Annotated in this window: 54 protein-coding genes and 1 pseudogene (2 of these 55 only partly in view); 19 read left to right on the top strand and 36 right to left on the bottom strand. The window is 67.9% G+C overall.

Translation table 11 applies throughout. The features are described 5' to 3' along the window. Nucleotides 1–183, top strand: partial view of an Lrp/AsnC family transcriptional regulator gene (locus tag AC3WOH_RS06365; RefSeq protein WP_492228533.1) — the final stretch only. 285 nt of this gene lie to the left of the window's left edge; the window shows 183 of its 468 coding nt (coding positions 286–468); the start codon falls outside the window, past its left edge; it ends in the stop codon at nucleotides 181–183. Nucleotides 184–262: 79 nt separating this feature from the next. Here the strand turns inward: AC3WOH_RS06365 and AC3WOH_RS06360 are convergent, their stop codons facing one another. Beyond that, complete coding sequence (locus AC3WOH_RS06360) at nucleotides 263–1,699, bottom strand: M20/M25/M40 family metallo-hydrolase (RefSeq protein ID WP_492228532.1); 1,437 nt, start codon at nucleotides 1,697–1,699, stop codon at nucleotides 263–265. A gap of 174 nt (nucleotides 1,700–1,873) precedes the next feature. Between AC3WOH_RS06360 and AC3WOH_RS06355 the strand changes: the two genes are divergently transcribed. Genes AC3WOH_RS06355 through AC3WOH_RS06345 form a run of 3 tightly spaced genes read left to right on the top strand, consistent with a single transcriptional unit; the run spans nucleotide 1,874 to nucleotide 4,614 of the window. Next, entirely contained in the window at nucleotides 1,874–2,764 is an 891-nt protein-coding gene (locus AC3WOH_RS06355) for a hypothetical protein (protein ID WP_492228531.1), read from the top strand. 36 nt (nucleotides 2,765–2,800) lie between these two features. Beyond that, on the top strand, nucleotides 2,801–3,418 hold the full coding sequence (locus AC3WOH_RS06350; protein WP_492228530.1) for a sigma-70 family RNA polymerase sigma factor: 618 nt from the start codon (nucleotides 2,801–2,803) through the stop codon (nucleotides 3,416–3,418). Beyond that, complete coding sequence (locus tag AC3WOH_RS06345; RefSeq protein WP_492228529.1) at nucleotides 3,415–4,614, top strand: ankyrin repeat domain-containing protein; 1,200 nt, start codon at nucleotides 3,415–3,417, stop codon at nucleotides 4,612–4,614. The genes AC3WOH_RS06350 and AC3WOH_RS06345 overlap by 4 nt, the downstream gene beginning before the upstream one ends. Before the next feature lie 19 nt (nucleotides 4,615–4,633). On the opposite strand, the gene AC3WOH_RS06340 is transcribed toward AC3WOH_RS06345, so the two are convergent. Both AC3WOH_RS06340 and AC3WOH_RS06335 read right to left on the bottom strand, forming a co-directional pair. After that, a complete protein-coding gene (locus AC3WOH_RS06340; RefSeq protein ID WP_492228528.1) occupies nucleotides 4,634–7,120 on the bottom strand; it encodes a bifunctional diguanylate cyclase/phosphodiesterase in 2,487 nt (828 codons plus the stop codon). Nucleotides 7,121–7,299: 179 nt separating this feature from the next. Further along, nucleotides 7,300–9,570 (bottom strand): EAL domain-containing protein, encoded by a 2,271-nt coding sequence (locus AC3WOH_RS06335; protein WP_492228527.1) that lies wholly within the window; start codon nucleotides 9,568–9,570, stop codon nucleotides 7,300–7,302. Nucleotides 9,571–9,699: 129 nt separating this feature from the next. Between AC3WOH_RS06335 and AC3WOH_RS06330 the strand changes: the two genes are divergently transcribed. Continuing rightward, nucleotides 9,700–9,903: a hypothetical protein gene (locus AC3WOH_RS06330; protein WP_492228526.1), complete on the top strand. Its 204-nt coding sequence runs from the start codon at nucleotides 9,700–9,702 to the stop codon at nucleotides 9,901–9,903. A gap of 51 nt (nucleotides 9,904–9,954) precedes the next feature. Next, nucleotides 9,955–10,758 (top strand): SDR family NAD(P)-dependent oxidoreductase, encoded by an 804-nt coding sequence (locus AC3WOH_RS06325; protein ID WP_492228525.1) that lies wholly within the window; start codon nucleotides 9,955–9,957, stop codon nucleotides 10,756–10,758. 77 nt (nucleotides 10,759–10,835) lie between these two features. On the opposite strand, the gene AC3WOH_RS06320 is transcribed toward AC3WOH_RS06325, so the two are convergent. The 4 genes from AC3WOH_RS06320 to AC3WOH_RS06305 are packed head-to-tail and all read right to left on the bottom strand — an operon-like array spanning nucleotide 10,836 to nucleotide 14,510. Beyond that, on the bottom strand, nucleotides 10,836–12,242 hold the full coding sequence (locus AC3WOH_RS06320) for an MATE family efflux transporter (RefSeq protein WP_492228524.1): 1,407 nt from the start codon (nucleotides 12,240–12,242) through the stop codon (nucleotides 10,836–10,838). Between the two features lie 29 nt (nucleotides 12,243–12,271). Next, on the bottom strand, nucleotides 12,272–12,748 hold the full coding sequence (locus tag AC3WOH_RS06315; RefSeq protein WP_492228523.1) for a MaoC family dehydratase: 477 nt from the start codon (nucleotides 12,746–12,748) through the stop codon (nucleotides 12,272–12,274). A gap of 30 nt (nucleotides 12,749–12,778) precedes the next feature. Continuing rightward, entirely contained in the window at nucleotides 12,779–14,035 is a 1,257-nt protein-coding gene (locus tag AC3WOH_RS06310; protein WP_492228522.1) for an MFS transporter, read from the bottom strand. Then, nucleotides 14,025–14,510, bottom strand: coding sequence for a MarR family winged helix-turn-helix transcriptional regulator (locus AC3WOH_RS06305; protein WP_492228521.1), 486 nt, complete (start codon nucleotides 14,508–14,510; stop codon nucleotides 14,025–14,027). Before AC3WOH_RS06305 ends, AC3WOH_RS06310 begins: the two co-directional genes overlap by 11 nt. Before the next feature lie 55 nt (nucleotides 14,511–14,565). Between AC3WOH_RS06305 and AC3WOH_RS06300 the strand changes: the two genes are divergently transcribed. From AC3WOH_RS06300 to gloA, 3 genes are all read left to right on the top strand, one after another. After that, complete coding sequence (locus tag AC3WOH_RS06300) at nucleotides 14,566–15,117, top strand: PaaI family thioesterase (RefSeq protein ID WP_184855980.1); 552 nt, start codon at nucleotides 14,566–14,568, stop codon at nucleotides 15,115–15,117. 55 nt (nucleotides 15,118–15,172) lie between these two features. Next, nucleotides 15,173–15,943, top strand: coding sequence for an SHOCT domain-containing protein (locus tag AC3WOH_RS06295; protein WP_492228520.1), 771 nt, complete (start codon nucleotides 15,173–15,175; stop codon nucleotides 15,941–15,943). Nucleotides 15,944–16,004: 61 nt separating this feature from the next. Next, nucleotides 16,005–16,418 (top strand): lactoylglutathione lyase, encoded by a 414-nt coding sequence (gloA, locus tag AC3WOH_RS06290; protein ID WP_492228519.1) that lies wholly within the window; start codon nucleotides 16,005–16,007, stop codon nucleotides 16,416–16,418. A gap of 124 nt (nucleotides 16,419–16,542) precedes the next feature. Here gloA and AC3WOH_RS06285 read toward each other — a convergent pair whose 3' ends face one another. The 3 genes from AC3WOH_RS06285 to AC3WOH_RS06275 all read right to left on the bottom strand — a co-directional run bounded on the left by AC3WOH_RS06285 (nucleotide 16,543) and on the right by AC3WOH_RS06275 (nucleotide 18,875). Beyond that, nucleotides 16,543–17,604 carry a hypothetical protein gene (locus AC3WOH_RS06285; protein ID WP_492228518.1) on the bottom strand — a complete coding sequence of 354 codons (1,062 nt, stop codon included), beginning with the start codon at nucleotides 17,602–17,604 and terminating at the stop codon, nucleotides 16,543–16,545. Beyond that, nucleotides 17,601–18,092 carry a tetratricopeptide repeat protein gene (locus AC3WOH_RS06280; protein ID WP_492228517.1) on the bottom strand — a complete coding sequence of 164 codons (492 nt, stop codon included), beginning with the start codon at nucleotides 18,090–18,092 and terminating at the stop codon, nucleotides 17,601–17,603. Before AC3WOH_RS06280 ends, AC3WOH_RS06285 begins: the two co-directional genes overlap by 4 nt. A 237-nt stretch (nucleotides 18,093–18,329) precedes the next feature. Next, entirely contained in the window at nucleotides 18,330–18,875 is a 546-nt protein-coding gene (locus AC3WOH_RS06275) for an OmpA family protein (protein WP_492228516.1), read from the bottom strand. An 83-nt stretch (nucleotides 18,876–18,958) separates the two neighbouring features. Here AC3WOH_RS06275 and AC3WOH_RS06270 point away from each other — a divergent pair, with 83 nt between their 5' ends. Together AC3WOH_RS06270 and AC3WOH_RS06265 are read left to right on the top strand one after the other, a co-directional pair. After that, on the top strand, nucleotides 18,959–19,549 hold the full coding sequence (locus AC3WOH_RS06270; RefSeq protein WP_184855974.1) for a gamma-glutamylcyclotransferase: 591 nt from the start codon (nucleotides 18,959–18,961) through the stop codon (nucleotides 19,547–19,549). Between the two features lie 163 nt (nucleotides 19,550–19,712). Then, on the top strand, nucleotides 19,713–20,234 hold the full coding sequence (locus AC3WOH_RS06265; RefSeq protein ID WP_492228515.1) for a superoxide dismutase family protein: 522 nt from the start codon (nucleotides 19,713–19,715) through the stop codon (nucleotides 20,232–20,234). Here AC3WOH_RS06265 and AC3WOH_RS06260 read toward each other — a convergent pair. From AC3WOH_RS06260 to AC3WOH_RS06245, 4 genes are all read right to left on the bottom strand, one after another. Then, on the bottom strand, nucleotides 20,221–20,790 hold the full coding sequence (locus AC3WOH_RS06260; RefSeq protein WP_492228514.1) for a nucleotidyltransferase family protein: 570 nt from the start codon (nucleotides 20,788–20,790) through the stop codon (nucleotides 20,221–20,223). The genes AC3WOH_RS06265 and AC3WOH_RS06260 overlap by 14 nt on opposite strands. Further along, nucleotides 20,790–23,051, bottom strand: coding sequence for a xanthine dehydrogenase family protein molybdopterin-binding subunit (locus AC3WOH_RS06255; protein ID WP_492228513.1), 2,262 nt, complete (start codon nucleotides 23,049–23,051; stop codon nucleotides 20,790–20,792). The genes AC3WOH_RS06260 and AC3WOH_RS06255 overlap by 1 nt, the downstream gene beginning before the upstream one ends. A 13-nt stretch (nucleotides 23,052–23,064) precedes the next feature. After that, entirely contained in the window at nucleotides 23,065–23,526 is a 462-nt protein-coding gene (locus tag AC3WOH_RS06250) for a (2Fe-2S)-binding protein (RefSeq protein WP_492228512.1), read from the bottom strand. Nucleotides 23,527–23,679: 153 nt separating this feature from the next. After that, entirely contained in the window at nucleotides 23,680–24,252 is a 573-nt protein-coding gene (locus tag AC3WOH_RS06245) for a TetR/AcrR family transcriptional regulator (protein WP_492228511.1), read from the bottom strand. 82 nt (nucleotides 24,253–24,334) lie between these two features. Here AC3WOH_RS06245 and pdxH point away from each other — a divergent pair, with 82 nt between their 5' ends. Continuing rightward, a complete protein-coding gene (pdxH, locus tag AC3WOH_RS06240) occupies nucleotides 24,335–24,973 on the top strand; it encodes a pyridoxamine 5'-phosphate oxidase (RefSeq protein ID WP_492228510.1) in 639 nt (212 codons plus the stop codon). A gap of 264 nt (nucleotides 24,974–25,237) precedes the next feature. Here pdxH and AC3WOH_RS06235 read toward each other — a convergent pair whose 3' ends face one another. Together AC3WOH_RS06235 and AC3WOH_RS06230 are read right to left on the bottom strand one after the other, a co-directional pair. After that, on the bottom strand, nucleotides 25,238–26,191 hold the full coding sequence (locus AC3WOH_RS06235; RefSeq protein WP_492228509.1) for an AEC family transporter: 954 nt from the start codon (nucleotides 26,189–26,191) through the stop codon (nucleotides 25,238–25,240). A gap of 67 nt (nucleotides 26,192–26,258) precedes the next feature. Further along, the gene (locus AC3WOH_RS06230) at nucleotides 26,259–27,554 is read right to left on the bottom strand and encodes an aspartate carbamoyltransferase (protein ID WP_492228508.1); all 1,296 of its coding nucleotides are present in this window, start codon (nucleotides 27,552–27,554) and stop codon (nucleotides 26,259–26,261) included. Nucleotides 27,555–27,802: 248 nt separating this feature from the next. Here AC3WOH_RS06230 and AC3WOH_RS06225 point away from each other — a divergent pair, with 248 nt between their 5' ends. The 3 genes from AC3WOH_RS06225 to AC3WOH_RS06215 are packed head-to-tail and all read left to right on the top strand — an operon-like array spanning nucleotide 27,803 to nucleotide 32,196. Beyond that, nucleotides 27,803–29,767: a TonB-dependent receptor plug domain-containing protein gene (locus tag AC3WOH_RS06225; protein ID WP_492228507.1), complete on the top strand. Its 1,965-nt coding sequence runs from the start codon at nucleotides 27,803–27,805 to the stop codon at nucleotides 29,765–29,767. Between the two features lie 3 nt (nucleotides 29,768–29,770). Next, a complete protein-coding gene (locus AC3WOH_RS06220) occupies nucleotides 29,771–30,313 on the top strand; it encodes a YfiR family protein (RefSeq protein WP_492228506.1) in 543 nt (180 codons plus the stop codon). Continuing rightward, complete coding sequence (locus AC3WOH_RS06215) at nucleotides 30,310–32,196, top strand: putative bifunctional diguanylate cyclase/phosphodiesterase (protein WP_492228505.1); 1,887 nt, start codon at nucleotides 30,310–30,312, stop codon at nucleotides 32,194–32,196. Before AC3WOH_RS06220 ends, AC3WOH_RS06215 begins: the two co-directional genes overlap by 4 nt. Nucleotides 32,197–32,212: 16 nt before the next feature. Here AC3WOH_RS06215 and AC3WOH_RS06210 read toward each other — a convergent pair whose 3' ends face one another. Further along, nucleotides 32,213–33,139, bottom strand: a complete 927-nt coding sequence (locus AC3WOH_RS06210; protein WP_492228504.1) for an NADP-dependent oxidoreductase — start codon at nucleotides 33,137–33,139, stop codon at nucleotides 32,213–32,215. Further along, nucleotides 33,136–33,585, bottom strand: a complete 450-nt coding sequence (locus tag AC3WOH_RS06205) for an ester cyclase (RefSeq protein ID WP_492228503.1) — start codon at nucleotides 33,583–33,585, stop codon at nucleotides 33,136–33,138. Before AC3WOH_RS06205 ends, AC3WOH_RS06210 begins: the two co-directional genes overlap by 4 nt. Nucleotides 33,586–33,685: 100 nt before the next feature. Between AC3WOH_RS06205 and AC3WOH_RS06200 the strand changes: the two are divergent. Beyond that, a pseudogene (locus AC3WOH_RS06200) lies at nucleotides 33,686–33,823 on the top strand (LysR family transcriptional regulator); the annotation flags it as partial. A 109-nt stretch (nucleotides 33,824–33,932) separates the two neighbouring features. Next, nucleotides 33,933–34,595 carry a LysR substrate-binding domain-containing protein gene (locus AC3WOH_RS06195; RefSeq protein ID WP_492228502.1) on the top strand — a complete coding sequence of 221 codons (663 nt, stop codon included), beginning with the start codon at nucleotides 33,933–33,935 and terminating at the stop codon, nucleotides 34,593–34,595. A 165-nt stretch (nucleotides 34,596–34,760) separates the two neighbouring features. Here AC3WOH_RS06195 and map read toward each other — a convergent pair whose 3' ends face one another. From map to AC3WOH_RS06180, 3 genes are read right to left on the bottom strand one after another with little or no spacing between them, the layout of a single operon-like run. Further along, a complete protein-coding gene (gene map, locus AC3WOH_RS06190) occupies nucleotides 34,761–35,564 on the bottom strand; it encodes a type I methionyl aminopeptidase (protein ID WP_492228501.1) in 804 nt (267 codons plus the stop codon). Next, nucleotides 35,564–35,839 carry a ParD-like family protein gene (locus AC3WOH_RS06185; RefSeq protein WP_492228500.1) on the bottom strand — a complete coding sequence of 92 codons (276 nt, stop codon included), beginning with the start codon at nucleotides 35,837–35,839 and terminating at the stop codon, nucleotides 35,564–35,566. Before AC3WOH_RS06185 ends, map begins: the two co-directional genes overlap by 1 nt. A gap of 43 nt (nucleotides 35,840–35,882) precedes the next feature. Further along, nucleotides 35,883–36,485 carry a helix-turn-helix domain-containing protein gene (locus tag AC3WOH_RS06180; RefSeq protein WP_492228499.1) on the bottom strand — a complete coding sequence of 201 codons (603 nt, stop codon included), beginning with the start codon at nucleotides 36,483–36,485 and terminating at the stop codon, nucleotides 35,883–35,885. A 205-nt stretch (nucleotides 36,486–36,690) separates the two neighbouring features. Between AC3WOH_RS06180 and AC3WOH_RS06175 the strand changes: the two genes are divergently transcribed. Further along, nucleotides 36,691–37,941 carry an FAD-dependent oxidoreductase gene (locus AC3WOH_RS06175; RefSeq protein ID WP_492228498.1) on the top strand — a complete coding sequence of 417 codons (1,251 nt, stop codon included), beginning with the start codon at nucleotides 36,691–36,693 and terminating at the stop codon, nucleotides 37,939–37,941. A gap of 13 nt (nucleotides 37,942–37,954) precedes the next feature. Here the strand turns inward: AC3WOH_RS06175 and AC3WOH_RS06170 are convergent, their stop codons facing one another. The 8 genes from AC3WOH_RS06170 to AC3WOH_RS06135 all read right to left on the bottom strand — a co-directional run bounded on the left by AC3WOH_RS06170 (nucleotide 37,955) and on the right by AC3WOH_RS06135 (nucleotide 45,072). Continuing rightward, a complete protein-coding gene (locus AC3WOH_RS06170; RefSeq protein WP_492228497.1) occupies nucleotides 37,955–40,075 on the bottom strand; it encodes a TonB-dependent receptor domain-containing protein in 2,121 nt (706 codons plus the stop codon). Nucleotides 40,076–40,304: 229 nt separating this feature from the next. Then, a complete protein-coding gene (locus AC3WOH_RS06165) occupies nucleotides 40,305–40,757 on the bottom strand; it encodes a hypothetical protein (RefSeq protein ID WP_492228496.1) in 453 nt (150 codons plus the stop codon). Nucleotides 40,758–40,772: 15 nt separating this feature from the next. Next, a complete protein-coding gene (locus AC3WOH_RS06160; protein ID WP_492228495.1) occupies nucleotides 40,773–41,354 on the bottom strand; it encodes a DUF3299 domain-containing protein in 582 nt (193 codons plus the stop codon). A 65-nt stretch (nucleotides 41,355–41,419) separates the two neighbouring features. Beyond that, entirely contained in the window at nucleotides 41,420–41,674 is a 255-nt protein-coding gene (locus AC3WOH_RS06155) for a hypothetical protein (RefSeq protein ID WP_492228494.1), read from the bottom strand. A 32-nt stretch (nucleotides 41,675–41,706) separates the two neighbouring features. Beyond that, complete coding sequence (locus tag AC3WOH_RS06150; RefSeq protein WP_492228493.1) at nucleotides 41,707–42,933, bottom strand: ABC transporter permease; 1,227 nt, start codon at nucleotides 42,931–42,933, stop codon at nucleotides 41,707–41,709. A gap of 4 nt (nucleotides 42,934–42,937) precedes the next feature. After that, complete coding sequence (locus AC3WOH_RS06145) at nucleotides 42,938–43,603, bottom strand: ABC transporter ATP-binding protein (RefSeq protein ID WP_492228492.1); 666 nt, start codon at nucleotides 43,601–43,603, stop codon at nucleotides 42,938–42,940. Next, nucleotides 43,600–44,025 (bottom strand): transcriptional repressor, encoded by a 426-nt coding sequence (locus AC3WOH_RS06140; RefSeq protein WP_492228556.1) that lies wholly within the window; start codon nucleotides 44,023–44,025, stop codon nucleotides 43,600–43,602. Before AC3WOH_RS06140 ends, AC3WOH_RS06145 begins: the two co-directional genes overlap by 4 nt. 186 nt (nucleotides 44,026–44,211) lie before the next feature. Continuing rightward, on the bottom strand, nucleotides 44,212–45,072 hold the full coding sequence (locus tag AC3WOH_RS06135; protein WP_492228491.1) for a DUF6597 domain-containing transcriptional factor: 861 nt from the start codon (nucleotides 45,070–45,072) through the stop codon (nucleotides 44,212–44,214). A gap of 102 nt (nucleotides 45,073–45,174) precedes the next feature. Between AC3WOH_RS06135 and AC3WOH_RS06130 the strand changes: the two genes are divergently transcribed. Next, complete coding sequence (locus AC3WOH_RS06130) at nucleotides 45,175–46,143, top strand: class I SAM-dependent methyltransferase (protein WP_492228490.1); 969 nt, start codon at nucleotides 45,175–45,177, stop codon at nucleotides 46,141–46,143. Here the strand turns inward: AC3WOH_RS06130 and msrA are convergent. From msrA to AC3WOH_RS06095, 7 genes are all read right to left on the bottom strand, one after another. Beyond that, nucleotides 46,130–46,675 carry a peptide-methionine (S)-S-oxide reductase MsrA gene (gene msrA, locus AC3WOH_RS06125; RefSeq protein ID WP_492228489.1) on the bottom strand — a complete coding sequence of 182 codons (546 nt, stop codon included), beginning with the start codon at nucleotides 46,673–46,675 and terminating at the stop codon, nucleotides 46,130–46,132. The genes AC3WOH_RS06130 and msrA overlap by 14 nt on opposite strands. Nucleotides 46,676–46,807: 132 nt before the next feature. Continuing rightward, complete coding sequence (locus AC3WOH_RS06120) at nucleotides 46,808–47,947, bottom strand: alginate O-acetyltransferase AlgX-related protein (RefSeq protein ID WP_492228488.1); 1,140 nt, start codon at nucleotides 47,945–47,947, stop codon at nucleotides 46,808–46,810. Between the two features lie 14 nt (nucleotides 47,948–47,961). Beyond that, nucleotides 47,962–49,461: an MBOAT family O-acyltransferase gene (locus AC3WOH_RS06115; protein WP_492228486.1), complete on the bottom strand. Its 1,500-nt coding sequence runs from the start codon at nucleotides 49,459–49,461 to the stop codon at nucleotides 47,962–47,964. Nucleotides 49,462–49,708: 247 nt separating this feature from the next. Next, entirely contained in the window at nucleotides 49,709–50,572 is an 864-nt protein-coding gene (locus AC3WOH_RS06110; protein ID WP_492228485.1) for an isocitrate lyase/PEP mutase family protein, read from the bottom strand. Further along, nucleotides 50,569–51,975: an FAD-dependent oxidoreductase gene (locus AC3WOH_RS06105; RefSeq protein ID WP_492228484.1), complete on the bottom strand. Its 1,407-nt coding sequence runs from the start codon at nucleotides 51,973–51,975 to the stop codon at nucleotides 50,569–50,571. The genes AC3WOH_RS06110 and AC3WOH_RS06105 overlap by 4 nt, the downstream gene beginning before the upstream one ends. Then, nucleotides 51,972–52,601 carry a cysteine hydrolase family protein gene (locus AC3WOH_RS06100; protein ID WP_492228483.1) on the bottom strand — a complete coding sequence of 210 codons (630 nt, stop codon included), beginning with the start codon at nucleotides 52,599–52,601 and terminating at the stop codon, nucleotides 51,972–51,974. The genes AC3WOH_RS06105 and AC3WOH_RS06100 overlap by 4 nt, the downstream gene beginning before the upstream one ends. Continuing rightward, on the bottom strand, nucleotides 52,598–54,167 hold the 3' portion of the coding sequence (locus AC3WOH_RS06095) for a hydantoinase/oxoprolinase family protein (RefSeq protein WP_492228482.1). Its footprint extends 473 nt past the window's final position; the window shows 1,570 of its 2,043 coding nt (coding positions 474–2,043); the start codon falls outside the window, past its right edge — the gene reads right to left on this strand; its stop codon occupies nucleotides 52,598–52,600. Before AC3WOH_RS06095 ends, AC3WOH_RS06100 begins: the two co-directional genes overlap by 4 nt.

Below are 54,167 nucleotides of genomic sequence, written 5' to 3'. Positions count from 1 at the left end.
ACGAAGTTTCCCGAATTGCTCCAGCTGGCATCGGTCAGCGGCGAGTTTGACTACATGGCCACCCTTCGGGCAGACAGCACGGCGCGGCTCGACGTGCTGCTCGATCAAATTGGGGAGATCGAGGGAGTCACCAGGACAAACACCTCGGTCATTCTCGCCCTGCGAATCGACAGAGGCGGGTAGGGCCTCAGTCCGCAAGTGCGATGGGCATGACTGAAGCTGCACGTGTCAGCTTCAAGCCAGGCCAAGCCAAGCCAAGAAATCAAGGCTGGGATGCCAGGCGCTTAATGAGCTGGTACATGAACTCCCGGCCCTTGAGCAGCTCGGCCACGCCGATGTTCTCATCCAGGGCATGCACCCCCGTCTTGTCCGGGTCCACGAACAGCCCGGACACGCCATACATCGGGATGCCCGCAGCACGGAAATGGCGGCTGTCCGTGGTGCTGACCCCCATGGTCGGCACCACGGGAACGCCCGGCCACATGCTGCCGCTGATGGACTCGACGACCTGCATGAGCTCTGGCTTGAGCGGCGAACCGGGCGCCGGTTCTTCGCGCACCTGCTGCGTGACCTTGACCTTGGGGCCTGCGATCTCGCGCAGCTTTTGCTCCACGAATTCCAGGTTTTCACCCGGCAGCGCACGGCAATTGATCGTGGCCTTGGCGCTTTGGGCCTGGGCGTTGACGGCATGGCCGGCCTGCACCATGGTGGCCACGCAGGTGGTGCGCAGCAGTCCGATGATGGGGCCGCGGTTGGACAGCCGCTCCACCACCTCGACCGGCGGGTTTCCGCCCGCCACCGCCAGGAAATCCGCACGCACGTCTTCGGTCTGCATGGGGGCGCTGCGTTCGAAATAGGTGCGCGCCGCCGGGTTGATTTCGACCGGAAAGCGGTACTGCCGCAGGCGCACCAGCGCTTCGGCCAGGTCGTAGATGGTGTTGGCCGGCGTGGGCCGGGCACTGTGCGCGCCCGGGCCGGTGGCTTCGAGCTGGTACTGGAGAAAGGTCTTTTCCCCGATCTGCATCACATGCGCATGGGGCTTGCCGTTCTTGAGTTCACCCCGACCCCCTTCGTTGATGCCGAATTCCGCGTCGACGTCCTTGCGGCGGTTCTTGAGCAGCCACGAGGCACCGTTGGCGGGTGAATCCCCCAACTCTTCGTCCGCGGTCAACGCCAGCACGATGTCGCGGTTGGGCTTGAAGCCCTCGCGGCGCAACTGCGCCAGCGCAGAGACGTAGGAAGCCGCCATGGCCTTGTCGTCGATGGCACCGCGGGCGATGTAGCGGCCGTCAACCTCCTGCAGCTTGAAGGGATCGGTCTTCCAGTCTTCGCGGCGCGCCTCCACCACGTCGATGTGGGCCAGCAACAGCAGCGGTTTCTTCTGTCCCGTGCCCTTGTAGCGGCCCAGCAGGTTGCCCTTGCGGGGGTACGGCTCGATGACCTCGAGATCGCCCGGCGCAAACCCCGCATCCAGCAGCCGCTGCCGCATGGCCTGCGCGGCCTCGGTGGTGCTGCCCGCCGAGTCCGTGGTGTTGATCTCGATCAGCTGCTTGTAGATGCTTTTGAAGGTGTCGACCTCGGAGTCGGCGGCCGATGCGGCCGGCGATGCGCACAGCATGGCAGCAGCAGCGGCCACGGCACTGGTCAGAGAAAGCGGAGCGCGCCACAGATGGGCGGCGAATGCGAACGGAGTCGGCATGGTGAAACTCTCGGTAGTTGTATGGTTTTGCACCAGTTTGCTGCCTGCACCTGTCAATGCGCTGTCGTGCCCCTAGGGGGTTTCCCGGGGCGAAATATTTTTTCGGATGTTTAACCCCGTTGGACCCCCCCGTTCGTTTCACCCAGCACCAACACTTTGATTGATGGAGCTGCCATGAAATCCGGTTCACTGATCCTTCCCGCACTGACGGCACTGGCCGCCGTGCTGTCGCTGGCCAGCCTGCCAGCCCAGGCCATTGGCCGCCTGGCCGATGTCACCATCGTCGACCGCGACACCGGTGCCACCTTGCCGGTGCACTACGCCAAGGGTGAATACTGGGTGGCGGGCCGGCCCGGTGCACGCTACGCCGTCACGGTGCACAACCGCATCGGCGAGCGCGTGCTGGCCGTGCCGTCGGTGGATGGCGTGAATGTGCTGAGCGGCGAAACCGCCGCCTGGGACCAGCGTGGCTATGTGTTCTCGCCCTACGAGCGCTACCAGATCACCGGCTGGCGCAAGAGCAGCAGCGAGGTCGCCGCCTTCGAGTTCTCCAGCATTGCCAACTCGTATGCCAGCCGCACCGGCCGGCCGGCCAATGTGGGGGTGATCGGCGTGGCGCTGTTCCGTGAGCAACCGCCCCAGCCCGCCCCCGCCGTCATCCCCGAACCCTACAGCCAGCGCCGCGACAGCAGCAGCGACAGCGCCGGCCTGGGGCGGTTGCGCGAAGAGCCTGCGGCGCCGGCTGCCGCTGCGGCCCCCGCGCCGTCCGCGGAAGCAGAGTCGTCTGCCGCCAACCGCTCGCTGTCGGCAGGCAGCCTGGCCAGGCCTGCGCCGGCCCCCACCGCCAAACTGGGCACGGCCCATGGCCAGCGCGAAACCTCCGTGGTGTCGCACACCACCTTCACGCGCCTGCAGGAGCGCCCCAACGAAGTGATCAGCATCCGCTACGACAGCCGTGAGAACCTGGTCGCCAGCGGCGTGATCCGCGAGCAACCGGTGCGCCCGCCCCTGCCCCGCGCCTTCCCGCAGTCGGACAATGTGTCCTATGTGCCGGACCCGAGGTAACGGATCCAGGCGCAGCATCGCGGGCTGCGCCGGTGGATGAGAGGCCCGCATAATGCGCGGGTGCAGACCGCCCTGTCCACCGACGATGCCGACGAGACGCTGATGCTGCGCTATGCGGCCGGCGACGTGGCTGCGTTCGACACCTTGTACGGCCGGCACGAGCTGACCGTCTGGCGCTTCGTGTTGCGCAGCGTCAAGATCCAGGCAGTGGCGGATGATCTGCTGCAGGACGTCTGGTTTGCCGTGGCGCGCAACGCGGGCAGCTATGAAGCCCGGGCGAAATTCCGCACCTGGCTGTTCACCCTGGCCCACAACCGGCTGGTGGACCATCTGCGCACCGCCAAACACCACACCAGCCTGGATGCGGCCGACGATGGTGGTGAAGGCCGGCCCGGCCTGGCCGATACGCTGGCGGCCGACTCCGGGTTCGGGCCCGTGCGGCAGCTGCAGTCGCGCGAACAGGCGGCTGCCCTGGTCCGCGCCGTGGAGCAACTGCCCTTCGAGCAGCGAGAGGCCTTTTTGCTGCAGGCCGAAGGCGACCTCAGCGTGCAGGAGATCGCCGAGGCGACCCAGGTGAATTTCGAAACCGCCAAGAGCCGCCTGCGCTATGCGCGGGCCAGCCTTCGCCAACAGCTACAGGAGTTTGCACCATGAGCGCGCGGGACGACGAGCTGATAGAGCGGTACCGCGAAGCCAGCGCACAGGAAACGGCCCGCCCTGGCGCGCAGGTCCGCGATGCCGTGCGTGCCCATGCACAGATGCTGGCTTCTGCGGCGGCGGCCGCCACCGCCGCCCCCCTGCCCGCCTCCCCTGCCCCCCGGCAGGCAGCCGCCAACCAGTCGCACTGGAAGATCTCGGCCCTGGCCACCGTGGCCGTGGTGGGCCTGACCGGCTTGTTGCTGCTGCAGTTCCAGCGCGGCACGCCCGAGGAGCAGGAGATCGCCTACGGCCAGCGCCGCGCCGCGCCCTCCGCCCGCGTGCAGGCACCCGCCGCGCCGCCGCCAGCGCCTGCGGCCACACCCGCAGCCCCCCCGGCCGCACTCCCAGAGCCCGCCGCGCCTGCGCCATTGCAGCGCAGCACCCACCAGGAGACCCCCCCTCCACCGGCCAGGCCGCAGGCGCAAAAGCCCGCCGCGCCGGTACCAGGCGCCACCACACCGCTGGCCAAAACGGCGCCAGCACCTGCCACCCAGGAAGCCGAGGCTCCACCGGCACCGGGCCGGGCCGGCGCCGTATCGGGCTTCCCGGCATCCCCTCCTTACGCAGCCAACGCACCGTCCGGGCCCCCGGCGGCTGCGCCTTCGGTGTCTTCAGTGCCTGCCCCGCGCGCAGAAATGCGCGAGCGCCTGGCAAACCAGGATGCTGCGGCCGCCAAGTCCATGGCACCACCACCTCCGGCCCCGGCCCCCGCGGCGGCCGCCGAGGCCACCGCACGCGCCGTCCCTGTTCCCGAACCGGCCCGCCCTGCCGCGCAGGCAGCGCAAGGGGCAGGCAGCGGACCCCGGGGAGGCATCGCACTGGACAACCGCCTGGCGGCGGCCGCCCCGCGCGCCGACAGCGGGCGCGGCAACACCGCCCTGCCGGACGGCTTGCGCGAAGCCGCCCGTGCAGGCCGCACCCCAGAGGTCGAACGCCTCATCGCCCAGGGCGTACCGGTGGACGCCCGCGACAGCGCCGGCAGGACGGCACTGATGCTGGCCGCCGCCAACGGCCAGACCACCACCGTCCAGAGGCTGCTGGCCCTGGGCGCCAACCCCGCGCTGCGGGACCAGGAAGGCCTGAACGCGGCCCAGCAAGCCCGGCGGCAGGGCCACACGCGCACCGCGGAGCTGATCGAAGCCGGCTCCTGACGACGGCGCCAGCACCTGGCTACTTCAGCGCCTGGCCCGGCCCATCGAGGCTGCGCTGGGCCAGGCTCAGTTGCTCCAGCGGCGCTGGGCGGCCAAACCAGTAGCCCTGGGCGCTGCCGCAGCCCATCTGCAGCAGGCGCCGGGCCTGGGCCTCGGTCTCGACGCCCTCGGCCACGACCGTCACGCCAAAACCCGTGGCCATGTGCAGCACGGCCGTGACGATGGCTGCATTCTGGGAGGACTCGACCAGGTCACGCACAAAGGTCTGGTCGATCTTCAGGCAGTCGAAGGGCAGCCGGCTCAGGTAAGCCAGCGAGGAATAGCCCGTGCCGAAGTCGTCGATGGCGATTTTCAGCCCCAGGGCGCGCAGGCGCGAGAGCTGCTGCAGCGTCACCGCATCCCCCTCGATCAGCACCGACTCGGTAAGCTCCAGCGTCAGGTGGCGCGCAGGCAGGCCGCTGGCCTCCAGCGTGCGCTGCACCTGCTCGACGAAGTCCGACTGGATCAGTTGCCGGGCCGACACGTTCACGTGCAGGCCGAAGTCCCCGGGCAGCTGCGGCAGCTGCTGCGCAATGTCGCGCGTGGCCCGCAGCATGACCCAGTCGCCCAGCGCCAGGATCAGATCGCTCTCCTCGGCCATGGCGATGAACACGCCCGGCGGCACCATGCCGCGCGTGGGGCTGCGCCAGCGCAGCAGTGCCTCGGCGCCCGTGACACGGCCCGTGGCCAGGTCGATCACCGGCTGGTAGTGCACCAGGAACTGGTCCTTGTCCAGGGCCTGGCGCAGCTCAGACGCCAGCCGCGTGCGCTCCATCGACTGGTCTGCCATGCCGGGCTCGAACACCATCCACTGGCTCTGGCCATGGCGCTTGGCTTCGCCCAGCGCGATGCTGCCATTGCGCAACCATTCCGCCAGCTCGTCCCCGCGCAGATGGCCCGCCACCAGGCCCACCGAGGCATGCACCATGACCTCGTCGGCGCCTGCCGAGAAGGGGGTGGAAAAAAGACCCAGCACGGCCTTGCCCAGGCGCTCGGCGGACTGTTCGTCGTCCTCCACCAGGCTCAGCAGCGCAAATTCGTCCCCGCCCACACGGGCCAGCAGCACCGGCGCCGGAAAATGCCCCCGCAGCCGGTTGGCCACGGCCTGCAGCAAACGGTCGCCCGTGCCATAGCCCACGCTGTCGTTGATGGCGCGAAAGGCATTCAAGCCCACCAGGCTGAGCACCGCGCGCCTGGGCTCGGCCCACTGCACCTGCTCCAGCAGCCCCCGGCGCGTGAGCAGCTGGGTCAGGCTGTCGTGGGTGAGCAGCTCCTGCATCTGCTGGAACGAGCGCTGCAGCCGGTGCGTCATTTCATTGAAGGCCAGCACCAGGACCGTGGTTTCCCGCAACGGGCTGGGGGCGACGATGTCGGTGTCCCAGTCGCCACGCGCGATGCGGTTGGCCGCCTCGGCGGTCCGCAGAATGGGCCGTGCCGCCCACTGGATCACCCACAGGCCGAGCAGCAGCCCGATGATGGCAATAGCCCCGGCCGCCAGCAGCGCCCCCTGGCCCGCGCTGCGGGTGTCGCCCAGCAGCTCGGACTCGGGCAGCAGCACCACGATGCGCCAGTCGATGCCGCGCCGGTCCGCATAGGGCGTGACGCGGCCGAAGTAGCGCGCATCCTGGTGCTCGAAGTAAAAACTGCCGCCGGCCGCGGCCGGCACCTCGCGCAGGTAGCTTTCGGCAGTGCGGATCTGGGAGCTCGTGCTTTCCGAAATGCGCAGGCGCTCGCGCTGGCCCGCGGCATTGCGCCGGTCGCTGAGCACGGAGCCGGGCTCCGAGTGCGCCACGATCAGGCCTTGCGCGTCGACGATGAAGATCTGCCCCTGCCCACGCAGCGGCTCTTCGCGCAGAAAGCGGTTCAGGCTGTCCAGCCGCACATCGGCCTCCATCACGCCCAGCAGGCTGCCGCCGGCCATGACCGGCGTCGCGGCCGAGATGGTGATATCCCCGCGCTCGCCCGCCGTGGTGTAGATGGGAGACCAGCGCGACTGGCCCGAACCCGCCACCGGCGCGTACCAGGGGCGCACGCGCGGGTCGTAGTTGGGGAAGGCCGCCGCCACCTTGCGCAGCGTGTCGTCCTCGTACACGTTCATCATGCCGTTCGTGGTGGCATCCTTGAGGATGAGACGGAACCCTTCGCCGGGTTCCCGGCGGATGCCGGTGTACTCCCCCGCCCTGCTCCCGAAGCTGAGCAGGCTGATCTGCTGCTGCCCGGCATACAGGTCGGAGAAAACGCCCCGCAGGTGGGTGTACACGGGGCGCAGGTCGCCCTCCTGGTACAGGCCATGGCGGCCGATGGCATCGGCCACCGTGCTCTGGATGAGGAACGGCGTCTCCAGGAACTCCGCCAGACGCGCCCGTGCGTTGCCGGTGAGGGCTTCCAGCACCCGCACGCTCTCCTGGTCGATCAGGTGGCTGATCTGCCGGTGCTGCGTGACCGCCTGCAGGACGACCGTGGCCACGAACAGTGCCGCAAAAGGCACTGCAATGGCGGTCCGCAGAGACAGCTGGAAGGCACGCATCCTGGATAGCTAGCGTTACGCACCCGCCGCATGCAACAGGCATGCCCGCCTGGGCGGTGCCATGGCCTGCCGCCCCTTCGCAGGGCCGCAGCGGGCGGCGGGGCAATGCGCTGCGGGCCTCATGGATGCGTGGCCAGATGCCCTTCGAGCACCTGCGCGAGCGGTACCGGGTGGCCGACCGCATAGCCCTGGGCATAGTGCACACCGATCCCCTGCAGCATGCCCACCAGGGCCGGGCTCTCGACAAACTCGGCCACGGTGCGCTTGCCCATCAGGCAGCCGATCTCGTGGATGGACTTGACCATGGCCAGGCTCACCGGGTCGCGGTCGATGTCGCGCACGAACTGGCCGTCGATCTTGAGCACATCGACCGGCAGGTTGCGCAGGTAGGCAAAGGAAGACAGGCCGCTGCCGAAATCGTCGAGCGAGATCTTGCAGCCGCTGGCCCGCAGGGCCTCGATGAAATGGTTGGCCGTGTGCAGGTTGCTGATGGCCGCCGTCTCGGTGATCTCGAAGCACAGCTTGGCGCATGGCACGTCGGCGTGCGCCAGCGCCTGCAGCACAAAGGCGGTGAAGGCCGCATCCCCGAGCGACTGGCCCGACAGGTTGATCGAGCACTGGCCGATGCGGTCCTGCTGCGCCACCACCCAGCGCAGCGCATGGGTGACAACCCAGCGGTCCACCCGGGCGGCGAGGTGGTAGCGCTCGGCGGCCGGCATGAAGCGGCCCGGCAGCACCAGTTCGCCCTGCTCGCTGCGGATGCGCAGCAGGATCTCGCAATGCAGCAAGCCCTGCGCGTCACCGCCCTGCAGCGGCACGATGGGCTGCGCGAACAGCTCGAAACGGTCGTGCAGCAGGGCATGCTCGATGCGGCTCACCCACTCCATGACACCGTAGCGCTGCGCCAGCGCAGGGTCGTCGATGGCATACAGGTGGATGCGGTTGCGGCCCGCCTCCTTGGCCACGTAGCAGGCACTGTCCGCGGCCTGCAGCAAGGCGCCCACGCTTTCGGTCTGGGCATCGAGCGCCACCATGCCGATGCTCACACCCACGCCAAAGCGCTGCTCCAGCCAGACGAAGTGGTAGCCCGCCAGCGCCTGCTGCAGCCGCTCGGCCAGCTGCAGTGCAGCGGCCACGCTGCGCCCGGCGAGCAGAATGCCGAATTCGTCCCCGCCGATGCGGCACAACAGGTCCTGCCCGTCCAGCAGGCCGGCGAACAGGCCGGAGATCTCGCGCAGCATGGTATCGCCGGCGGTATGGCCGCAGGTGTCGTTGACGACCTTGAACTCGTCCAGGTCCAGGTAGCACACCACGTCGTGCTGGGCCGTGCCCCGCGTCCCGTCGAAGGCCCGGTCCAGCGCCTGTTCGAAGGCGCGCCGGTTGCCCAGGCCGGTCAGCTCATCGTGCAGGGCCTGGTAGGCGATCTCGTGGCTCAGGCGGCGCTGCTCCGTCACATCGCGGAACACCAGCACTGCCCCCTGCACCTCGCCGTCGGCATCCTTGATGGGCGAGGCCGTCGCCTCCACCAGCACCGTGCCGCCGTGCAGGGGCTGCAACTGCAGCTCCGGGTAGCGCAGGGCCTGGGCCGCGGCAATCGCGGCGGCCATCATGTCGGGGGCCGGCTCCCCGGCGCCCTCGGGGCCGCGCAGCCGGAACACCTCGCCATAGGGCTTTCCCACGGCGGCGGTCAGGCTCCATCCCGTCAGCGCCTCGGCCGCCGGGTTGATGTAGAGCAGATCGCCACGGGCATTGGCGGAGATCACGGCATCGCCGATCGAATGCAGCGTGACCTGCAGGCGCTCTTTTTCATGGTAGAGCGCATCCTCGGCATCCTTGCGGGCCTGCATGAAGCGCACGCGGTCCATGGCCACCGCCACATGGGCACCCATGGCCTGCATGAAGTCGATCTGCCAGGGCAAGGGCGGGCGCACGCCCTCGGCATCGCCGTAGGTCCCCAGGCCCACGGAGCCCAGGCGCTGCTCGGCCATGACCAGGGGCACATTGATGATGGTGCGGTTCTGCAGCGCCGCCACGATCTCCTTGTTGGTGCGCGGGTCGGTGCGCGCATCGACCACCACCACCACATGGTCCGCCGCCATGATCTCCTGGACCATGGGATCGCCTTCGATGGGAATCTCGATGGCATCGACGGCCCGGGCCATTTCCAGGTCGGTGCGCTCACTGGAGTGCAGCAAGATGGTCACGAACCCGGGCTTCACCCCATACACCCCGAGCCAGCAGTGGGGGTAGCCCAGCACCTGGACCGCCACCGGCGACACCGCATCGAGGATGTCGGACAAGGTCCAGGCCCGCTCCAGGCGCTTGCACAGCTGCAGCAAGGCCTTGGCGTGGGAAGGCGCTTCGGTCGCGGTGGCCGTCAGGTCGCTCATGCTTGCAGTGTATCCAAGGGTTTCCGCAAAACCCGGGGCAGCGGCCAGATTGTTGATGATTGTTTACACCCATGCGACGGGTGTTCGTGCTGTGATAGCGTGCCGCCCATGGAGTATCTGGAATTCGCCATGTCCTGGCTGGCAGCCAACCCCCGGCTGGTGACGGCCTGGACCGTGGTGCTCATGCTGGCGCTCGCCTGGCTGTGGCGTGGCCACCGCGCCAGCCGCGAGCGCGTCCGGTTCAAGCCCTTGCGGCGCCCCGGCGCGCAGCACGCCGGCCCCGCCGGCATCGCCAAAGGAAAGACCACCCGCCGGCCCTCCCTGCGCCGCTAGGCCTGTGCCGGCCCAGCCGGCACATCGCCGCCAAGCGGCTACCATCCGGGCATGACCTTTTCTGCTGCGCCCTCTTCTTTTCCCCCGTCCACCGTCCACTTCGGCCACCAGGGCCGGGTCTGCATCGTTACCGGGGGGGCCCAGGGCATCGGCGAAGCCTGCGTGCGCCGCTTCGCCCGCGAGAACGCCCACGTGGTGATCGCCGACCTGGACGATGCCCGCGGCACCGCCCTGGCCCAGGAGCTGGGCGCCCTGTATGTGCACTGCGACGTGGGCGACAAGGCCCAGGTGGATGCGCTGGTGGCGCAGACGCTCAAGGCCCATGGCCGCATCGACGTGCTGGTGAACAACGCCGGCATCTTCCGCGCGGCGGACTTCCTCGACGTAGCCGAAGCGGATTTCGACGCCGTGCTGCGCGTCAACCTCAAGGGATCGTTCCTCGTGGGCCAGGCCGTGGCGCGCGCCATGGTGGCCTCGGGTGGCGGCTCCATCGTCAACATGAGCTCGGTCAACGGCGTGCTCACCATCCCCAGCATTTCGAGCTACAACGTGAGCAAGGGCGGCATCAACCAGCTCACGCGCGTGATGGCGCTGGCCCTGGCCGACAAGAACGTGCGCGTGAACGCCGTGGCCCCCGGCACCATCGCCACCGAGCTGGCCGCCAAGGCCGTGCTCACCAGCGAGGAAGCCAAGGCCAAGATCATGTCGCGCACGCCCATGAAGCGCCTGGGCGAGCCCTCCGAGATCGCCGACGTGGTGGCCTGGCTGGCCAGCGATGCAGCGAGCTATGTGACGGGCGAGATCGTCACCGTGGACGGCGGGCGCATGACGCTCAACTACACCGTGCCCGTCTGATACGGATTTGCATTCGACCGTAGAACTAGGCGGGAGCCGCAGACAGTGCTGGAGCACGGCAAGGCGAACCAACGACGTTATACGGTTGAAGGCAAATCCGTATAACGCCTGAGCAGCCCCGCTGGGCTGCTCGGCCAGCCCACGCGGCCGAACCAGGCGCCACCCGCAATCGCCCACCCGATCACGACGCCATAGACCAGCAATGCCAGCGCCTGGGCGGCGAACACCCCGGCCAGCCCCCCGTTCCAGCGCAGGGCCAGCCAGCCACCGACCACCGCCACTGCCAGCCGCGCCAGGTTGCCGGCCACGGGCCAGAACAGGCGGCCGGCGCCCTGCGAGGCAAAGTACAGCACCAGCCCCAGGCCGAAGAAACCATAGACCGGCCCCACCGTGCGCAGGTACTGGCTGCCCGCGGCGATCATGGCCGGGTCGCTGGCGAACAGCGACAGCCAGGTGGCAGGGAACAGCGCGGCCCACAGGCCGATGGCTTCGGTCATGCCGAAGGCCATCGCCGCACCCACCCAGGTGGCACGCAGGGCGCGCTCACGCTGGCCCGCGCCGATGCAGGTGCCGACCATGGCCACCAGCGGCGCGCCGAAGCCAAAGACCAGCGGCACCAGCAGGTACTCCAGGCGCGATGCCGTGCCATAGCCGGCAATGGCCGCCGTGCCAAAACCGCCCACCATGGCCGTGGTCACGCCGATGGCGACGTTGGTCGCCACGGTGGAGACCGCCCCCACAAGGCCCACGCGCAGGATGTCCGCAAACAGCGGCCAGCGCAGCCTGAGGCCCTTGAACGAGGGCCGCAGCAGGCTGCGCGGCGACCACAGGTACCAGGCCAGCACGGCGCTGCCCAGCACATAGTAGGCCATGAGCGCAATCGCCCCGCCCGCGATGCCCAGGCCCGGCAGCGGGCCCCAGCCAAAGATCAGCAGCGGCGACAGCGGAATGAGCACCAGCGCGCCCCACACCGTGACATAGGCCGGCACCGCCATGTTGCCCGTGCCGCGGATGATGGCCGCCAGGGTGTTGAACACCCAGACGCAGACCGCGCCGGCAAACACCCAGTTCGAATAGATGAGCGCCGCCTCCAGCGCGCTCCCTGCCCCGCCCATGCGGGTGTAGAGCCAGCGCCCGCCGCCCACCACCGCCACGCTGAAGCACAGCGCAAACACCAGGCCGATGACCAGGGCGTGCAGCACCAGGGCATCCGCATCGTCGCGCCGGCGCGCGCCCAGGGCCCGCGCGATGGCCGCCGCCACGCCACCGCCAATGGCACCCGCCGACATCATCTGCATCAGCATGACCACCGGAAACACCAGCGCCATGCCGGCCAGCGCATCGGTGCCGAGCTTGCCCACGAAGTACGTCTCGATCAGCCCCACACCGGCCTGGGCCAGCATCACCAGCACATTGGGCAGGGCCAGGCGCAGCAGCGTGGGGGCGATGGGTGCCTCCAGCAGCATGCGGGTGCGCGGGTTCATCGCTGGCGCGCCCGCAGGGCTTGGAGCGGTCATGACACCGCCCCCGTCTTGCGCGGCACGACGATGCGCACGGTGGAGACCTGCAGCACCTCATTGTTCTGGTTGCGCGTTTCGCTGCGGATGGTGACCATGCCGCGGTCGGGCTTGGACTTGGAGGGCGTGGCCTCCATCACCTCGCTCACCACGTGCAGCACATCGGTGGCCCGCGTGGGCCGGGGCCAGCTCACATCGCCGCTGGCACCGATGATGCCGCCCGCGATCGGCAGTCCCGTGGTCACCTGCAGCCGCATGGTGATGGCCGCCGTGTGCCAGCCGCTGGCGGCCAGGCCACCGAACAGCGTGCCCTTGGCGGCTTCGTCATCCATGTGGAAGGGCTGGGGGTCGAACTGCTGCGCGAAGGCGATGATCTGGGCGGCATCCATCGCATGCTCGCCGCTCGTGAAACGCCGGCCCACGGCCATGTCGTCGAAATACAGGGGTGCAACCGCCGCATTGGTGTCGGTCATGGGGAATCGGTCCTTGTCGTGAAGAGGAAATCAGGCCGCAGCCGGGGCCAGGCGCTTGAGCGGCGCCTCGCGGATCGGCAGGTTCACCAGCGCGGCACCGGCGGCCAGCGCAATGTCGATGTACCAGACCCAGTCATAACTGCCCGTGGCCTGGAACACGCTGCCGCCCAGGTAGGCGCCGAAGAAGCCGCCGATCTGGTGCGAGAGCATCACCAGGCCGAACAGCATGGCCATGTTGGCCGTGCCGAACATCTTGGCCACCAGGCCGGCCGTGGGCGGCACGGTGGACAGGAAGCTCACCCCCATCACCGCGGCAAAGACCAGCACCACGGCCGTGGTCTTAGGGGCGAAGAGGAAGACCAGCACCGCAATGCCGCGGGTGGCGTACAGGATGGAGAGCAGCGACTTCATGCGCCAGCGCCCCACGGCCCAGCCCATGGCCAGGCTGCCGACGATGTTGAACAGCCCGATCATGGCCAGCGACCAACCGCCGACTTCGGGCGGCAGGCCGCAGGCCGCGATCACGCCCGGCAGGTGCGTGGCCAGAAAGGCCACGTGGAAGCCGCAGACCAGAAAGCCCGCCGCCAGGTACAGGTAGCTGGGCGTGGCCAGCGCCTGGGCGATGGCCTGGCGCGCGGTCAGCGCCTGGGTGCCCGATGCCGCGGCCGCCTGGGCCGCCAGCGCCTTCGAATTGCCCTGGAGCACAAAGGCTGCCGGCAACGCCAGCAGTACCAGCACGCCCAGCCACTGCATGGCACTGGCCCAACCCACGGCGGCCGTGAGGCCGATGGCGATGGGCGCCATCGCGAACTGCCCGAAGGAGCCGCCCGCATTCACGATGCCGGTGGCCAGCCCGCGCTGGGCCGGGGGCACCAGCCGCGTGCTCGCCGCCATCAGCACCGAGGGGCCGGCCATGCCGGCGCCACCTGCCGCCAGCACGCCGATGGCCAGGATCAGCCCGGCCGTCGTCGTCATCAGCGGCGTGATGATGGTGCCCACCGCGACCAGCGCCACGCCCAGCAGAATCACCCGCCCGGTGCCGATGCGGTCGGCCACCGCACCCGCAAAGGGCTGTGTCAGACCCCACCACAGCTGGCCAAACGCAAAGGCCAGGCTGATGCTGCCCACGCCCAGGCCGGTGGAGGTGTTGAGGGCCGAGAGGAACAGCCCCATGGTCTGGCGCGTGCCCATGGTCAGGGCAAAGGCACCGGCTGCAGCCAGCAGCACCAGCCAGACGGCGATCTTGCGGCCGCTCGCAGCGGGGGGATTGAGCACATCACTCGCCATGGTCAAGCTCCGATACGGGGGACAGCAGTTCCAGGGATTCATCGGCCAGCGCGTGCAGCGCCATCACGCGCTCCAGGCCCAGCAGGTCATTGAGCGAGACCTGCGCCACCTTCCAGCAGCGCTGGGCCTCGGCTCGCTTGTCGCGGCCCGCGTCGGTGATGTGCACCAGCCGGCTGCGCGCATCGGGGCCCGCCTCCAGCGTCACCCAGCCGGCATCCACCAGCGGACGCAGATTGCGCGTGAGGGTGGAGGCATCCATCTTCATCTCCGCCGCCAGGTCGCCCGGCCGGATGGGCCCGAGCTTGAACACATGCGACAGCAGCGAGTACTGCGTGGTCTTGAGACCGCACTTGGCCATCTCGGTGTCGTAGTGCTGGCCCACACGCCGCAGCAGTTGGCGCAGCTTGAAATTGGTACAGCCCTGCGGTCGCCGGGGCGCAGCAGGTGTCTCAAAGGTGGCTGTTTCGGCTTGCATGGAGATTATTGTATCTGCAATAATTGCATATGCAACACTTCAACCGGGAAACCCCATGACGCAACACAACCAACTCGAACAGTGGCTTGCCCAGGAGCAGGAAATAATGGCCCGCATGGATGCCGGCGTGGGCCCGGGCGTGGCACGCCCTGACCAGGTGGCCGGGCTCGACGGCCTGCAGATGATGCAGGCCATGCTGCGCGGCGAGCTGCCCTACCCGCCCATCGCCCGCACGCTGGACTTTCGCCTGGTGGAAGTGGGTGAAGGCCTGGCCGTCTTCCAGGGCACACCCCGCGTGGAGCACCTGAACCCCATGGGCACCGTGCACGGCGGCTGGTTCGCCACCCTGCTCGACTCGGCCCTCGGCTGCGCGGTGCACACGCGCATGCTCCCCGGGCGCGGCTACACCACGGCCGAGCTGGGCGTGAACCTGGTCAAGGCCATCACCCCCAAGGTGCCCCGCGTGCGCGCCGAAGGCCGGGTGATCCACTGCGGCCGCCAACTGGCCACGGCCGAAGCACGCCTGGTGGGGCCTGACGGCACCTTGTACGCCCACGCCACCACCACCTGCCTGGTGTTCGATCTGCCGGCGCAAGCGAAGGCATAAGACACAGGCCTGGTGCTACCCTACGGGACCGCAGTGGAACCTCACCAAGGGACGTATGGCACCAGAACTCAGCGAACACGGTCAGCAACTTGTTTCCAGCCTGGCATCGCGCACCGGCTTCAGCCCCGAGGCGGTGAGGCAGTTGCTGCTGGCCCTGCAGAGGGGCAACGGCACCATGGCGCAGTTTTCGCACCCCGAGTTCGGCGGCAGCGGCCAATGGGCGCGCGGCGGCATGCTCATGATCGGCGACATGTTCAACGATGCCTTGAAAGCGCGCGTGAATGCACTGGCCACCGAGCTGGCCAGCGCCCTGGTAGCCGGCTCGCCAGCCCCCATGCAGGCGAGCTCGCCCGCATCGCCACCCCAAAGCAGCGGCGCAATGGGCTTCACCAATGCCCCGGCATCGCTTTTCGCCACCCATCTCGAGCCCACCTGGTATCCAGCGGACCTGGGCACACCGAGCAGCAGCGGCGCACAGAACGCCACCCGGTACGCCTACTTCGCCGGCAAGCGCCGCCTGGCGGTGGATGTGGGCGGCCGGGTGTCGCTGTACGACACGCTGGAACACCAGATCACCGGCTTTGGCCAGCAGCAAGGCGGTGCTGGCTCGCTGAGCTTCACCAGCCAGCACGGCACCGTGGACCTCTCGACCCTGCCAGCGGTTCACGGGGGCCATGACGCCGCAGCGGCGCCCGGGGGCGGCAGCGGCAACGCGCAAGCCTCCATCCTCGAGGCCATCTCGCAGCTTGCAGCACTGAAGGACAAAGGGATCCTCACCGAGCAGGAGTTCGCGGCGAAGAAGGCCGAACTGCTTGCAAGGATCTGACCCTGCCCGCCGCCACCCTGCCCCTGTGCCAGGTCTTCGATCTGCCTGCACAATCGAGGGCATGAGATTCCTCCACACGATGCTCCGCGTTGGCAACCTTCAGCGCTCGATTGATTTCTACACCCAGGTGCTGGGCATGCAGCTGCTGCGCCAGTCCGAGAACCCCGAGTACAAGTACTCGCTGGCGTTTCTCGGCTTCGACGGCGGCAACCCTGGCCAGGCCGAGATCGAACTCACTTACAACTGGGGCACCGAAAGCTACGACCTGGGCACGGCCTACGGCCACATTGCCCTGGGCGTGCCCGATGCGTATGCGGCCTGCGAGAAGATCAAGGCCGCAGGCGGCAATGTCACGCGCGAGGCCGGGCCGGTGAAGGGGGGCAGCACGGTGATCGCCTTTGTGACGGACCCCGATGGCTACAAGATCGAGCTGATCGAGCGCAAGAGCGATACGGGCGGAACAGGGCTGCGTTGAGCGCCCGGCCTCGCCCTCCCCAAAAGAACAAGCCCGGCAAAGCCGGGCTTTGTTGTATTTGCGCGGGAGTCAGGCCTGGGACCCCATCCTGGGCCAGGAGCCTGCGCGGCAGAAGAACAGGTTCTTATCCCCGGATCATGTTCATGATGCCGATGGCCGGCTCGACGGCCTTGAACACACCGGCTGCGCCCTGCACGGCATCCTTCGTACGGCCCGCGTCGTTGAGAGCGCTTTCGTGCAGCGCGGTGGCAGTGGCAATGTCCGTGCCGTCCAGCGAATTGATCATGGCCGACGCCACCAGTTCGCCTTCCGCATCGAGTTCGGTGTGCCTTCCCGCAGGTGTTGCCAGCGATGTGACCTTCTGGCGAACGCCATCCAGCGTTTCCTTGAGCTGTTCACGGTCTGCATCGTCGGTGAGCATCCCTCCCACGGTGGACGCCACGGCCACCGCCGTGCCGGCATACGAGGCCACCTTGCCTGCCACTTCATACGCCATGGGCAGGCCCGATAGTCCCGCACTGACCGCGATCGATGCCACCGCCAGCCCCACACCGACCGTGATGCCAATCCCTTTGGCAACCGAGCTGGCGGTTTCCGTGCTGACGCCGCACCGGGTCAGCACCCCATGCGCCATGTTGGCCACGATGCTGTTGCCCATGGGCAGGGTGTCGTAAGGGGGCGGCCGGTGGTCGGCAATGGCTTCGGTGTTGCGCATGTTGCGATAGGCACAGATGGCATCGCCGGTGGAGACCGCGAAGTTCACGCAGGCCAGCGCCAGCAAGGGTGTGGCGCCGCCAAACGATATGGCCGTGAGGCCTACGGCCACGCCCACCGCCACTCCAGACAGGGCCACGCCCAGCGCTTTTTTCCAGAACGAGGTCTTGGCCACGTCCACGCCCTCCTGCCGGGCCGCGAGCAGCTTTTCACCAGCCGCCACCAGCTTGCCCTTGGCCACCTCGGCCCGTGAGGGCGCCACGCCCGCGCGGGCAGGCTCGGAGGCGGTTGCGCGCACCCGGTCGGCCTGGCCTGCAGACACATCGCTGCGCGGCGGCGCGGGCAAGGTCAGCGACACCGGTGCCTGGGAGGCAGCCTGTGCAGTGCGGGTGGCCTGCGGTGCAGGTTCACTGCCGACGGTGCCGAACATATTGGCCGGACGGCCCATTCCAACGCCGATGGGGGAGCTCATGCTGCACCTCCGTTCAGGCTGGCCAGGCGCTCTTGCGCGTGGGCGCGCACCAGGTGGTATTCCGGGTCCAGGTAACTCAGCTGGATGCAGGAGCGATAGGCCTCTTCGGCCTCTTGCGGATTGCCCATGGCTTCCATGCATTCGCCCAGCCGCAGGATGCAGCCCGCGTTTGTGGCATCCATCAGCAGCGCCTGCGCGTAGTGCTGGGCGGCGGCTTCGTGCTGGCCCAGCAGTTGCTGCGCGAGCGCGTAGGCAAACTGGAAGCGCGGCTCCCAGGGGTCGTGCGTGACCAGCAGCATCAGGTCCTCCACGGCCTCCTGCGCGCGGCCTTCCGCCAAGTGGCCATAGGCTTCGGCGTAGACCGCTTCCAGGTCGTCGTCGGTGATTCCCTTGACGGACGCCAGCGTGACGCCGTGGTTGACAAAGGCATTGGCAATGCCGTCGGGGGTGCTGAGGTCGACGGTGGTGGCGTCGGGCGATGGGGACATGGTGGGCTCCTGACTGGACAGTCCAGTGATCGCTGAGTAACCAGACGCCAGCAAAAGTTCCTGAACTGCCCTTGCCTGGCACAGATCAGGCACCGCCGCCCGGGCCGCGTGATGGCCCGGGGTGGCTGCGGCCAGCCGGGCTCGGTGTTGTCGATCTGCACTTTCGCCAGGAACACCAGGAAAAAAGCCCGGCACTGCCGGGCTTTTCCGTTCAGGGGCGGCTGCCCAGGAAGCGGATCAACTGGCAGCCAGCGCCACTTCCACCCGCCGCGCCTCGGCATTGCTGCCACTTGCGGTAGTGTCCTCAGGCTTCTTCAGTTCGATCTTGTCTTCGGCCACGCCCAGGCCCTTGAGCGCATCGCGCACGGCAAAGGCGCGCTGCTTGGCCAGTTCGGCATTGGCGGCCGCGTCGCCCGTGGCGTCGTTGAAGCCCGAGACCAAGGCCTTCTTGCCTTCGGCCACGCCCTTGACCACGTCGGCCAGGGCTTCGTTGGCGCCAGCGGCCAGTTCGGCCTTGCCGCTGGCGAAGTAGAACTTCACCACGCCGTTCTCGACGCGCACGCTGGCTGCGTCAGCGGCCGGGGCGCTTGCCGCGTTGGAGGCAGGAGCAGCAGCTGCGACCGCCGGTGCGGTGGCCGCGGGGACCGGCTTGGCGGGCGCTGCGGCCCGCAGGCGCTTGACCACCACGGTACCGACCGCGGTGGAGATCACCAGTGCGATCAGGATGAACAAAAAACCGAGTGCAAAACGTTCTTGGCTGTCGTTATCGGAACTACCGGACATGAAGTCTCCCTGTGTTGTCTCTGTCTGTGGTGGATATTGTCAGGCGCCCCGCTTGGGCACCTTCTTCATTGTAGAGTGATGCGATGACGAGTCTTCCCGCGCCGCTGCGTGACCCCGCCCCCATGCTGGAGAGGGCCCTGCAGGAATGGGGTGGCCATCGCGACCTGTGGATCTTTGGCTACGGCTCGTTGATCTGGCGGCCCGATTTCGACTTTGCCGAGCGGCGCGCTGCGCGCGTGCATGGCTGGCACCGCGCGCTCAAGATGTGGAGCCGCATCAACCGCGGCACGCCCGAGTGCCCGGGCCTGGTGTTCGGCATGCTCTCGGGCGGCAGTTGCCGGGGCATGGTGTTCCGCGTGGACAAGGCGCATGCGCGCCAGGTGCTGGTCAACCTGTGGCAGCGCGAGATGATGACCGGCGTGTACGACCCGCGCTGGCTCACCTGCCACACGCCCCACGGTGCCGTGCAGGCCCTGGCCTTCACCCTGTCGCGCAAAAGCCCCAACCACACGGGCGAACTGCCCGACCAGGAGTACCGGCGCATCTTCGAGGAGGCCTGCGGGCGCTACGGCACCACGCGCGACTATGCCCAGGCCACCTACGATGAGCTCTGCCGCCTGGGCATCCACGACCGCTCACTTGCAAGATTACTTTCTCTTACCGTGAAAAAGTAGGCATAGTGGTGCCCCTGTGGCGTACGGTACGCCGGGTCGGCGGCAGCGGCAACGCATCATGGCGCGGCTGACGGCGTATCCGTACCAGTGTCCCAAGGCGTGGGCGCCCGATGCGGCGCGCATGCCCCATGCCTACCACTATTTCAAGCAAGGAGTGAATTCCATGAATCTTCGTTTTGCAGCGCTTGCCGTGGCCGTTGCCTCCCTGGCGGGCTGTGCCGCCTTTTCCTCGTCCGGCCCCTCGGCCACGGCCAGGCTGGAATCCACGCGCGGCAACACCACCACCGGCACGGTGACCTTCACCCAGACGGGCGAAACCGTCAAGGTGGTGGGCGAGGTGCGCGGCCTCAAGCCCAATGCCGAGCATGGTTTCCACGTCCATGAAAAAGGCGACTGCTCCAGCGGCGACGGCATGAGCACGGGCGGCCACTTCAACCCCGGCGGCAAGCCGCACGGCAGCCACGGGGGCGCCGAGCACCACACGGGCGACCTGCCCAGCCTCAAGGCCGATGCCGGAGGCGTGGCCAGGATCAATTTCGAGTCGCGCTCCATCCGCGTGGGCAGCAGCGCCAACGACATCGTCGGCAAGGGCCTGATCGTGCACCGCGACCCCGATGACTACACCACCCAGCCCACGGGCAACGCCGGCCCGCGACTGGCGTGCGCGGTGATCACGGCAAAGTAAGCCGGCCCGCCAGGACCTGCTCCGCCCGGGCCAGGTCCTGCACGGTGTCCACATCGGTCACCGCGCCTTCATCGTCCACCTCCACCAGCCGCACCCTGCCCTGCTGTTGCTGCTCGCGCACCACGCTGGCGGCGCCCTGCTCCCCCGCCAGGGCCAGCAGGCCAGGCAGGCATTGCGCAGAAAAGGCCACCGGGTGGCCGCGCTCGCCATGGTATTCGGGCACCGCCACCGCACAGCCATAGAGCGCCGCCGCCATGCGGCGCAGGGTGCGCGGCTGCACCAGGGGCAGATCGCCCGGCAGCACCAGCCAGCCCGGGGCATTGGCGGTGGCACGCACCGCCGCTGCGATCGAATCCCCCATGCCCGGGTGGCCCCCGTCTTCCAGGTGCCAGGGCAGGCCGCTGGCGCGCACGGCGGCCAGCGTGTGCTCCAGCACCGGCAGGCCGTGGAGCAGCGCGCTCAGCTTGTGGACGGTGCCGCCCGAGGCGGCGAAGCGCTCGCCCCGGCCGGAGGCCAGCACGAGCACGATGGGGGATGGCAGCGGTTCTGGTTCCATCACGCCATTTTGAACGGCAATTCGCGCGGCGTCTTGCCGGTGAGTTGCGCAATGGCGTTGGCGAACGCCGGCGCCAGCGGGGGCAGCCCGGGCTCGCCCATGCCCGTGGGGGGCTCGGCACTGGGCACGATGTGCACGGCCACCTGGGGCATGTCGGTGATGCGCGGCACCGCGAAGTCGCCGAAATTGCTTTGCTCCACCACCCCGTCCTTGAGCGTGACGGCACCGCCCGGCAGGCACATCGACAGCCCCATCAGCGCCCCGCCCTGCACCTGGGCCTCCACGCTTTTCGGGTTGACCGCCAGGTTGCAGTGCACGCCGGCCGTGATGCGGTGCAGCTTGGGCGCACCGTCCTTGGTCACCGAGGCCTCGACCACATAGGCCACGACCGACTGGAAGGACTCGTGCACCGCCACGCCCCAGGCGCGGCCTGCAGGCAGCTTCTTCTTGCCATAGCCCGATTGGGCCACGGCCAGCTCCAGGGCCGCCTTGTGGCGCGGGTGCTTGTCGCCCATGAGGCGCAGGCGGTAGGCCACGGGGTCCTGCTTCGTGGTGCGGGCCACCTCGTCGATCAGTGTCTCCATGGCGTAGGCGGTGTGGGTGGAGCCCACGCTGCGCCACCACAGCACCGGCACATTGACCTGCGGGTGGTGGACCGAGAGCTTCATCGGCACATCGTAGGGCTCCTTCATGCCTTCGATGGCCGTGGCATCGATGCCGTTCTTGACCATGAAGGCCTCGAAGGGCGAGCCCTTGAGGATGGACTGGCCCACGATGGTGTGGTCCCAGGCCAGGATATTGCCCTGGGCGTCGAAGCCGATCTCGGCGCGGTGCACGTGCATGGGGCGGTAGTAGCCGCCCTTGATGTCGTCCTCGCGGCTCCAGAGCGTGCGCACCGGGGCGGCCAGGCCAGCCGCCCCGGCGGCCTTGGCGACCGCGCAGGCCTCCACCACATAGTCGGCCGTGGGCACGCCACGGCGGCCAAAGCCGCCTCCGGCCATCTGGGTGTGGATCTTCACGTCCTGCGGTTGCAGTCCCAGCGCCTTGGCAGCAGCCACCGCGTCCAGCCCGGGCATCTGCGTGCCCATCCACAGCTCGGCCTTGCCGGCGACCAGTTGCACGGTGCAGTTGAGCGGCTCCATGGGGGCATGCGCCAGGTAGGGGAACACGAATTCGGCATTGATCTTGTGCGGCGCATTCGCCAGCGGCGCCATATCGGCCTGCCGGGCCACCAGGCCGGGCTTGGCGGCCAGCTCGCGGTAGCTGGCCAGCATCTGCGCGGTGTCGGCCTTCTCGACCGCGCCCGTGTCCCACTCCACCTTGAGCGCATCGCGCCCCTGCTTGGCAGCCCAGTAGCCGTCCGCTACCACGGCCACGCCCTCTCCGCCCCGGTCCACGGGCACGCGCAGCACGGCCTTGACGCCCTTGACCGCCTTGGCGGCCGAATCGTCCAGCGACTTCAGTTTGGCCGCGAACACCGGCGGGCGCGCGACCACGGCGGTCAGCATGCCGGGCAGGCGCACGTCGATGCCATAACCCTGCTGGCCGCTGGCCTTGGCCTTGGCGTCAAGCCGGCCCGTGGGCTGGCCGATCAGTCGGAACTGCTTGGGGTCCTTGAGCGTGACCTTCTCGGGCACGGGCAGCTTCATGGCCGCCTCGGCCAGTTCGCCATAGCCCAGCTTCTTGCCGCCCGGCCCAACGACAAACCCGCTTTGCGTGCGCAGGGTCGAGGCGTCCACCCCCCATTGCGTGGCAGCGGCCGAGACCAGCATGGCACGCGTGCGCGCGCCCAGTTCGCGGTATTGGGTGTAGGAGTTCTTGATGGAATTGGAGCCGCCCGTGAGGTGCATGCCCATGGCCGGATCCGCATAGGCCATGTTGGCATCGCCATGCGTGCTGCGCACCTTGGACCAGTCGGCGTCGAGTTCCTCGGCCAGGATCATGGGCAGGCCGGTCTGCACGCCCTGGCCGAAATCGAGCCGGTTGATGGTGACGGTGACCGTGCCATCGGGCTCGATGCGCACAAAGGCCGAGGGCTGCTCGAAGGGCTTGAGGCCGCCAGCCGGCGCTGCCGCGCCCTGGGCCACGGCGGCCAGCGGGAACGCGCCCAGCGCAAAACCGGTGGCGGCGGAGACCTTGAGGAAGGTGCGGCGCGCCAGGCCTTGCGCGGGCTCTGCGGATGCCTCACCCTGTGCTTGTTCCAGCAGCGCCAGCAGGTGGCGGGGCATGTGGGTGTGAACGGTGTGGGGATCGAAGTGCATGCTGTTCTCCCCTTCAGGCCAGGCTGCGGGCCGCGTCGTGGATGGCGGCACGGATGCGCACATAGGTGCCACAGCGGCAGATGTTGCCGGCCATGGCGGTATCGATGTCGGCATCGCTCGGCTTCTTCTTGCCCTTGAGCAAGGCGGTGGCGCTCATGATCTGGCCGCTCTGGCAGTAGCCGCATTGCGCCACGTCGTGCTTGACCCAGGCGGCGTGCACGGCCTTGCCCACCTTGTCGCTGGCGGCGATGGCCTCGATGGTGGTGATCTTCTGGCCCGCCGCAGCAGAGATGGGCGTGATGCACGAGCGGATGGGCGCGCCATTGAGGTGCACCGTGCAGGCGCCGCACAGGGCAGCGCCGCAGCCGAACTTGGTGCCGGTCATGCCCAGCGTGTCGCGCAGGGCCCAGAGGATGGGGGTGGACTCATCGGCATCCACCACCGTTTCTTTGCCGTTGATGTGAAGGGTTGGCATCGTGGGTTCTCCTTGGGGAGGTTTTTTTGGGGGACTGACGGGAACTGCAGAACGCTGGCGGCTTCAGCACCGCCATCGCTCAGGCAACGGGAACGCGGGACAGGTTGCCATTTTTAAGAGAATATTTATTCGATTAAAGCGCAAATTGAAGAGTTACGCTTTGAGCGCATCCCAGCACAGGCTGAAGGCCGCCTGGTGCAGCGCCTCGTCGTCGGGCAGCACGCCTGTGCGCACCAGGGTGGCGGTGTCGCGCACCGAGCCCGTGAGGCTGGCGGTGAGCAGCGGCACGGGCACGGCCTTGAGGATCTCCTGCTCCTGCCCCTCGCGCATGAGTGCGTAGAAGCCGGTCATCAGCCGCGTGGAGAACTCGCGGTTGCCCTCGGTGAACCAGGGGGAGTTGTAGTACTGCTCCTGGAACACCACCTCGGCATACTGGTCGAGCCGGTGACGCAGCAGGTTCTCCCAGATGCGGCGCACGCGCGCGCGGTACGGCAGGCTGGGCACCACGCCGTCCATGATGCGCGCGGCGGTGACGGTCTTGGCGTCCTGGTAGAGCTGGCTGATGAGCTCGTCCTTGGACGGGTAGTAGACATACAGCGTGCTCGTGGCAATGCCCGCGGCGCGCGCGATCTGCGCCATGGTAAGGCCGCTCAGCCCGGTCTGGCCCACCAGATCGAAGGTGGCCTGGGCAATGGCGCGCTGCTTTTCGTCGTCCTTGGGTTTCATCGCAGTGCAAATATAAGCGAATTATTATTCGGCAACAACCGGCTGCGCGAGGGGCTCTGCAGCAGGGGTGCACAATCGCGGCATGACCACCTCCATCGCCGACCTGCGCAAGAGCTACGAGCGCGCCGAACTCAATGAAGACGCCTCGCATGCTGCGCCGCTGCAGCAGTTTGATCAATGGCTGAAGGAAGCCATTTCCGCCCAGGTGCCCGAGCCCAATGCCATGACCCTGGCCACCGTGGGCGGCGACCTGCGCCCCAGTACGCGCATCGTGCTGATCAAGGGCTATGACGAGCGCGGCATCGTCTGGTTCACCAACTACGAGAGCCGCAAGGGCCGCCAGATCGCGGGCAACCCGTTTGCTGCGCTGCAGTTCCACTGGGTGGAGCTCGAACGCGTGGTGCGCATCGAGGGCGTGGTGGAAAAGGTCAGCGACGAGGAGAGCGACGCCTACTTTGCCAGCCGCCCACTGGACTCGCGCATCGGCGCCTGGGCCAGCCCGCAAAGCCAGGTCATCACCGGCCGCAGCGTGCTGGTGGCCAATGCGGCCAAGTACGGCGCCCAGTTTCTGCTGAGCCCCCCACGCCCGCCGCACTGGGGCGGCTACCGCCTCAAGCCCGAGCAGTGGGAGTTCTGGCAGGGCCGCAAGAGCCGCCTGCACGACCGGCTGCGCTACCGGCTCGACGGCGCCGACTGGGTGCGCGAGCGGCTGGCGCCATAGGGCCTGTTCACACAATTTTCGAGGTCGCGAAGGCTCTTGCCGGCGTGCCAATCTAGGCGCGTGACGCCGCGTGTGCCTTTGCACGCGCAAGGAGCGCAACGACGAGTGGCGCGCCGGCAAGGGCCTTCCCTTCGGGTTGCCCGGCCTGCGGGCCGTCTGCGGCGTTGCCCACGCTTGCAAGGTTCCTACCTTGCTGCGCGCGGGCGCCTTGCATCCAGCCCCCAGGCCGGGCAACGCGATCCCCGAAAATAGTGTGAACAGGCCCTACACCAGAAAACGGGTCACCAAAATGATCACCACCGGCATAGTGATCAGCGCCAGCGCGGTCGACACAGCCACGCTGGCCGTCACCTCGTCCTGCGCCACCTCGTAGCGCTGCGAGAACAGGAACACGTTGGCGCCCACCGGCAGCGATGCGGCCACCACCATCACCGCCAGCGGCATGCCCTTGAGCCCCAGGGCCCAGCCCACGGCGGCCATCGCCACGGGATGGATGAGGCACTTGACCAGCGCGATGCGCATGGCGGCGCGGAAATGCGTGCCCACCTTGGTGAAGGCCAATGTCACGCCCACCAGCAGCAGCGCAAGCGGCCCCAGGGCCTGGCCCAGCAACTCCAGCGGCTTGTCGATGACCAGAGGGATAGCCAGGCCCGTCTGCGCATACAGCAGGCCGGCGATGATGGGCAAGGGAATCGGGTGGATGATGCCGTTGCGCACGGCCATGAGCACCGTGCGCAGCATGGACCGCCCTTCATGCCCCGGCGTGCCCGCCCGCTCGCGTGCCACGGCCAGCTCGAACACTACCGTGGCGGCGGTGAGCAGGATCAGCGCGTGCAGAGAGATCAGGGTGAACAGCGTGACCAGCCCCGCCTCGCCGAACACCAGCCCCACCAGCGGCACGCCGATCATCACCGTGTTGCTGAACATATTGGCCAGTGCCCGGGCCGCCGCGAGGCTGGTAAAGCCCTGCAGCAGCATGGTGCCGCCGAACACCAGGCCGGCCGCCGCGAAGTACGCGGCAATGGGCGCAAAGTCCACATCGCCCAGGTGAACCGAACCCATGGTTCGGAATAGCAACGCTGGCGTGAGCACCATGAACACCAAGTTGGAGAGGTCCTTGACCGAACCCGCCCGTATCCACCCCCGGTTGCCCGACAGAAAGCCGATGGCAATGAACAGGACGACGGGAATCAGGGAGGCAAAGACGGGGGAGTTCACGGGACAGCGGCGCGCAGGGGAGAAGGCAGGGAGTGTAGTCCTTACAAGGGTTTACCCTTGAATTCTCTCAGTCCAGGCCATCGAACACCGCATCGTCCGGCCCGATGTGCGAGGGCGAGCGCCAGCCGGCATCGCGCATGGAGCGTGCCACCTGGTTCTCCACGCCCAGCAACACGGCGAACAGCGCCATGCGCACGGGGATGCCGTTGTCCGTCTGGCGGAAGATGGCCAGGCGCGGGTCGTGGTTGAGGTCGGTGCTGAGGTCATTCGCACCGGGCCGGCCATCGCGTGGCAGCGGGTGCATGAGGATGGTGTCGCTCTTGCACAGTGCGTCCACCAGCGACTTGCGGATCTGGAACTCGGGCGTATAGCCCTCGATCTCCTCGCCCACGAAGCGCTCCTTCTGGATGCGCGTGGCATACACCACGTCGGCGCCGCGCAGCCCTTCCTGCAGCGACGAAGTCTGCTCGATCACATGGCCGTTGCGCGCCACCAGTTCCAGCAGGTAGGGCGGCATCTCCAGCGAGGGTGGGGCCACCAGGCTGAACTTGAGCCCCTTGTAGAGGGCCAGCAGGCGGATGAGGGAGTGCACCGTGCGGCCGTACTTCAGGTCGCCCACCAGCGCCACGTGCGTGCCATCGACCAGCTTGCCCAGGCGCGAGAACTCGCGTTGGATGGTGTAGAGGTCCAGGATGGCCTGGCTCGGGTGCTCGCCCGGGCCGTCGCCCGCGTTGATCACGGGGATGTTGGTGGCGCGCGCGAATTCGGCCACGGCGCCCTGCTCCGGGTGGCGCACCACCAGTGCATCCACATAGCCGGCCATGACGCGGCTCGTGTCGTAGATCGACTCGCCCTTGGCCATGGACGAGAAGGTGAAGCCCGTCGTATCGCACACCGTGCCGCCCAGCCGGCAAAAGGCCGCGCCAAAGCTCACGCGCGTGCGCGTGCTGGCCTCGAAGAACAGGCTGCCCAGCACGGCGCCCTCGAGCACGCGCGAGACCTTCTGGCGCCGCGCGATGGGCTGCATCAGGTCGGCGACCTGGAACAGGTCTTCCAGGCTGCCCCGGTCGAACTGGGCCACCGAGAGCAGGTGCGGCCGGCCCTCGGCCGCGATGCGCTGGGCCAGGGGCCGGGCGGCGGGCGCCCTGCCCGGCTCCGCCCCGGCGGCCCGGGCTTCGTGCGCGAGGATCTCGGAGACGAATTTCTCCACCATCTCCGGCATGGAACGCGCCTCGCCCGAGTCGGCCGGCAGCAGCCAGGTATCGAGGGCGCGCCGGCGCACGCCCAGCCGGTCGGAAAACGCATCGCGCGTGAGGTTGAGGCGGCGCATGGCGTCGCGCAGGAAGTCTTGTTGGCTGTTCATGGCCTTCGATTATACGCAATGCGCTATTTTCAAAAACGCATTGCGTATATTTCCTGGAAACTTTCGGTCCTAATGCGGCAATCTTGAACTAAGGTAAACCCAGGCCCGGGCCCATGCCAGAGGAGTAGGATGCAAGCATTTGTTACAGCCATCCGGTGCAGCTTGCGATCGGGGCTGGACAAGCCCACGATAGAGATGCCATGACAAGATCACCCCCCTGCGCAGGAAGCCGCCGGCTTGCCCTTGGGATGTGCCTGTCTTTTGCCTGGGTGGGCAGCACGCATGCCCAGGCCGATGTTGCCCAGCTGCCGCTGGAGCAGTTGATGCAGATGGAGGTGCGCACGGCAAGCCGCTACCTGCAAAGCGCGCTCGAGGCGCCGGCGGCGGTCAGCGTCGTGACGGCGGAGGACATCCGCACCTTCGGCTACCGCAACCTGGCCGAGATCCTGGCCGGCATGCGCGGCCTGTACATGTCCTACGACCGGTCCTACCACTACCTGGGCATGCGTGGCTTTTCCACGCCGGGGGACTACAACACCCGTGTGCTGCTGCTGGTCGATGGGGTGCGCTTCAACGACAACCTGTACGACCAGGCCCCGGTGGGCACGGATTTCCCCATCGACATCGACCTGATCGAGCGCGTCGAGTTCGTGCCCGGGCCGAGTGCAGCCGTCTATGGCGCGAATGCCTTCTTCGGCGTGATCAACATCATCACGCGCACCGGCCGGCAGTTCCAGGGCGCGCAGGTCAGCACGGAACTGGGCAGCCACGGCCACGCCCGGCTGCGCTTCACGCTGGGCACGGCGGACGGGTATGGCGGCGACTGGCTGGTGTCGGCATCCCGCTCCACCACGCGGGGAGAAGACCTCTACTTTCCCGCCTACGACACGTCCGGCCAGAACCACGGGCTGGCGCAGCGCCTGGACTACGACCGCAGCAGCAGCCTGTTTGTCAAGATGCGGCGCGAGGGCGTGACGCTGTCCCTGTCGCATGGCGAGCGCGCCAAGGGCCTGCCCACGGCCGCCTTTTCGCAGGTGTTCAACGACCCGCGCTCGCGCGTGGCCGATTCCAGCACCCGCATGGCGGCGGAGTATGCTGGCCAGTGGGGCCCTGCCCTGCATTTCACGGCACGCCTGCAAGGCGGCCAGTACCGGTATGTGGGCGACTATGTCTACGACTACCCGCCCGTGACCGCCAACCGCGACATCGGCCGTGGCCGCTGGCTGGGCTCGGAGCTGCAATGGGTGAGCACGGCATTCCAGCGGCACAAGATCTCCTTTGGACTGGACTACCGGCGCGATCTCGACATCACACAGCGCAACCTGGATCTGGCGCCCGAAGCGATCTTGCTGGACAAGAGCAGCCGCGGCGACGTGCTGGGCATCTACCTGCAGGACGAGGTCGCGCTGCGCCCCGACCTGGTGCTGCACGCCGGGCTGCGCTGGGGCAAGCACTCGGACAGCAAGGGCAGCCTGCACCCGCGCCTGGGGCTGGTGTACCTGGTGGGGCCGGCAACGGCCCTCAAGCTGCTCTACGGCACGGCCTACCGCCCTCCCAATGCCTACGAACGCGACTACCGAGTGGAAACGCCCGGTGGCGTGGTGGGCACGGACAGGCTGCGGCCCGAGCGCATCCGCACCACGGAGCTGGTGCTGGAGCATGCACCCTCCGGCGCATCGCGTGCCCTGGTCACGCTGTTCCAGTCGCGCGTGTCGCATCTGCTGGCCATTGGCGATGCGCCGCAGCCCGACCGCCTCATGTTCAGCAATGCCGGCAACATCGTCGGTGTGTACGGGGTGGAGACCGAGGTCGAGCAGCGCCTGGGCCCCGACGCCCGGCTGCGCCTGGCCTACAGCTGGCAGCGCGCACGCGATACCCTGACGCGGGAGACCCTGGCCAATGCACCCCGGCACCTCTTGAAGGCGCAGTGGTCGATGGCCATCGGCAGTGCCGACGCTGCACCCTGGGCCCGGGGCCGCCTGGGGCTGGAGGCCATCGGCATCGGCGCGCGCAACACGCTGGCATCGCGCCTGCCGGCCCACGCGGTGGCCAACCTGACCTACACCACGCGGCTGGCAGGCACGGAGGTGTCCTTCGGGGTCTACAACCTGCTGGACCGGCGGTACGCCGACCCTGCGTCCTTCGAGATCCGCGGGGACTCGATCCTGCAGGACGGCAGGACCCTGCGCCTGAAACTCACCCATGCGTTCTAGGCCATGGCACACCTGCACCGCCTGTACCAAGCCCTCCTGGTGGGCCTGTGCGTGCTCGCGTGCGACCCCGGGGCCGGTGCGCAGGAACGGGTGGGTGAAAACGAACTGAAGGCGGCCTATGTCTTCAACTTCATCCAGTTTGTCGAATGGCCCCAGGGCGATGGCCGCGCCGGCACCGACTGGACCATCTGTGTCTCCCCCTTCAGCCCCCTCAAGCGCAACCTGCTGGCACTGGAGGGGCGGCCTGCGCGCAAGGACAACCCCATCCGCATCCGGCTCTGGGAGGCGAACGAGCTGAGCGACTGCCGCGTGCTGGTGCTCAGCGGCGCAGACACCGACCGCGCCCTGCGCGCTTTGCGCGCCATGCCGGGCAAGACGGCGGTGCTGACCATTGCCGATGATGCAGTGAGCGCTCCGCCGGAGATCATGATCGCCCTGCACCGCGAGGGCGACCGCATCGTCTTCGACATCAATGCCGATGCCATCGGCAAGGCGGGGCTGTCGGTCAGCTCGCGCCTGATGCGCCTGTCCAGGGGGGCACGATGACGCCCGACAGCCCGGCCAGCGCCAACTCCGAGCAGCTGTCATCGCGGGTGGTGGCGACCGGCCTGCTCGCCACCGGGCTGGCCCTGCTGACCATGGTGCTGGCCCTGACGGCCTTCGACTACTGGAGCAGCCGCAAGGCCATGCTCGCCGACAGCCGGGTGGAGGCCGCCATCGTGGCCGACAACGTGTCCACGGCCGTGATGTTCCGCGACGCGCACACGACGGAAGAGATCCTGGGTGCCCTCAAGGCCTCGCCCATGGTGCTGATGGCGGCCATCTACGATGCCCAGGGCGTGCTGTTCGCCTCGTACCAGCGCGATGGCGACCAGGTGGCACCCAGCACGCTGCCGGGTGGGGGCAACGGAGATTTCGAGTACCAGGGCCTGTCCCTGCTGGAAATGGCCAAGCCCGTGAAGTTCCGGGGCAAGAGCTCGGGCAGCATCTACCTGCGCAAGTCGATGGCCGAGGTCTACACCCACCTGGTCATCCGCTTCGGCGGCGCGCTGTTGATCGCCGGAGGCACCATGGCGCTGGCCACCGCCCTGGTGCTGCGCAGCCGCGCAGCGGTCGGCGAAGCGGAACGCCGCCTGCAGGTGCTGGCCCACCAGGACGCCGTCACGGGCGTCGGCAACCGGCACTACTTCAACGAACGGCTGGCCCACGAAATCGACCGGGCCGCCACGCTGGGCAGCAAGCTGGCCCTGGTCTACATCGACCTGGACAATTTCAAGACCCTGAACGACACCTTCGGCCATGCCGCGGGAGACGGCCTGCTGCGCCAGGTGGCGCAACGCCTGCAGTCGGTGGTGCGGCCGGGCGACGACATCTGCCGCATGGGGGGCGACGAGTTCTCCGTCATCCTGCGGCTGGACATGGACGAAGCCGCACTCGGCAGTTATGCGGAGCGGATCGTCGCCGTGTTCGAGAAGGGTTTCGTCGAGTCGGACCAGGAGGTCATGGTGACCTGCAGCGCAGGCATTGCCACCTACCCGGGGGATGCGCAGGACAAGGACGCCCTCATCATCAGTGCCGATACGGCCATGTACCGCGCCAAGGACCTGGGCAAGAACCGCTGCGAGCGCTTCGACGTGTCCATGAACCTCGCTGCGGTGCGCCGGCATGCCATCGAGCAGGCCTTGCGCCAGGTGCTGGAAGACGGCGAGGGCCTGGCCCTGCACTACCAGCCGGTGTTCTCGGCCACGGACCGCCGCATGATGGGCGCCGAAGCGCTGCTGCGCTGGACCCATGCCCGGCTGGGCGCCATCCCGCCGCTGGAGGCCGTGATGGTCGCGGAGGAATGCGGGCTGATCGTGCACCTGGGCTATTGGGTAGTGCGCACGGCCTGCCGCGACGCGGCCCGCTGGCAGGCCCGGGCCCAGACCCCCCTGCGGGTCGCGGTCAATGTCTCGGCACGCCAGCTGGGCGACCCGCAGTTCCTGGAGCGCGTGATGGACATCCTGCGCGAGGAAGGCCTGCCGGCCCACCTGCTGGAGATCGAGCTCACCGAAACCGTGCTCATGGAGAACATGGATGCCTGCGCCAGCACCTTGCACCGCCTGAGCCAGCTGGGTGTGCACCTGGCCATCGACGACTTCGGCACCGGCTACTCGTCGCTGGCCTACCTGCGGCGCCTGCCCATGAAGCGCCTGAAGATCGACCGCAGCTTCATCCGTGACCTGCCCGGGCAGGAGCACAGCCGCATGATCGTCAACGCCATCATCGCCCTCTCCCACGGCCTGGGGCTGGCCGTGACGGCCGAGGGCGTGGAGACACGCGAACAGGCCGACTATCTGGTGGACGCCGGTTGCGATGTGCTGCAAGGTTTTGCCTTTGCCCGGCCCATGCCAGTCGAGCAGTTCGAGCAGATGCAGGCGGCGCGGTAGTCAGGCCCCGGCACCCTCAGCGGGGCATCTGCACGACCACCTTGCCCCGCGCATGGCCGCGTGCCAGGTGGGCGAGCGCTGCACCAGCCGCTTCCAGCGGATGGACGCTGTCGAGCACCACCTGCAGTTGCCCGGCAGCCAGGCGCGCGACAATCCCGTCCAGCACCTGCGCATCGTGCTGGAAGAACGCAAAGGCGCCCTGCACCCCGCCCTGCCCCTGGATGGCATGGTCCACCACCGACACCAGCCTGCCGCCAGGCCGGACCAGCGGCCAGGAGCGCTCCGTGGCCCGTCCGCCCACGGTATCGATCACCAGATCCAGGCCCTCGGCGCCGTGTTCGAGACCCTCCGTACGGTAGTCAAGCACGCTGTGTGCGCCCAACTGGGCCACCAGTTCGTGCTTCTCGGGCGAGGCGGTGGCGATCACCTGTGCCCCCGCCTGGCGCGCCAGTTGCACGGCAAAGCTGCCTACCCCACCAGCGCCAGCATGCACCAGCACCCGCTGCCCCGCCTGGAGCCGGCCCACACCGAACAAGGCCAGCCAGGCGGTGCCTGCAGCCGTGGGCAGGGCCGCCGCCTGCTCGAAGGCCACCCCTTCGGGCAGCAGGCTCAGCGCCTTTGCCGGCACCAGCGCGGCCTGTGCCAAGGCACCGCCTGCGGTCGGTTCCAGGCGGCCCGCCACGCGGTCGCCGGGCCGAAAACCCGCCACCTGCGGGCCGACCGAGTGCACCACGCCCGCGAAGTCGGTGCCCAGGGTGAAGGGCAACGCCACCGGGAACACCTGCTGCATGTGCCCGCCCAGGATCTTGAGATCCAGCGGGTTGATGCTGGCCGCCGCGATGCGCACGGCCACCTGCCCTGCAGCGGGTGCCGGCAGCGCGGCGATGTCTTCCAGCACGGCAAGGTCAGGGGTGCCGAACCCGTGGATGCGCAGTGTTTTCATGCGGCCTCCGGTGCGGGTGGAAAGCTGCCCATCTGCCGGAACGCGCCGAACCAGTCCTCCAGGTGCCAGGTGCGCTGGATGCGGTCGCCTCGCAGTTCATGGAATTCATGGATGGGAATGCTCAGCCGGCGGCCGGTAGCGGCAATGCCGAACAGCGGGCCCTGGTGCGTGCCCGTGATTTCGGCGCGCACAGCCAGCCGGCCTGGGGCCTGGATCACGTCGTGGATGGTGATCTGCACATCCGGCATGGCACGGATGAAGTCCTCGATGATGGGCTTGAGTCCCTCGGGCCCGGGGCTCTGGCCGGGGGCCAGCGGAATATCGTCCCAGTCCGGCGTGACGGCCTGGTCCATGAGATCGGGGTTCTTGTCGCTGAAGGCGCGGTACAGCGCCTCCACGGCCTGGCGCTCGCGGCGCAATTGGGTGGAGGTCGGCGAATCGGTCATCGTTAAGTCCTCTGGAGGTGTGTGAAAAGCGATGACCTGATTCTGGAAAGCCGCCTAAAATCTGTCCAACAAATGATAAATATGAATGAATATCTGATTTATGGATTTTCATGGCATCGACCTGAACCTGCTGGCCGCCTTTGACGCGCTGATGGACGAGCGCAATGTGACCCGCGCCGCCGTGCGCATGGGGGTGAGCCAGCCGGCCATGAGCGCCGCCCTGTCGCGCCTGCGCACGCTGTTCGCCGACCCGCTGTTCCTGCGCAGCGCCGAAGGCCTGCTGCCGACCCAGCGCGCGCGACCTGGCCGGGCCCATCGCGCAGGCCCTCCGGCAGATCGAGGCCGCCGTGGTGCCGCGGCCGCAGTTCGACCCGGCCACTGCGGCCTTCAGCTTCAACCTGGGCCTGTACGACTACCCCGCCCTGGTGCTGCTGCCAGCCCTGGCCGAGGCCTTGCGGCGCCAGGCGCCAGGCGCCTCATTGAATGTGCATGCCTTCAGCGCGCGCGACAGCGCGGTGGACCTGCTCGATGCCGGCACCATCGATGCAGCGGTGGGCGTGCCGCCCACCCTGGCCGATGGCCGCATCCTCACCCGCCCCCTGCTGCAGGACGAGTTCGTGACCATCGTGCGGCAAGGCCACCCAGGGGCCCGCCAGGGGCTGGACCTAGGTGCCTACCTGGCACTGTCGCATGTGCTGGTCTCGCCCGAGGGGGACCGCCATGGCCTGGTGGACGAAGCCCTGGCCCGGCTCGGCCAGCGCCGGCACCTGGCCTTGACCCTGCCGCAGCTGTTCGCAGCCCCCGCCCTGGTGGCGCGCACCGAAATGGCAGCCACGCTGCTGCGGCGCGTGGCCTTGCACGGCACCGAGCCGCTGCAACTGCAAGTGCTGGCACCGCCCGTGGCGCTTGCGCCCATCGTCTTTCACCTGGTATGGCACCGGCGCACCGATGGGCACCCTGCGCAGCAATGGCTGCGCGGCCTGCTTGCCAGCCTGGCTGCGGAGCTCTGAACTTAGTGTCCCGAGTTGAAAATTCGTTGAATCAATCTACCGACAATCCCCGCCATGCGCCGCAAGCAAATGCTCGCCATGCCACCCGGCATGGCTGTGCTTTGCGCCTAGCCTGGCAGCGATTTCGGCAGATTGATTTCTTCAACGAACTTCCAACTCAGGACACTAGCCAATCGCCGGGTAGCTGCCCGCGCCTTCGGGCCAGGCCGTCAGCACCTCGAAGCCGTCGGCCGTGACCGCCACCATGTGCTCCCACTGGGCCGAGAGCGAATGATCGCGCGTGACCACGGTCCAGCCGTCGGGCAGCTCGCGCGTCTCGCGCCGGCCCACGTTGACCATGGGTTCGATGGTGAAGACCATGCCCTCTTCGAGCACGATGCCCTGGCCGGGCTGGCCGTAGTGCAGCACCTGCAGGTCCTCGTGGTAGATCTGCCCGATGCCATGGCCGCAGTAGTCGCGCACGATGCTGAAGCGCTCGCGCTCGGCCACGGTCTGGATGGCGTGGCCTACGTCGCCCAGGGTGGCGCCGGGCCGCACCTGGCGGATGCCGGCGCACATGGCTTCGTAGGTGGTCTCCACCAGGCGGCGCGCCAGGCGGCTGGGCTCGCCCACGTAGTACATGCGGCTGGTGTCGCCGAACCAGCCGTCCTTGATGACGGCCACGTCGATGTTGATGATGTCGCCCTTCTTGAGCACCTTGTCGGCCGCGGGCACGCCATGGCAGACCACGTGGTTGACGGAGGTGCACACCGTCTTGGTGAAGCCGTGGTAGCCGATGTTGGCGGGGATGGCCTTGAGTTCGTTGACGATGAACTCGCGGCAGCGGTCGTCCAGCGCCTCGGTGGAGACGCCGGGCTGAACATAGGGGCCGATCATCTGCAGCACCCGCGCTGCCAATTGGGCGGCAATGCGCGACTGGGCGATTTCGGCCGGCGTCTTGATGATGACCTGGGGGTGGCGGGCGCCCATCACTGCACCCGCCTGACCTGGAGGCTGGGTTTGTCGCCCATGCCACTGCCGGCAGACGGCAGCGCCTGCGCGAGCGCGGCCAGATCGAACCCGCCCGCCTGCTCGGCGCGGATCAGCAACTGGCTGATCTGGCTGTGGCTGAGCTCGGGGTGCAGTTCGGCCAGCATGCCCACGCGCATCCAGTGCTCGGCCTGGGAGTTGATGGAACGAGACAGCGCATTGCTCGCAATGCGCAGGTTCTCGTGCATTTGGTCGGAAATTTTGACGATGCCCATGGGTTGAATTATACGAAACATATACGTTTCGTGTAAACCCTGATCAGCCCGTCTCGCTGATGGCTCCAATGATCTCCGCGTTGCCCTTGCCAGTGGACAGAAAGAAGTGGCCGACACGGCTGTCGAAATACAGGCAGTCGCCCTGGGCCACGTCGATGACTTCGCCGGTCTCGAAGTGCACCTGCAGCGCCCCGGACAGCACGAACAGAAACTCTTCACCCGCATGGCGGGAGTAGCCGGGTGACTCCTGCAGCGTGCGCGCATAGACGACCATACGGGTCGGTGTCATGCGCTTGCGCGCAAGATCGGCATTGAGCCAGGTGTACAGGTAGGCATCCGAGCGGTAGCTGACGCCCTGCCCGGCCCGCGTGAGCGACGGCCCTGTGCTGCTGCTCACCGCTGCCCCGTTGCCGGCCAGCAGGCTGGACAGCTCGATGCCCAGGGCCCGCGCCAGTGCGGTGAGTTTTTCGTAGGTCAGCGACATCTGGCCGCGCTCCACGCGCGAAACGGTGGCGGCCGATATGCCTGCGGCCTGCGCCACCTGCACCAGGGTCATGCGCTTGTCGTGCCGCGCGGCACGCACGCGCGCACTGAGCGTCTCGCGGTCGAGTGCGGGTTCTGAAGGGGGCGTTGTCATCGCATGCATGGGGGGGCCGCAGCATGGGAAGGAGCGGTTGCTTCGATCCTACCAGTGGGTCGGGAGGCCGGGGATCTTGAAATTTGCATATTTGCAAATAAAATTGCAAATACGATTTGCAACCAGGCCATGCCATGCCAGCCGCACACCTCTTGCCCCAGCCTTTGCGCCACCACCCCGCCCACGCGGCAGACCCGATCCCGGGAGGTGCGGCATGCGCGTTGCAGTGATCGGTGCAGGCGTGGTGGGCACCACGACGGCCCTGCAACTGGCCACAAGAGGCCACGAGGTGACCGTGCTGGAGGCGGCCAACGCACCCGCCCAGGGCGCCAGCTTTGCCAATGCGGGACTGATCTCGCCAGGCCACAGCTTCAGCTGGGCATCGCCCGGCGTGCTGCACGCGCTCGCGGGGGTGTTGGCCGGCACGGACGATGCCATGGGCATTGCCCGCTGGAGCGACCCGGCGTTGTGGCCCTGGGGCCTGCGCTTTCTGCGCGAGTGCACAGCCGCACGGTGGCAGCGCAATTCGGCGGCTTCGGTGGCGCTGTCGGCTTATTCGCGCACGCTGCAGGTGGACCAGCGGGCGGTGGCGGCCGCGGACTACGGGCATGCCGCCGCAGGCATCGTGTACCTGCTCGCACCCGGACAGGCCTGCGATGCGCAGGAATTGGCCTTGCTGGACCTGGCGCGCGAACCCTATGAAATGCTGGACAGCGCCGGTATTGCCCGGGCAGAGCCACTGCTGGCGCCCGCGGTGCAGCGCTTTGGCGCGGGCATCTTCTGCCGTACCGATGCGACCGGCAACGCGCGCACCTTCACCGACCAGGCTGTGCAGGCGGCGCAGGCCCTGGGGGCGCAGTTCCACCTCGGACAACAGGTCCAGAGCCTGCAGGTAGACCGGGGGCGCGTGGCGGGCATCCGCACCGCCCAGGCATTCTGGGCTTGCGATGCCGTGGTCATGGCCGGAGGTCTCGGCGCGGCCGCGTTGTCACGGCCGTTGGGCTACCGCCTGCCCATCTACCCGGTGACGGGGTACTCGGTCACCTATGCGCACCAAGAAGCCCTGGGCCCGCAGCCTCGCGTGGGGGCCGTCTCGCTGCAGCACAAGATCGCGTGGGCCTCGTTCGGCAACGCGGTGCGCTTTACCGGCTTTGCGGACATCGGCATCCCGCGCAGCCCATCGCTGGTGCGCCGCCGCATGGCGGCGTTGGAACGGTTTGCGGCGTCGATCTATGCCCCGGCCGCCAGGCTGCAGCCCAAGCCATGGACCGGTCAGCGCCCCATGACGCCGGACGGCCTGCCCGTCCTGGGTCGCAGCAGCAGGCATGCCAACCTGTTCTTCAACTGCGGACACGGCGCCATGGGGTGGACCATGGCCAGCGGCAGCGCCCAACTGGTATGCGACCAGCTGGACGGGCTGCCGCCGGCCATCGACATGGCGCCCTACCGCTGGGACCGGTTCTGAACCCTCCGCATCGTCAGAAGGAGACCTTCACCCCCAGCGTCACATTGCGCCCCATCAGCGGCGCCGCGTTCTTGATGAACGAGGTGTGGGCATAGGCCAGGCGGTCCGTCAGGTTGTTGGCCTTGAGGTAGACCTGCCAGGGCGTCTCGCCGTTGTATTTGCCGCTGTAGCTCACGCCCAGGTTGAGCATGCCGTAACCGGGCGTGGCCGATTCGAACTCGGCCACGCGGTTCTGGCGCGCCACCTGCACCCATTCGACCTGGCCTTCCCAGGCGTTCCAGTTCGCATCCAGGCGCACACCGGCGCGCGTAGCGGGAATGCGCGGCAGCAGGCCGCCGCCGGCCAGGCGGGCGCGCACGGTGTCGCCGAACAGCGTGACGCCCAGGTTGCGCGTGATGCGCTGGCGCACCTGGCCTTCGATGCCGGTGAAGGTGGCGTCGGCCTGGGCGTACTGCAGCAGCTGCAGGCCGTCCACGGCGTCGAGCGTGCGGCCGTAGATGTAGTTGTTCACGCGGTTGCGGAACACGCTGGCGCTGAAGGTGGTGTCGCCGCTGGTCTTGCGCAGGCTCAGGTCGATGTTCTGCGAGGTCTCCGAGCGCAGGTCGGCATTGCCGCGCTCGTAGGTGCTGGTGGCCATGTGCAGGCCGTTGGCATACAGCTCCTCGGCCGAGGGCGCGCGGCTGGCGCGCGTGAGCGAGGCGCCCAGCGAATAGCCCGGCGTGAACTGCCACACGGCACCCAGCGATGCCGAGGTGCCATTGTGGCTGCGTTCGATGCCCGAGTCCTGCGCTTCGGCCGTCTGGCGGTCGTGGCGCAGCGCGCCTTCGAAGCGCCAGTCGCCCATGCGGTATTCCTCCAGCATGAACAGGCCGGTCTTGCGCGTGACGGTGGGCTGCACGTAGGCTTCCTCGCCCTCGGCGCTGAATTTGCGCTGCGAGGTCTGCAGGCCGAACACGCCCTTGAAGCCGGCGATGGGCTCGTGCTGCAGCTCCACGCGCGTGTCGTAGGCCTTGTTCTTGAAGGTGGTGCTGATGGCGCCGTCTTCGACTTCGTCGTGCTTGTAGTCCGTGACACCAGCGCGCAGGCGCAGGGCCGAGAAGCCGGCGAACGGGTTGCGCAGTTCGCCGCGCACGTCGAAGCGCTCGCTGCGCAGGTCCACCACCGGCACATCGCCCGCCTCGGCGCCGTGGTCATGGTCGTGCCCGTCATCGTCTCCATGCGCGCCGCAGTGCAGGTGGTCGCCATGGGTATGGCAGCCCTCGAAGCTGTGGTTGTGGCCCGGCAGGCCGTAGCGCGCCGTCTGGCGTGTGTAGGCGGCGCCCAGGTAGCCGCGCTCGCCCACCCACGACAGGCCCACGCTGCCCGTGTCGGTACGGTTGAAGCTGCCCAGCACCTTGCGCGCCGGTTCGCCATTGGGGGCCCAGCCCTTGCCCACGCGGTAGTCGCTGGCATCGCGCGACACGCCTTCCACATGCACGGCCAGATTGCCGGCGCCGCCCGTCAGCGAGAAGGCGCCTGCCCCTTCGCGCGCGCCGCTGTTGGCGCGCAGCTCGGCGCTGCCTTCGTAGCCCTTTTCCGGGATGGCGGTGGGAATCTTGCCGTCGAGCACATTGACCACGCCGCCCACGGCGCCGTTGCCATGCACCAGGGCCGACGGGCCGCGCAGCACCTCGATCTGCGTGGCCAGCAGGGGCTCGGACACCACCGCATGGTCGGGGCTGATGGTGGAGGCATCGTGCAGCTCGGCGCCATCGGACAGCACCTTGACGCGCGGGCCGTCCATGCCGCGGATGATGGGGCGGCTGGCGCCCGCGCCGAAGTGGCTGCTGGTGATGCCGGGTTCGCTGTTCAGGGTTTCGCCCAGCGTGGCCTCGCGGCGGCGCACGAGGTCATCGCCTTCGAGCACGCTCACGGGTGTGGTCATTTCATTGACACCCAGTTGCAAGCCGCTGGTGGACACCGTGACGGATGGCAGGCTGGGGGCATTGGCCGCCGCGTCGGGCGCAGCCGGTGCCGCCGTCTGGGCCAGGCTGCTGCCGGCCGACAGGGCCAGCATGGCGGCCAGGGCGACGGGATGCAAGGCGAGGTGCAGGGTGGGACGGCGGGAGGTGGAGTGGAGCGAAGGTGTCGTCATGGTATTCAGTGCAAAAGCGTGCGCGCAGCGAGGCAGCGGCCGGTCACGGGCGCAGGCCTTCATGCCGCGGGGCATGAATCAAGGAAAAGAAAACGGCATGCCGGCAGCCGCCTGACGAACAGGCGCCTACCGCAGTGGATTCAGGGAAACAGGGATAGCAGCAGCGTGCGCAACGGGGCCAGACCCTGCCCTGCGGGCCAGGTGGCCCATGCGGGGAGAGAAAAGGCTGTCAGGCGCGCAGCGCGGACGGCGGGGCGCGCGCCTGGAACAGCGCCGCATGGCGCGCCTGCACGCCGTGGGCATGCGAGGCCACCGGCGCAGGGGCTGGCGAAGGGGGCAACAGCACCACAGAGGCGCTGTGCAGGGCGTCGCCCAGCGCAAGCTGGTCGAGCAAAAGACAGTCGACCAGGCTGTGGCTCGACAGGAAGCCAGCCGAGGCACCATGGGCTGCGCCCTGATCCGCCGCCACCAACGGGCCATGGCCCGCGTGGATCTGCGCCAGTGGCTGGGCGTGGGCGATCTGGTGCAGCCGCCCGACCGTGGGCACCCAGGCGAGGGCCAGCACCACCCAGACCAGGGCCAGCCGGGCCGCCCACGCGCGTGCACCTGCCTCCGGGGCTGGGTGCCCCATGCGGGAGGAGACGGCCTGCAAGGCCATCAGCGGAGTGCGCGAGCGGTTCACGGGAAGACGGTGGGCTTACTTCACCGGCACGGCTTCGACCACGCGGTAGTACAGGCCATAGGGGTCGTTGTTCAGCACCGTGAAGCGGCCTTCGACCACCACGGGTTCGAGCGAGTAGCGCACGGGCGTCTTGGCCTTGACCTCGACCATGCTCTCGGGCCCGCCCGGAATGCAGAACGAGCAGGTCAGCGGCACGGAGGTGAGCAAAAAGTGCGTCTGCGTGGCCTTGGCATCGAGCGGCATCATGAAGCCCTGGATGCGCTGCACGGTCTTGTCCATGCCCTGCTGCTGGGCGTTGAACACGGGCAGGATGCCATCCTTGGTGGTCTTCTTGGTCAGGTCGCTGAGCACCGACCAGGGCACCACGTCATTGCGCTGCGGCAGCGGCGCGATCGGGCTGTTGGGGCTGTGGTAGCCCGCGCCCGAACCCGGGGGCGCCGTGCCCGGCATGGGCGAACTGAGCACCGGCGCGTTGAAAGGCGCGCCGGCCGTGGCCGCGGGCTTGCTTTCGGCATGCACACCAGACACCCCGGCCAGGGCGCAGGCCGCCAGCACCAGCGCGGGCAGGGAACGGGGCAATCGAGGGTGGTGGTGCATGGAAGTCCTTGGTAACAGGGCTGGCGTTATTTTCTTACAGTTGTGCAGGCGTTGCGTGCAACGGGTCAGTGCACGTGGCGCATGCCGCAGAATTTTCCGATGGCCAGACCCTTGCAGGCCACCTGGAGTTCCTTCTGGCATTGGTCATGGCCTTTGCCCGCTTCCAGGCACTTGGCCGCAGCCTCATGCGCGGCGGCCATGGCGCGGTGGCGCTCCACATCGGCCTTGGTTTCCTTGTCGGTGTGCGCGCCCTGGGCGTGGGCAATGGCACCTGCCAGCAGCAGGGGCGCAATGGCCAGGGCGATGATCAGCTTTTTCATGGTGAACCTTTCAGGAACGGTTGGGAATCGGATCAGGGTTGGCTGAGCAGATCAGCGACTTCCGTGCGGTAGGCCTGCATGGCCGGCAACAGCGCGGCAAACGCGGCCACGGCCCCCGCGATCAGCGGCACGCCGACCTCGGCCGGCAGCCACACCAGGCCGGTCACGGGCAACAGCCCCTGCGCCTGCAGCACCCAGCCCAGCACGTGGGCCAGGCCATGGCCCAGCAGCAGGCCCAGGACGGAGGCCATGGCGGCCAGCCACAGGGCCTCGCACAGCACCAGTCCAGCCACCCGGCCCGGCGGGGCGCCCAGCATGCGCAGCATGGCCAGATCGGTGCGGCGCTCGCGCACGGCATTCCACAGGGCAATGAACACGCTGAGCGCAGCCACGCCCAGTAGCACGCCGCCAAAGGCGCGCAGCACATCGGCCCCCACGCCCAACAGGCGCAGCAGGCGCGTGACCTCGATGGCCGGGGCCGCCGCTTGCATGGAGGTGTCGGCATTGATCTGGCGCGGCAAGGTGATGGCGGCCATGGGCGTGCGGTAGCGCACCAGGGCCACGGTCACCTCGCGCTCTTCCTTCAGCACCTCCAGGTCCTCGGGCTCCGACGCCGTAGCAGTTTCATGCACCATCCAGACCGATTCGGTGGAGGTGAGGATCAGCCGGTCGAGCACGCAGCCGCAGGGCGCCAGCACGCCGGCCACGCGGTAGGGGTGCTCCCCATGCGCATGCCCTCCCCCGCCCAGCCCGTGGCTGCCGATGAAGGTGCCGCCCACGAGCGCGGCGCCCGCATGGCCCTCGCGGGCAATGCCGCGCGCCACGGTGGCCCCCAGAACCGCATCCATGGGCTGGGCCCAGGGCTGGCCGTGGGCCAGGCTGGCGCTGTAGAGCGCCAGGTAATCGGGCGTGGTGCCCACGATGCGGAACCCCTGGTAGCTGTCGCCCAGGCTCAGCGGGATCACCTGGGCCACCAGCGGGTTCTTCTGCAGGGCCTGCACCTCCTGCAGCGGGATGTTGCCCGTGGGCACATCGATGTGGAACACCCCCGCCAGGATCAGCTGCAGCGGGCTGCCCTTGGCGCCCACCACCAGATCGATGCCATCCAGGTCGCGCTCGAAGGCGCGGTCCAGCTGCGTGGCCACCAGCAACACCAGCGTGATGGCCGCCAGGCCGAGCGTGAGCACCAGCAGGTTGAGCGCGGCGGCCAGGGGGCGCGCCCACAGGTAGCGCCAGGACAAGGAGAACAGCTTGGCCATGGGATCAGGAGAAGGCGCGCATGGCGGTAAGGTCGAGTTGCTGAAGGCCCTGCACGGAGGCCAGGGCCTGCACCACGCGCTGGTCGTGCGTGGCAATCACCAGGCTGGCGTCGCACGTTGCTGCGCTGGCCTGCAGCAGGGCCAGGGCGTCGGCTGCGGCCTCGTCATCGAGACTGGCCGTGGGTTCGTCGGCCAGCAATATCTGCGGCTGCAGCAGCACGGCGCGGGCCAATGCCACGCGCTGCGCCTGCCCGCCCGAGAGCTGGTGCGGCCGGCGCCCGGCCAGTTCGGCCACGCCCACCTGGTCCAGCGCGCGGGCAATGGCCGCATCGTCGCGCGGCTGGCCTGCGGCAAAGTAGACCAGGGCCAAGTTGTCGGCCACGGTGAGCGCGCTGCTCAGGTGCAGCTTTTGCGGCAGAAAGCCCACGCAGCGCGCGCGCCAGGCATCGATCTCGGCGCCGCGCTGCGTGCCCAGCGGGGTGCTGGCCACGAAGAGGTCGCCGCCCGCCGGCGAGCGCAACCCCGCCATCAGCGCCAGCCAGGTCGACTTGCCTGTGCCCGAGCGCCCGCGCAGCAGCAGGGTACCGCCCTGGCGCAGGTCCACATCGGGAAAGCGCAGCGGCGCGCTGCCTTCGGTATAGCGGTAGGACAGGCCCCGGGTGCGTATCATGCGGCCGCGCCCCCGGCCGGGTGCGCGCAGCCCGCGCAGCGGCCGCGCACGGCCACGTCCACGGCCAGGCTTTCATGGCCCGCCGTGGCCAGCGCGGCCAGCACCTGCTTTAAGGCCGACTGCACGCGCGCCGAGCCCTGGGCCAGGCGGAACTGGCGGTGGCAGTCGCCGCACTCGAAGCGCGGCACGGCGGAATCATCCCCCTGCGATGCCAGCGCAAAGCGCGTCACACGCGCGGCATCCACCTGCTTGTGCAGCAGGCCGGCGGCGGCAAAGCGGTCCAGCATGCGGTAGACGGTGACCTTGTTGACGGGCGCGCCCGCCGCAGCCAGCGCGGCCTCCACCTCGGATTCGGACAGCGCTGCCTCGGGACGTGCTTCATACAGCGCAGCCAGGGCGCGCGTGGCCTTGGTGGCGCGCATGCCGGGCGGCAAGGTCCAGGCGCTGCTTGAAGTGGAAGGGGTGGATCGTGCGGTAGGCATGGCGATGGGTGGCCACCGGCAGACATGCCGGTAACGCAATCGGCTTGCATTATGCCCCGTGAAAACGGTGGCCTTGCCATTTCCCGGCAGCGCGGGCGGGCAATGGCGCTTCAACCCCGCAACCGCTCAGGACCAGAGGCGGTAGAACCAGTAGCTCTCATCCCCATCGACACGCTGGACCAGTTCGCGCGGGCTGAGGCCGGTGACGCGCTGCGTCTCGCGGCACAGGTGGGCCTGGTCGGCATAGCCGGCGTCGGCCGCCACGTCCTGCCAGCGGGGCTGCGCGCCACTGTGCTCACTGGCCATACGCGCTTGCAGCAGCGTGGATTCCGCGCGCGACAGCCAGGCCAGGCGGCGCATGGGCTGGCCGGCCCAGGTGCGGGCATGCCGCTCCAGATTGCGCAGGCTGGAACCCAGGCCGACGGCCATGGCATGGGCCTGCAGGGCACCCCGCCAGCGGCCCGCGGGGTCGTCGCTACCGGCCAAGCCCGCCGCATGCGGCCGCCACCAGCCGGCCACCGCGCTCTCGACCAGGGACATGCGCTCGGCATCGCTTTCTGCCTGCCGCACCTGGGTGCAAAGCGCTGTCCAGTGGGATGGCAGCACATCTTCGGCCGGCAGCACTCCATCCACCAGGGCTCCCACATCCAGGCCAGTGATCTGGTGGAAGGCATGCGGCTGGAACACCACACCAAAGCTGCGCACTGGCCCGGGGTTGCGGGTGACCAGCGGCCGGGATTGGGGGCCGAGCAGCAGCGTCGAGGCCAGTGGCTGGTACGCCCCGCCCGCGGGATCCGCCCGTTCCGAGCCACCCTGCAGAAGCCAGGCGACACCGCAATAGACGGAGGCGGGGTAACGGTTCAATTGCCCGCCCAAAGGTGCCGGCCGGCCTGTCGTGTCCTTGAGGATATAGGCGCGGATGCAGCCCGCCAGCGCAGGCGGCGGCAGCGCGATGGTGGCAAACGGAAGCGTGAGCTGCAGACGCATGGCCCTCGCATGGTAGTGGCTTTTACAGGCCGGGCACAGGGGCTGCCGTTTGGCGAAAACCTTCAAGACAGCGAGCACATTGGCGCCCAGAATCGCGCCACCATGAGCCACAACCCTCCTGTCATCGCTCCCGCGCTGCAACCCCTTCTGGCCTCGGCCCGGCCCAGCCGCACGGCGCTGCTGTGCGGCATCGCCCGTGCCCGGCACCAGTTGCTCGATGGCGGCGAAGTCTTTTCCGACCCGCTGGCCCTCGACATCCTGGGCCCCGAACTGGCAGCACAGGTGCACCAATGGGCCCGCGACCACGGGCCAGAGGGCCGCCTCAGCGACCGGGGCAGTTTCTCCGAAGCCATGCGCGGCGCCCTGGCCGCCCGCAGCCGCATCGCGGAAGACACCTTGCGCGCAGCCGTGGCCGATGGTGCCACCCAGTATGTGTTGCTGGGCGCCGGCCTGGACACCTTTGCCCTGCGCCGCAGCCAGTGGCCGCAAGGGCTGGCGCGGGTGTTCGAGGTCGATCACCCGGCCACCCAGGCGTGGAAGCAGCAGTTGGCTGGCGCGGCCGGGCTGGGGATGCCGGCGGGCGCCAACCATGTGCCGGTGGACTTCGAACGGCAGGACTTCATGGAGCAGTTGCTGGCCTGCGGCCTCGATCCGCGCGAGCGCACCGTGTTCGCCTGGCTGGGCGTCAGCATGTACCTGGCGCCTGCGGCGGTGCGTGCCACCTTCGCGCGCATCGGGGCGCGCATGGCGCCGGGCAGCATGCTGGTCTTCGACTACGTGCGGCGCCCGGCCCCCTGGGAGCTGGGGCTCCGGCTGGCCCTGGGCCTGATGGCGCGCCGCTTTCGCCGCATGGGCGAACCCTGGCACTGCTTTCTGGCCGACGGCGAACTGCAGGCCCTGCTGTCCGAAAGCGGCTTTGCGCCGGCCGACGTCATCAGCGCACAGGACATCATGCGCACCCTGCTCGCAGCCCGCCCCGCCTCCCGGCTGCAAAAGGCCATGGGCGGGTTGCTGGGCGGGGTGGTGCTCGCCCGGGTCACTGCCCGGTCCGGGACCGTCAGTCCTCCTTGAGGTACTTGCGGAAGGTCTTGCGGAATTTCTCCACCTTGGGCCCGACCACGAAGGCGCAGTAGCCCTGCCCCGGGTGCTTGGCAAAGTAGTCCTGGTGGTAGTCCTCGGCCGTGCTGTAGTTGGACAAGGGTTTCACCTCGGTGGTGATGGGTGCGCCGAACAGCTTGTCCTGCCCCATCTGGCGCACCATGGCGTTGGCCAGCTCACCATGGGCCGGGTCTTCATAGTAGATGCCGCTGCGGTACTGCGTGCCCACGTCGTTGCCCTGGCGGTTCAGCGTGGTCGGGTCGTGCGTGTGGAAGAAGATCTCCAGGATCTCTTCGAGGCTGATCTCGCTGGCGTCGAAGGTCAGGCGCACCACCTCGGCATGGCCGGTGTCGCCCCCGCAGATCTGCTCGTAGGTCGGCTTGATGATGTGGCCATTGGTGTAGCCGCTTTCCACGTCGGTGATGCCGCGCACGCGGTCGAAAACCGCTTCGGTGCACCAAAAGCAGCCGCCGCCCAGGGTGATGGTTTGCAGTTTCTCTGCCATGAAGGTCTCCATGCGATGAAAGTATTCCATGGCATGGTACGCGGCCCGGGGTGCCGCAGTGCGGGCGGGGCCATTGCGACAGGAAACTGGCCGCCGCCCTCGCCTATGCAGGATGGCTTGGGCACCTTGGCTTCACCGGGATTGGGCGTCTTTCGAGACAGCCTGGTTCAAGTCCCCCACGGGCGGAGGGGCGGTAAACCATCCATTTCGCGCATCTCTCTCCACCACCGTGAAAAAGACGTAGTCCGGCTTCCAGCTCTCGACCAATTGGACCAGGCGCCCACCGGGTTTGATGGCCTCATGCCAATGCAATTGCAGCACGTCACTGAAGGTCCCCTCCATCATCACCGACATTGAGTCCCCAAATGAATCCCTGAGCCACAGTACCTTCTTGTGGTTCAAGGCATTGCTGGTGCGGACAAGGACCGGCTTGATCGGCGGTATCGTGGTCAGATGCCCGCCCTTGTACAGGACTTTCTGGGTGTCGAAGTCGATCCGGGTGGTTTGCAAAGAAAACTCGGATGCGCCAATGGCCAATCGGGTATCGGAAAGCTCTGTCGGCAGCCGAAGAAAATTGGCCAGATCCCCGCCCTTGGTTTCCTGGCTGGATGTCAATGCATACGCTTCACTGGGTGGCCATTTCAGCTCTGGTGCTGCGGCACCAACCTGCTGCGCAAAGGCGCGAAACCCCATCGCAGAGCCAAGATGGTTCCAATGGGTATCCAGCTTGTAATAGAGATCGGCCTTCTGACGTGCCTTGGCTTCCAGCAAAGGCGCACGCAGGTCGACATAGAGAACCTTGCCCGTTTCAGAAAACAGGGCATCCGTCGCATTGGGTGATACTGGCTGAGCCCAGCGGGGCAAATGCTCGGGGTAAATGCTTCCCTTGTTGGGGCCGACCATGACCCTGAAGAGTTGAACCCCCTTGCTTGCGAAATAGGCGTCCCAGGCAGCAGCAGCCACGCCAATCTGTTTCGCCAGTTGCACATCTTCCGCCGAAGGTGGGTGGCGAGCAGCCGACAGGGTGGCCTGGAATGAATCGCCCAGGAAGAGCCAGCCATCACGGCCGATGACGACGTTCTTGGAGTTGATGCTGATCCCAAATGGATACAACCATTTCGCTGCAAAGCTCGATGCGAAGTCCATATTGTAGAAAAATGACTTCTCCCACTTGATCGCTTCAAAATTGCGCGCGCGCGAAATATTGACTGCCGGCACTATCATCAAACTTGCCAGCAGGGCGATCAAGAAAATGCTTGCCCGATGCTTCATCGTGATTGTTCTTATTAGAAATTGAAGTACAGAAACACCGAGCTCGTGGTCGCCAGCATGGCGTACATCGCGATAGAGAAAAGAAATCCACCGTAAGCAAGCTTGGCATTGCCCAAGGGGCCGCTGGCGATCTCGATAGAATTCTTTTGGCGGATGATGACAAACGCCAAGACGATGGCGACGTAGACAGGCAGTTGCCCCACCAGCCCTGCAGGAAGGTATTGCAGCAAGACATCGGAGAACCAACCCGCCCACGCAAAGTCGGATGTCGATGCCGACGCAATGGACTCTCCCAGGATCGAGCGAAGATCAACCATTCCCCGCAACACCCGCTCCGCATCTTCCATTGTCTTGGCCCGGAAGAAGACCCAGGTGATGTTCACAAACACAAAAGTCAACAGCCATGCCAAGGCTGTTGGCATCGGGCGCCCCCACTTCTTCCACAACCGATGAACTCCGAGTGCCCCGCCATGCAGGGCACCCCATACCACGAACATCCAGGTCGCGCCGTGCCACAAGCCCCCCAGCACGAATGTGATGAAAATATTGATGTAGGTCTGGTATTCCAACCCTCGGTTGCCGCCCAGGGGGATGTACAGATAATCTCGCAAGAAACTGCTGAGGGTGATGTGCCAGCGCCGCCAGAAATCCTGAATGCTCAGTGCCTTGTAGGGCGAATTGAAATTGATGGGCAATGCAATATTGAAAAGCAGCGAAGCGCCTATTGCCATGTCGCAGTACCCGCTGAAGTCGAAATACAGCTGAAAGGTGTAGGCCAGGCTGGTTGCCCATGCAGCAAAGAACCCAAGACTCTGGCCGCCATCGAACCCGGCATCGGCCCACACCGCGAAGTTGTCTGCGATGACCACCTTCTTGAAAAGGCCGATGCCAAAGATGAAAAGGCCCCTGAGAATATTCGATTTCCTCAGCATGAGTGTCCAGCGCGAATCGAACTGGGGCATGATCTGCTGGTGGTGCACAATAGGTCCCGCAATAAGATGCGGAAAGAACGTCACGAAAAGTGAATAGTTCAAAATCCCGTATTTTGCAGTTTCCCCACGGTAGCTGTCCACCAGGTACACGATTTGCGTGAAAGTGAAAAAACTGATCGCCAGCGGCAGGACGACATGCGGAATGGCATGCGCCGTGCCAAAGATGGCATTGACGTTGTCCAGCAAAAAGTTGGTGTATTTATAGTACCCAAGCAGCAGCAAATTGGCAGCAATGCCTGCGGCCAGCACCATTTTTCTGCTGATCCCACGGTTCGGCCTGCCCATATCGCCATGGAGTGAGCCATGCGACCTTGCCAGATACGTGCCAATCACAAAGTTCACAAAAATGGAACCCAGGATCAAAGGCAGGTGCTTTATGTCCCAGTACGAATAAAAAAACAGGCTTGCAATGACGAGCCAAGCCTTTCCAGCAGTGATCCAGCGCAGGTGATTCATCAAGAAAAAGATGAGAACCACGATCGGCAGGTAGACCAGAATGAACTGCCACGAACTGAAAACCATATTTACGGGCCCCCTCCGGCAGGGCCGGGGGCTTGGAGATGTGAGCCGCTCGACGCGGTGAGACGGGGAGGTGACCTAGCCCCTCTTGACTTACTGCTTAGCCCTCCATTATGCGGGGCGAACTCAACAGTAAAGTGCAGCGTCGGGGCCGCCACCTCTTTGGGGGGGTGACGGCCATCACATCGAGTTGGCTTGGCTTTGGCGGGACGGGGTCCGGCCCGCTGGCAGGCGCGGGCACCACAGGGTGCTATTCGTACCTGCGCCCCTGCTCCATCAGCTCGGGCGTGCCGATCAGCGCATTGAGCCCGTCGAAGTCCAGCATGCGCTCCTTGAATGGCGCCGTGGTCTGGTGCGTGTGCAGGCTGGCGTAGTAACCCTGCAGGGTGTGGGCCACGGCCCGTGCCGTGCCGCCAGGGAAGATGGCGATGCGAAAGCCGCGCCCGCCCAGTTCCTGCGCGCTCTGCACAGGGGTCTTGCCGCCCTCGACCATGTTGGCCAGCAGGGGGATGCGGTGGGCGAAGCGCTGGCAGGCGGCGTCCATCTGCTCGGGGGTGCGCAGGGCCTCGATGAACAGCGCATCCACGCCGCATTCCAGGTAGCGCTCGGCGCGCTCGAAGGCGGCCTCGATGCCCTCGACCGCGATGGCGTCGGTGCGCGCCAGGATGAGGGTTCGGGCATCGTGCCGCGCATCCAGCGCTGCATGCAGCTTGCCGCACATCTCGGCCACGGGCACCACGGTCTTGCCATCCAGGTGGCCGCAGCGCTTGGGAAAGCCCTGGTCCTCCACCTGCACCATGGCGGCGCCGGCGCGCTCGAAGCCGCGCACCGTGCGCTGCATGTTGAGCGCATTGCCGAAGCCGGTGTCGGCATCGACGATGACGGGCGTGCGCACACGCTCGGTGATGCGCGCCAGCGTGTCCTCCACCTCGGTGTAGGTGGTCAGGCCCACATCGGAGCGGCCCAGCCGGGTGTAGGCGATGGAGGCGCCCGAGAGGTACAGCGCCTCGAAACCGGCCTGTTCGGCCACCAGCGCGCTCAGCGCGTCGTAGATGCCAGGGGCCAGGAGGATGTTCGGCTGCTGCAGCCGTTCGTGCAGGGTCATGGCAGTCATGGAGTGGAACCCGTAGGGGGACGAAGCAGATGGGCGGCGGTATGCGCCGCCAGGTAGCCGCCGGCCACGGCGCTCAGCAGGCCGTTGCCGGAGAGGTAGCCCCAGACGGCATCGCCCGAGACGCCGCGCGCCGCGCCACCGGCGGCCAGCAAATTGGGGAACGGGCAGCCCGCGGTATCGAGCACGCGACATTGCGCGTCGATGTCGAGCCCGCCCTGGGTATGGAACAGCGCGCCCGTGACCTTGACGGCGCAGAAAGGCGCCTGCAGGGGCCGCGCCGTGGGGCGTGGGTACGCACCCTGCCCCGCCAGCGTGGCCGCCAGCGCTGCCTCATCGCACCCAATCACGGCCGCCAGGGCCTGCACGCTGTCACAGTGCTTCACGGCGCCCGCCGCCTCGGCATCCACAAAGTCCGGAAAACCGCGCGCCAGCGCGAGGATGGGTGCATCGAACACGTTCCAGGCCACGCCGCCCGGCTGGGCCAGCACATGGACCGAGGCCTCGGAATAGCCCTCAGTCTCGTCATGGAAGCGCCGACCCAGGGCGTTGACCTGGATGCCGCCTTCCATCATCAGCGCCCAGGAGACCAGCGCGCCCTGGGGAATGGCCCAGGAACCATGGCCCTGGTAGCCGCCCAGGTCGGCCAGGCGCGCACCCAGCGCGCGCCCCCAGGCGATGGCGCTGCCGTCGTTGCCGGTATGGCCGGCGAACAGGGCATCGCGCATCTCGGGCAGCAGTTCGCGCACCATGGCGGCATTGCCGCCAAAGCCATTGCAGGCCAGGATGGCCGCGTCGCACGACAGGTGCTCCAGCGTGCCATCGGGCCGCTCGTAGCCCACACCGATCACGAGGCCGGTCTCATCGGCCCAGAGCTCGCGCACGGCAGCATCGGTCACCAGGGGAATGCCGACCGCCGCCGCGGCATTGGCCAGGCGGCCCATCAGGCCCGCGCCAGTCTTCTCGGGCACGGCATGCATGCGGCGCACGCTGTGGCCGGGGTAGAGAAAGCCGTCCAGCACCTGCCACTCCAGGCCATGGCGCTGCTGCAGCGCATCGAGCGCCGGGCCGATGGCTCGGGCATAGGCCTGCACCAGGTGCGGCGCCGCCCTGCCCTTGGCCTTGGCGCTGATGTCGGCGGCAAAGCGCTCGGGGCTGTCGTCAATGCCCAGCTCCCTTTGCACCTGCGTGGCCGGCGCAGGGATGAAGCCCGAGGACAGGGCCGAGGAGCCCGTGGGCGTGGCATCGCGCTCCAGCACCGCGCAGTCCACCCCCAGGTCGTGCAGCACCAGCGCGGCCGTGAGGCCGCAGGCCCCGCCGCCCACGATGGCCACGGGCACATGGTTGTCCTGCGCGGCCGCGGGCATGCGGTCGGCGCGGCGAATGGTGGGCAGCGTGCCCGTCATGGGGTTTCCGCGGCCAATGCCGCGATAAAGTCCGCGCAGCTCAGCACCTGCGCCACATTGGCCATATCGGCCAGCGCCGTGTCGTGCACCTCCTGGCGGAAGGCGGCGCAGCCGTCGGACAGCACCAGGGTGCGGTAGTCGCGCATGTGGGCGTCGCGCACCGTGCTCGCCACGCCGCCGTTGGTCACGATGCCGCACACGGCCACGGTGTCGATGCCCGCGCGGCGCAGCACCCAGTCGAGCTGGGTGTTGAAGAAGGCCGAATACGCCACCTTGCAGACCGACACATCCACCCAGGGCGCGATCTCGGGCACATGGGCCTGGCCCGTGCCGCCCGGAGCGAAGTCGCCGCGCCGCAGAAAGGGCCGCAGCTCCTTGAGGTGGGGCGACACCATGGGCTCGCCCTCGGCATCCGGCCACAGCGTGAACTGGCTGCCCGCCACCAGGCCGCCGCCGGCCTTGACGGCCTGGGCCACCTGGGCCACGCGCGGCGGCAGCGGCAGCGCAGCCGGGCTCACCGCGCCGCCGCGCGCGTACGCGCCATCGGCGGCAAGAAAATCGTTCTGCAGGTCAATCACGACCAGCGCCACGCGCCGCGGCTGCAGGGGGGCGGTGGCGCTGCTCATGCTGCGCGCACCAGCAGATTGCCCAGCGTGTCCACCGTGGCGTGGAAGCCGGGCTCCAGCCACACAGTGGTGTCGGGCTGCTCCAGGATGGCCGGGCCCTCGATGCGGGCGCCCACAGGCAAGTCCAGCCGCGCGTGGCGCACGGCATCCCACCATTTGCCGGCATGGAAGACGCGCTGCACGCCAAGGGGCGGGTTCAGCGTGGTCGATTGCGGCGCCAGCACGGTGAGGTCGAACTTGGGCCGCACACCCACGCGGGCGTAGCGCAGGTTCATCACGCGCACGGCGATGCCGGCCAGCACCCGGCCGAAGGCGGCGCGGTAGGCCTCTTCGAAGGCGGCCTCTATGCCCTCGCGGCCGAGCGCACCGGCCGCCACGGGCACCTGCACCGTATGCGTCTGCCCGGTATAGAGCATGTCCAGCGCAATGATCTCCTGCACCTGCACGAACTGCACGCCCGCCGAATCCAGGCGCTGCTGGCAGGCCTCGGACAGGGCCTGCACACGCTGGCGCAGGTCGGCCACGTCGAGCTCGGCCAGGGGCTTGTTCAGGGTCTGCACCGCGTCGTGGCGCATGTCGGCCATCACGCAGCCCAGGGCAGACGTGACGCCCGGGTAGCGCGGCACGATGCCCGTGCCCACGCCCACCTCGCGCATCATGGCGCACACGTGCAGGGCGCCGCCACCGCCAAAGGGCATGTAGGCGAACTGGCGCGGGTCGTGACCGCGCTCGATGGAGACCACGCGCACGGCGCCGGCCATCTTCGCATTGGCCACGGTGAGGATGGCCTCGGCCGCGGCCATGACATCCAGGCCCAGCGGCAATGCCACATGGGTCTCGATGGCGTCGCGCGACTTGGCCGCGTCCATGGCGGCCAGCAGGCCGCCGCCCAGCGGCCGGTCGGCCGCGATGCGGCCCAGCAGTACATTGGCGTCGGTCACTGTGGGCCGGGTGTTGCCGCGCCCATAGCAGGCGGGGCCGGGCACGCTGCCGGCCGACTCGGGGCCCACCTGCAGCATGCCGCTGGCGTCCACCGAGGCGATGGAGCCACCGCCCGCACCAATGGTCTCGATCTGGATCATGGGAGAGCGCACCACCATGCCGAACTCGATGGCGGTCTGCGCGGCCAGGGCCGCCTCGCCGCCGGCGACCAGCGACACGTCGAACGAGGTGCCCCCCATGTCGCCCGTGATCGCATCGGGAAATCCCGCCGCCCGCGCGATGGCCGCGCAGGCGATGACGCCCGCCGCCGGGCCCGACAGCGCCGTGCGCACCGGCACATCGCAGGCCGTCTGGCGCGACATCACGCCGCCATTGCTCTGCACGATAAGCAATTCGCCGCCAAAGCCCTGGGTGCGCAGGTCGCCCTCCAGCCGCTCCAGGTAGCTGCCCACCACGGGCTGCAGGGAGGCGTTGAGCGTGGCGGTGGAGCAGCGCTCGAACTCGCGGATCTCGGGCAGCACCTCGCTGGCCGCCGTCACGTGGGCGTTGGGCCACAGGCTGCGCACGGCCGCCACGGCCGCCTGCTCGTTGGCCGGGTTGGCATAGGTGTTGATGAAGAACACG

It is taken from the genome of Acidovorax sp. FW305-C-20-28, assembly GCF_058783375.1.
This window is presented reverse-complemented; position numbering and strand designations above follow the sequence as displayed.

Bases quoted from the DNA above. Each gene is read 5' to 3' on its own strand.
- AC3WOH_RS06280 (WP_492228517.1), bottom strand. From the start codon at position 18,092: ATGTCCCCATCGCCCGACGCCACCACCGTCGACCTCAGCACCCCCGAC.
- AC3WOH_RS06130 (WP_492228490.1), top strand. From the start codon at position 45,175: ATGAGCCACAACCCTCCTGTCATCGCTCCCGCGCTGCAACCCCTTCTG.
- AC3WOH_RS06160 (WP_492228495.1), bottom strand. From the start codon at position 41,354: ATGCACCACCACCCTCGATTGCCCCGTTCCCTGCCCGCGCTGGTGCTG.
- AC3WOH_RS06115 (WP_492228486.1), bottom strand. From the start codon at position 49,461: ATGGTTTTCAGTTCGTGGCAGTTCATTCTGGTCTACCTGCCGATCGTG.
- AC3WOH_RS06105 (WP_492228484.1), bottom strand. From the start codon at position 51,975: ATGACGGGCACGCTGCCCACCATTCGCCGCGCCGACCGCATGCCCGCG.
- AC3WOH_RS06175 (WP_492228498.1), top strand. From the start codon at position 36,691: ATGCGCGTTGCAGTGATCGGTGCAGGCGTGGTGGGCACCACGACGGCC.
- AC3WOH_RS06150 (WP_492228493.1), bottom strand. From the start codon at position 42,933: ATGGCCAAGCTGTTCTCCTTGTCCTGGCGCTACCTGTGGGCGCGCCCC.
- msrA (WP_492228489.1), bottom strand. From the start codon at position 46,675: ATGGCAGAGAAACTGCAAACCATCACCCTGGGCGGCGGCTGCTTTTGG.
- AC3WOH_RS06275 (WP_492228516.1), bottom strand. From the start codon at position 18,875: ATGTCCGGTAGTTCCGATAACGACAGCCAAGAACGTTTTGCACTCGGT.
- pdxH (WP_492228510.1), top strand. From the start codon at position 24,335: ATGACCACCTCCATCGCCGACCTGCGCAAGAGCTACGAGCGCGCCGAA.
- AC3WOH_RS06155 (WP_492228494.1), bottom strand. From the start codon at position 41,674: ATGAAAAAGCTGATCATCGCCCTGGCCATTGCGCCCCTGCTGCTGGCA.
- AC3WOH_RS06345 (WP_492228529.1), top strand. From the start codon at position 3,415: ATGAGCGCGCGGGACGACGAGCTGATAGAGCGGTACCGCGAAGCCAGC.
- AC3WOH_RS06100 (WP_492228483.1), bottom strand. From the start codon at position 52,601: ATGAGCAGCGCCACCGCCCCCCTGCAGCCGCGGCGCGTGGCGCTGGTC.
- AC3WOH_RS06360 (WP_492228532.1), bottom strand. From the start codon at position 1,699: ATGCCGACTCCGTTCGCATTCGCCGCCCATCTGTGGCGCGCTCCGCTT.
- AC3WOH_RS06245 (WP_492228511.1), bottom strand. From the start codon at position 24,252: ATGAAACCCAAGGACGACGAAAAGCAGCGCGCCATTGCCCAGGCCACC.
- AC3WOH_RS06335 (WP_492228527.1), bottom strand. From the start codon at position 9,570: ATGAGCGACCTGACGGCCACCGCGACCGAAGCGCCTTCCCACGCCAAG.
- AC3WOH_RS06330 (WP_492228526.1), top strand. From the start codon at position 9,700: ATGTCCTGGCTGGCAGCCAACCCCCGGCTGGTGACGGCCTGGACCGTG.
- AC3WOH_RS06355 (WP_492228531.1), top strand. From the start codon at position 1,874: ATGAAATCCGGTTCACTGATCCTTCCCGCACTGACGGCACTGGCCGCC.
- AC3WOH_RS06225 (WP_492228507.1), top strand. From the start codon at position 27,803: ATGTGCCTGTCTTTTGCCTGGGTGGGCAGCACGCATGCCCAGGCCGAT.
- AC3WOH_RS06310 (WP_492228522.1), bottom strand. From the start codon at position 14,035: ATGGCGAGTGATGTGCTCAATCCCCCCGCTGCGAGCGGCCGCAAGATC.
- AC3WOH_RS06170 (WP_492228497.1), bottom strand. From the start codon at position 40,075: ATGACGACACCTTCGCTCCACTCCACCTCCCGCCGTCCCACCCTGCAC.
- AC3WOH_RS06320 (WP_492228524.1), bottom strand. From the start codon at position 12,242: ATGAACCCGCGCACCCGCATGCTGCTGGAGGCACCCATCGCCCCCACG.
- AC3WOH_RS06305 (WP_492228521.1), bottom strand. From the start codon at position 14,510: ATGCAAGCCGAAACAGCCACCTTTGAGACACCTGCTGCGCCCCGGCGA.
- AC3WOH_RS06180 (WP_492228499.1), bottom strand. From the start codon at position 36,485: ATGCATGCGATGACAACGCCCCCTTCAGAACCCGCACTCGACCGCGAG.
- AC3WOH_RS06140 (WP_492228556.1), bottom strand. From the start codon at position 44,025: ATGCGCGCCACCAAGGCCACGCGCGCCCTGGCTGCGCTGTATGAAGCA.
- AC3WOH_RS06205 (WP_492228503.1), bottom strand. From the start codon at position 33,585: ATGACCGATTCGCCGACCTCCACCCAATTGCGCCGCGAGCGCCAGGCC.
- AC3WOH_RS06145 (WP_492228492.1), bottom strand. From the start codon at position 43,603: ATGATACGCACCCGGGGCCTGTCCTACCGCTATACCGAAGGCAGCGCG.
- AC3WOH_RS06120 (WP_492228488.1), bottom strand. From the start codon at position 47,947: ATGAAGCATCGGGCAAGCATTTTCTTGATCGCCCTGCTGGCAAGTTTG.
- AC3WOH_RS06210 (WP_492228504.1), bottom strand. From the start codon at position 33,139: ATGAAAACACTGCGCATCCACGGGTTCGGCACCCCTGACCTTGCCGTG.
- AC3WOH_RS06350 (WP_492228530.1), top strand. From the start codon at position 2,801: ATGAGAGGCCCGCATAATGCGCGGGTGCAGACCGCCCTGTCCACCGAC.
- gloA (WP_492228519.1), top strand. From the start codon at position 16,005: ATGAGATTCCTCCACACGATGCTCCGCGTTGGCAACCTTCAGCGCTCG.
- AC3WOH_RS06230 (WP_492228508.1), bottom strand. From the start codon at position 27,554: ATGAACAGCCAACAAGACTTCCTGCGCGACGCCATGCGCCGCCTCAAC.
- map (WP_492228501.1), bottom strand. From the start codon at position 35,564: ATGGGCGCCCGCCACCCCCAGGTCATCATCAAGACGCCGGCCGAAATC.
- AC3WOH_RS06110 (WP_492228485.1), bottom strand. From the start codon at position 50,572: ATGACTGCCATGACCCTGCACGAACGGCTGCAGCAGCCGAACATCCTC.
- AC3WOH_RS06215 (WP_492228505.1), top strand. From the start codon at position 30,310: ATGACGCCCGACAGCCCGGCCAGCGCCAACTCCGAGCAGCTGTCATCG.
- AC3WOH_RS06315 (WP_492228523.1), bottom strand. From the start codon at position 12,748: ATGACCGACACCAATGCGGCGGTTGCACCCCTGTATTTCGACGACATG.
- AC3WOH_RS06250 (WP_492228512.1), bottom strand. From the start codon at position 23,526: ATGCCAACCCTTCACATCAACGGCAAAGAAACGGTGGTGGATGCCGAT.
- AC3WOH_RS06325 (WP_492228525.1), top strand. From the start codon at position 9,955: ATGACCTTTTCTGCTGCGCCCTCTTCTTTTCCCCCGTCCACCGTCCAC.
- AC3WOH_RS06220 (WP_492228506.1), top strand. From the start codon at position 29,771: ATGGCACACCTGCACCGCCTGTACCAAGCCCTCCTGGTGGGCCTGTGC.
- AC3WOH_RS06285 (WP_492228518.1), bottom strand. From the start codon at position 17,604: ATGAGCTCCCCCATCGGCGTTGGAATGGGCCGTCCGGCCAATATGTTC.
- AC3WOH_RS06255 (WP_492228513.1), bottom strand. From the start codon at position 23,051: ATGCACTTCGATCCCCACACCGTTCACACCCACATGCCCCGCCACCTG.
- AC3WOH_RS06265 (WP_492228515.1), top strand. From the start codon at position 19,713: ATGAATCTTCGTTTTGCAGCGCTTGCCGTGGCCGTTGCCTCCCTGGCG.
- AC3WOH_RS06185 (WP_492228500.1), bottom strand. From the start codon at position 35,839: ATGGGCATCGTCAAAATTTCCGACCAAATGCACGAGAACCTGCGCATT.
- AC3WOH_RS06295 (WP_492228520.1), top strand. From the start codon at position 15,173: ATGGCACCAGAACTCAGCGAACACGGTCAGCAACTTGTTTCCAGCCTG.
- AC3WOH_RS06300 (WP_184855980.1), top strand. From the start codon at position 14,566: ATGACGCAACACAACCAACTCGAACAGTGGCTTGCCCAGGAGCAGGAA.
- AC3WOH_RS06135 (WP_492228491.1), bottom strand. From the start codon at position 45,072: ATGCGTCTGCAGCTCACGCTTCCGTTTGCCACCATCGCGCTGCCGCCG.
- AC3WOH_RS06260 (WP_492228514.1), bottom strand. From the start codon at position 20,790: ATGGAACCAGAACCGCTGCCATCCCCCATCGTGCTCGTGCTGGCCTCC.
- AC3WOH_RS06270 (WP_184855974.1), top strand. From the start codon at position 18,959: ATGACGAGTCTTCCCGCGCCGCTGCGTGACCCCGCCCCCATGCTGGAG.